The organism is Kocuria salsicia, from assembly GCF_007681555.1.
GTDB lineage: Bacteria > Actinomycetota > Actinomycetes > Actinomycetales > Micrococcaceae > Kocuria > Kocuria salsicia.
This window is the reverse complement of the sequence record NZ_VELE01000011.1, coordinates 1-57,671: the sequence shown is the minus strand read 5'-3', so window position 1 is coordinate 57,671 and position 57,671 is coordinate 1. Positions and strand designations below refer to the sequence as shown.

Genomic DNA, 57,671 nt, shown 5'->3' with positions numbered 1-57,671 from the left:
TCGATGCCTTGGTCCCGGATGGGAGGTGGCTGGCGTCCTACTCGCTGGCCACGATCCCAGTGTGGGTGCAGGTGGTGATCGCTGTCTTGCTGGTGGCCGGCGGTCTGGTCACTGCCCACGGGGTGCTCGTACGCACACACCGCGGCAAGAAGATCGCGCCGCTCACCACGATCTTGACGGAGCGAATTGGCTGGCTGCTACTGACCTTCGGGTGGGGCGCCACCGCCGTCGCGGTGTTCGGCAACGGCAGGCTCGGGTCCACGCTCTCACTGGTCATCATGTCCGGTCTCGCGCTCGGCGCACTGTGCAAGATGCTGCTCCTGTGGCAGCTGGAACGGCAGGTGCGTGCCGAGATCCTCGCGTCCGCACGGACCGAGCAGAACCTCCGGCGGTTGCGAGGTGATCAGGGGTGACCTTCTGGGAGTGGGCTGGCGCGTCCGACTCGACGGCGGTAATCACCGCCGTGCTCGGGCCCGCCGGAATCGTCGCAGCTCTGATCGCATGGGCGACCTCGCACCGAAAGGCGAAAGCTCCGCAGGAGGAGCAGGCGAAAGCGGTCGATGCGGTGACCGCACCGGCCCCTGACCGTGACGCGTTATGGATCGCACGCCAAGCGCTCGAGGCAGCTGCCGAGGCCTCCGCGAAAGCCGACCGCGCATCCGCCCGCGCCGACCGGGTCACCGAGATCAACGGCCAACTGTGGCAATGGATCCGCGACGTCCGCGGCCAATGGCACGTCGTGCGCCTAAAAGAAGACCCACCACCCGAGCCGATCATCAAAAACCAGTGACCCCGCCCCGGCGGGGTTTTCTCATGCCCGCGAGCCGGGCAGATAGGAGGTGCCCGTGGGCATGCACCCGGTGCCGGACAGCGCACCGATCACACAGGAGTACGGGGCGAACCCGTCCGCGATCAACGGCCCCGCCGGCCACTCGGGCCGGGACTACGGGGTGAACACCGGCACCCCGCTCGTCTCGCTCGTGGACGGCGTCGTGCGCTGGGCCAACTGGTGCACGGAACTTCCAGGGGGACCGAACGGGTGGGCGGCCCGCTGGTTTTTGTCCCTGACCTTCGGGGGGATCGTGGTGGTGGTCGAGCATGACGACTGCTTCGCGATCACGGCGCACCTCTCGCGCACGGACCTCAACCCGGGTGACGTGGTCCGCAAGGGCCAGGTCATCGGCTGGTCTGGTGCCACGGGGCTGGGTACGGGCCCGCACGCGCACACCGAGATCCTCCCGAAGCCGGTGAACTACTCCATCGGCTCCTACGGGCGGATCAACCCCGGGCCCTACCACCTGGAGCCTTACCGGCCGCTGACCTCGAAGGTCCCCGCCCCGGCCCCCGCGGTGCGCGCCATGCGCAATGGCATCGACGTGTCCTCGTACCAGCCTGCCGACGTCACGAAGCGGGTGGCGGCGGACTTCGTGATCGTCAAGGCCACGGAGGGCACGGGGTACGTGAACCCGCAGCTGGGCGCCCAGGTGGCGGCGGCCCGCGCCCGCGGCGCCGCTGTGGGGCTCTACCACTTCGCGACCGCGCAGGCTTCCTCGGATGAGGAGGCCGCTGCGTTCCTGCGGGCTGCGAAGCCGTACCTCGATGCGGGGGCGGTCGCGTTCCTGGATTGGGAGCCGTCTGGGCTGGCGACGTACACGGCGTGGGCGGAGGACTGGTTGCGCCGCGTGGACCACGCCACCGGGTGCACCACGGGGGTCTACATGAACCTCGGGGTCTCTCGGCTGGGCTCGTGGTCCGCGTTCGCGAAGGCCCACCCGCTGTGGTTGGCGTTCTACGGGGCCGGGCAGCGCTTCGACGGGTACGCCACCAGCTTCGACCCGCCGGCGGTGCCCGGCTGGCGGCTGGCCATGTGGCAGTACACCGAGCACGGACGGCTCCCCGGCTACGGCGGGGACCTGGACCTCAACGTCTATCTTGGCGGCGTCACCCAGTGGGACAGGGCCACGGGCGCCGCTGTCACCGCCGCACCGAACATCGACCCCTTGGAAGGACTGCTGGACATGGATCAGAAGACATTCGACGCGCAGCGGAAGGTGGCGGGCACTCCCGCCTGGTACCTCGCCAACGGCCGTGACCACAGCGCGAACTTGACGGTCGCGGTGAAGACGCTCACCGGGCTGGTCAAGGGGATCCCGGCCTCGGTGCTCAAGGCCACGGTCAGGCGCGTCGGCGCTGGCCGCGGGCAGAGCGTGTCCCTGGCGACGCTGCTCGCCTACGACCTGGACAACGAGACCCGGGAGAAGGACACGGACGCGAAGATCCTCGCGGCCCTCACCAGCATCGAGCAGCGTCTGACCGCGCTGGAAACTACCAAGCAGACGAAGGGGGCCTGACATGGCCGCACCGATCCTCAAGCACTTTGCGTACGACCACCTGCCGGAGATGCTCCAACAAGTCTCCGAGCCGTTCCACCGCTTGGCTCACCAGATGGACCAGGACCTCCCCGCGGGCCCGGAGACCTCGACGGCCCTCAGGAAGTTGCTGGAAGGCAAGGACGCCGCCGTCCGGGCCGCGCTGGAAAACACCACCCAGACGAAGGAGGCCTGATCATGGCTGCAGCAGTGACGACGGAACCGGACGGGAAGACCGCGGGCCGGGTGACGATGGCGGCCACGGTCGCCTCGCTGATCCCGCCCCTGGCGGCGGCCGCGGTAGTGATCGTGTGCTTCCTCGTGGGGATCCTGGGCGCGGAGGCCGCCGCGGCGGCGATCCTCGCGATCCTGGCGACCGCGGGCTTCACCACGGGAGCGGTGTTCACCACGGCGAAGAAGACCCCCACTGACCAGGTTGTGGTCCGCCGCGAGATCCTCACTGCGCAGGAGGGCACGGCCGAGGAGAAGGAGGCCGCCGCCGTTGCGGCCTCCCCGCAGACGGCCGGGGTGCCCGGCGCCGTCCCGGACGGAACCGGTGACCATCGCGCCACGGAGACCGTGGGGTCCACGGCCGTACACGTGGCAGATCCGGAGCCGGTGGTCACCGAGACCACCATCGAAGTCCCCTGACCCCGCACAGTGAAGCGCCCCCACCATTCTGGTGGGGGCGCTTTCGTCGTGCGTGGGATGAACTGGCGCGGGTGCCGAGGCCCCACTGGGGCGGTGACCTGCAGTAGGCATGATGTTTTCGGCGTGGCATGCTGACTGCATGTCATTACATGAAAAGACGTTTAGCGCCAAGGTCCACATGGGCAGTGGCCCGAGCTACGCCGATGAGGAACTGAGGGAGCTGCTCAGAGGCTTCCCAGTTCCCTTAGATCACGAGGGCGACCCGACGCTTGGTGGTTTCCTCGTGCAGGACGACAGCAGGATATCGAGACCTGGGAGCGGCACCTTGGTGGCGGTTCTGCATCAGCGGCACGGGCATCTCGAATGGATCAGTGTGGACGGGGACTGCAGGGGGGCGTGGCTCGAGCTATCGGCTGAGGACCGAGAGGAGCTGCTGCAGATTGAGCGCGAGTCTCGGGACGACGACTCGGCCATCGGAGTGCTGATTCCTCAAGACCTGGCTAACAGGGTGGACCGCACCTACGGCCGGGACGGTTCCAAGATGCATGTGTCTGTGATCGGGGCGAATCCGGAATCGGATGGCGCGGTAGGCCCGCGGCTCGGGCCGGACCAGCTGGCATTCCTCTGGGTGATCAACGAGCACATCGACCACCATGGCACTTCGCCGGTGAGGGCTCCCCAGGCGCGTTGACACGGTCAACATGTGCGCGGGTGGCACCGGACCCCAGTGGCGCTGTACCGCGCCGTACCGCAGAGAACAGACACCCGAACCCCCGCTGAGCGGTTTTCAAGTCCCCCCTCGCGCACAGAGCGAAGATCCCGCTCGACCATCACGGTCGGGCGGGATCTTCTCATGTCAGGCCAAGTTCACAGGCCGTTGCCCGTGGCGCCGTGGGCCGCCTGCTCCGGGGTGAACCCGTCGAACTGCAGCTGCTCGATCAGCCCCTGCCGGGAGAATCCCTGAACGTCCAGGTACTCCTTGCCCTTCTTCACCGCCTGCGCCATGTAGTCGGGATGGGCGGCGTCCACGCCGTGGGCCGCCTGCTCCGGGGTGAACCCGTCGAACTCCAGCTGCTCGATCAACCCCTGCTGGGAGAAGCCCATGAGCGAGACGTAGTCCTCGGCCTTCTTTGCGGCCTGGGCGTTGTAGTCGATCCCAGCCTGGTCCACGGCCGCGGCCGCCTCCTCGGGGCTGAACCCCTCGTAGCCGAGCTGGTCGATCAGGCCTTCCCGCGAGAAGCCCATGAGCGCGACGTAGTCCTGCACCTTGCGGGCCGCGCTGTCCTGGGACACGGAGGTGTTTCCCCTTCCCTGCGCGCTTCCGGCCCTCGCCCCGCCGCCCGAAGTTGAGGACTCCTCGGACGGTTCGCCGGAGCCACCGCCCGTCTCGGCCACGCTCCCTGTGCTCGGTGCTGCCTCCACCGCATCCTGGTCATCCGCACGGAACGCCGTCGCCCCCTCCTCAGGGGCTCCTGCCGCCGGGGCCGGCGGCGCGGTGGACGCGCCCACGGCAGCGGAAGCCTCCTGGTCGAGCGGTGCCGCCGTCGACGACGCGACACTGTGGGTCGGGGAAGCCTCCGAGGCCCCCGAGGTGCCGGACTGTGCGCAACCGCTCAGGAGCAGCAGCGCCGCAAGGCCCCCGGTGACAACGAGGACGGGCGCGGGGGAGTGAGCCATGTGAGGCCTTTCGCCGGGCGGCATCGGATGGGTGCCAACAATGTTGAACAAGCATGAATTTGCTTTCATACATAATGGCATGGCTCACATGCCCCGCGATGTCCCCACAATGGCCGACCCCGCGCGGGCGAGTCCGGGTTTCGACCCCCCCGGCGGCCACCCCGGCTGCGCGACGCGGCGTCGTCGGGCTGCACTCACGGCGGTCAGGGAGTCGGTCGCGGACACCCGTACGATGGAGGGGAGTTGCCCTGGCCAGTGCCGTATGCGCGTGGTCCCATGTGCCGAGACCTCCCAAAGGTGAGACATGCCGAGCAGACCAGCCACCCCTGTCCCGGACCAGGAGCACGGAAACGAGACCCACGTTGTGCAGCACCCCGGTCAGGCGGGCGAGCGAGCGCGGCGGGTCGTCGAGTCCGACGGTGCAACCGGGTCGCCCGGGGAGCCGACGGGAACGGGCCGGGCGCGGGCGCCTGGCACGAGCCGGCGTGACGCTGTGCGCCACCGCGGGCTGTGGTGGATCCTCGCGATCGCCCTGGTGCTCGCCTGGTTCGGTGTGATGGGCGTGGGCGGGCCCACGTTCGGCAAGGTCTCTGACGTGGTCTCCAACTCGCAGGCGGCCTTCCTGCCGGTGGACTCGCAGGCCACACAGGTCCAGGACAGGCTGGGAGAGTTCCAGGACACGGACGGGCTGCCCGCCATCATCGTCGTCGAATCGGGAGAGAAGCTCTCGGACGCGCAGCTGGAAGAGATCAAGAACGTCACCGGTTCCCTCGGGGACATCCCGGAGGTCCTGGAGGTCTCCCCGCCCATCGCCTCCGAGGACGGCGAGGCGGCGGAGGTCATCGCCCTGGTGGACTCGGACGCCGAGACCGGGGACGTCGTGAAGGCGATCCGCGACCGCGTGGACGAGGACATGCCCGGCGGGCTGACCGTGGCGGTCTCCGGTCCCGCGGGTCTCGTGGCGGACCTCTCCGAGGCGTTCTCCGGCATCGACGGGCTGCTGCTGCTCGTGGCGCTCGTCGCCGTGCTCGTGATCCTGGTGGTCGTCTACCGCTCGCCGATCCTGCCCTTCCTGGTGCTGCTCACGAGCGTCGCCGCCCTGTGCGGGGCCATCCTCACGGTGTACGCCCTGGCCAAGGCCGGGGTGATCGACCTCAGCGGTCAGACCCAGGGCATTCTCTCCATCATCGTGATCGGCGCGGCCACGGACTACGGCCTGCTCTACACGGCCCGCTTCCGCGAGGCCCTGCACCACACGCCATCGCGCTGGGTGGCCACGCGCGTGGCGTGGAAGGGCACCGTGCCGGCGGTGCTGGCCTCCGGGACCACCGTGATCGCCGGGCTGCTGTGCCTGCTGTTCTCCGCGCTGACCTCCAACCGCGGTGTGGGCCCGGCGACGGCGATCGGCGTAGTCTTCGCGATCCTCGCCGGGCTGACCCTGCTGCCGGCACTGCTCGCGATCTTCGGGCGCGCGGCCCTGTGGCCCAAGGCGCCGCGCGTGGACGAGAACCCCGAGTCGCACGACGAGGCCATGAACCCGTACGAGCACAAGGGCCTGTGGGCGGCCGTGGCTCGACTGGTGGACCGCAAGTCCCGCGCGGTGTGGATCGTGTGCACGATCGTGCTCGCTGCCGCGGCCGCCGGCGCCACGCAGCTCGACGCGGGAGGCGTCCCCGAGTCCGAGTTCGTGCTGGGGGAGTCCGAGGCCCGTGACGGGCTGGCCATCATCGACCGCCACTTCCCGGGCGGCACCGGAGATCCGATGTACGTGCTCGCCCCCGAGGGGGAGGCGGAGACTGTGGTCAAGGCCCTGGACGGGGACGACGGCGTCTCCTCCGTCGCCTTCACCGCCAAGGACTCGCCGAGCGGCACGCTGCCGTATCCCACGCCGCAGGCCGGGCCGTTCGCCGGGGTGGAACCCACTCAGAGCAAGGGGGACGTGCTCATCCAGGCCACTCTGACCGACGCCTCCGACTCCGAGGCGGCACAGGCCACCGTCGCACGGCTGCGGGACGCGCTCGCCACTGACGTGCCGGAGGCCAAGATCGGCGGGACCACGGCCGTGCAGGTGGACACCATTGCCGCCTCGGAGCACGACCGCGCACTGATCATCCCCATCATTCTGGCCGTGATCCTGGTGATCCTCATGGTCCTGCTGCGCAGCGTGCTGATGCCGGTGCTGCTCATCGCCACCACGGTGCTCTCGTTCCTCGCTGCACTAGGAGTCGCCACGGGGGTGTTCAGCATCATGGGCATCAACCAGGCGGACCCCACAGTGCCGCTGTTCAGCTTCGTGTTCCTGGTGGCGCTGGGCATCGACTACAACATCTTCCTCATGAGCCGCGTGCGCGAGGAAGTGGTCACGGTGGGCCACCGGGCGGGCGTGCTGGCCGGGCTCATCACCACGGGTGGTGTCATCACGTCCGCGGGCATCGTGCTGGCCGCCACCTTCGCGGCGCTGGCGGTGCTGCCCATCCTGTTCCTGGTGCAGCTGGCGATCATCGTGACCATCGGTGTGCTCATGGACACGATCATCGTGCGGTCGCTTCTGGTCCCGGCCCTCGCGCTGGACATCGGCCCCCGCTCCTGGTGGCCCTCCCGTGCGGGCACGCCCGGACGGCACCGGGCCGTCCCAGCACCTACGGACTGAGCGCGCAGGAGGGCCCCGGGCGGCGGCGTCACACGGACGCCCACGCGGGGCCTTCTTTGTGCCCCGTTCGTGCGGGCCGATACACTGCCGCCATGTCCCATCACTGCGCCGTCGTCGCCCTCACCGCCACGCCGGAAGAGGAATCCACCCCCGCGATCCTGGAGCTCGTGGAGGGCACCGGTGCCACGGTGGACTCCCACAACTGGGTGCGGGTGACGGGCAGCGCCTCGGACGAGCAGGCCGCGGACGTGGAGGGCTACAACGCGCTCACGGTGCACGTGCAGACCGAGGACCTGCCCCGGCTGCGGGCCGCGCTGCGCCCCGATCCGCAGTCGCAGCTGCTGCCCGGCATCGACCTCAATGCCCTGGACGCCCACTGGATGGACCACTCGAGGCGCAAGCTCGTGGTCCTCGACGTGGATTCCACCCTGATCCGTCAGGAGGTCATCGAGCTGCTCGCGGCCCACGCCGGGCGTGAGGCGGAAGTCGCCGCCGTCACGGACCGTGCGATGCGCGGTGAGATCGACTTCGTCGAGTCCCTGCGCGATCGCGTCGCGGTGCTCGCGGGGCTGCCCGCCGACGTGGTCCGCGACGTTGCACGCAGCGTCCGGCTCTCGCCCGGTGCCCAGGTGCTCGTGCAGACGCTGCTGCGCGAGGGTCACGCCGTCGCCGCAGTGTCCGGGGGCTTCGTGCAGGTGCTCGAACCGCTCGCCGCCAAGCTGGAGCTGACCCGCTCGGCGGCCAACACCCTGGAGGTCGAGGACGGCGTGCTGACCGGCCGGGTCACCGGGCGCGTGGTCGACCGCACCGCGAAGGCGGAGCTCACCGAGCAGTGGGCGCGCGAACTGGGGGTGGACCCCGAGGACGTCATGGTCGTGGGGGACGGTGCCAACGACATCGACATGGCGCGCCTGGCGGGACTCTCGGTCGCCTACCGCGCCAAGCCAGCACTTCGAGAGGTCGCGGACACCCAGCTGAACATCCCCAACCTGGACGCCCTGCGCTTCTTCATGGACCTCTGAGCTCCGCCCCGCACCCTGGCCGAGACCCGACGTGCGGGTCCGCGGGCGTCGCGCTGTCGTCCCCGCGTCGCAGCGCGGCAGACAAGAGGGCACGAAACCAGGGTGCCCAGACCTGAGCGCTAGGGAGCACAGTGCGCCGGACCGCGAACCGACGGGCCGTGGGCACTAGAGTTGCCGTCATGAGTTCAGTTCTGGAATTGGTGGACGTCACGGTGGTCCGCGGTGAGAAGACCCTGCTGGACGCGGTGAACTGGACCGTGCGCGACGGCGAGCGCTGGGTCATCCTGGGCCCCAACGGGGCGGGCAAGTCCACGCTGCTGTCGATCGCGGCGGCCAGGTTGCACCCCACCAGCGGCATGGTGGACATCCTCGACGAGATCCTCGGCGCGGTGGACGTGTTCGAGCTTCGCCCGCGCATCGGCGTGAGCTCCGCCCCGCTGGCGGGGCAGATCCCGCACGCGGAGACCGTGGCGAACGTGGTGCTGACCGCCGCCTACGGCGTGACCGGGCGGTGGCGCGAGGAGTACGACGAAGCCGACGCGGCGCGCAGCGAGGAGCTGCTGCGGGCGTGGGGGCTCGAGGAGCTGCACGACCGCCGGTACGGGACGCTTTCGGACGGTGAGCGCAAGCGGGTGCTGATCGCCCGTGCGCTGATGACGGACCCGGAGCTGCTGCTGCTGGACGAGCCGGCCGCCGGGCTGGACGTGGGCGGGCGCGAGAAGCTCGTGCAGCGTCTGGACGAGCTCGCGAGGGACGACGCCGCGCCGGCCATGGTGATGGTCACCCACCACCTGGAGGAGGTCCCGGACGGCTTCTCGCACGCGCTGCTGCTGCGTGACGGAAAGATCGTGGCCGCAGGCCCCGTGGGGAAGGTCATGACGCAGAAGAACCTCTCCGAGACGTTCGGCATGCCGCTCAAACTGGTGCGCGTGGCGGAGCGCTACGCCGCGTTCGCGCGCTGAGCGCCGCTGTGCTGGCACTTTCCACCGCGGTGGTTCCCGCGGAGGTCTTCGGCTCCGGCAGTGCCATGGGCTTCGAGTGGTGGCAGGTTGCGCTCATCCTCGTTGCGGGGCTGTGGGCCGGGACGATCAACACGATCGTGGGCTCCGGCACGCTCGTGACGTTCCCCGTGCTGGTCACGCTCGGCGTGCCGCCGGTGACGGCGTCCATGTCCAACGCGATGGGCCTGATCGCGGGCAACCTCACGGGCGCGTGGAGCTACCGCAGCGAGCTCGGCGGGCTGAAGAAGACGCTGCTGAAGCTGCTTCCGTGCTCCGTGGTGGGCGGGGTGATCGGCGCGTACCTGCTGCTGCACCTGCCCGAGGAGGTCTTCGGGGTCGTCGCACCCTTCCTGATCGTGGTGGCGCTGCTGTTCGTGGTCTTCCAGCCGAAGCTGCAGGCCAAGGTCCGGGCTCGGAAGGAGCGGGAGGCCCAGGTCGCCGCAGCACCGGGTGGCGACGCCGCCGTCCCGGCCTCCACGGGCACGGCAGGTTCCGCGGCGTCCGGGGCGGCGGGAGCGGCGTCGTCTGCTACCGCGTCCACGGCCTCGCCCGGGGTCGCCGCCGTGGACGGGGCCCAGCAGCCGGCCATCCTCTACGTGCTCGTGTTCCTTGCCGGGATCTACGGCGGCTACTTCGTGGCCGCCCAGGGTGTGCTGCTCGTGGGCGTGCTCGGGGTGTTCTTGCTGGCCCCGCTGCAGTCCGCGAACGCCGTGAAGAACGCGCTCGTGGCGGCCGTGAACATCGTGGCCGCACTGTCATACGTGCTTTTCGCGTTCGACCGCATCAACTGGTGGGTGGTGCTGTTCATCGCCCTGAGCTCCACCTTGGGCTCGTGGCTCGGTGCGAAGATCGGCAAGAAGATGTCCCCGGTGGCGCTGCGCACGGTCATCGTGATCCTGGGTCTCGTGGCCCTAACCAACATGGTCTCCAAGCTCTTCTGAGCGCCCCGCCCCGTCGCCGTTGTTGCACTGACCGCGCCCGTCCCGCCCACGTCGAGACCCGCACGTCCCCGATCCACCACCGACCCAGGAACCCCGTGACCTCTCCCGCACCCCTGTCCGAGCGCATAGTCCGCCTCTCGGACGCCGCCGATCCCCGCGTGGCCGACTACACCGGTCTCACCGATGTCTCCCTGCGTCGCAAGCTCGAACCGGAGCGCGGGCTCTACCTCGCGGAGTCCTCCAAGGTGCTGCGCCGCGCACTGGACGCCGGGCACCAGCCCCGGTCCTTCTTCATGGCGGAGAAGTGGCTGGACGGTCTCACGGACGTGCTGGAGCGCTACGACGTTCCGGTGTACGTGGGCCCGGACGAGGTCCTCGAGGGGATCACCGGCTTCCACCTGCACCGTGGTGCCATGGCCGCGATGCACCGCCCCGATCCGCTGGACCTGTCGGACGTGCTCGCGCGGTCCCGCCGCGTGGCGATCCTGGAGGACATCGTGGACCACACGAACGTGGGCGCGATCTTTCGCTCGGCCGCTGCCCTGGACGTCGACGCCGTGCTGGTCACCCCGCGCTGCGCGGACCCCCTGTACCGGCGCGCGGTGCGGGTGTCCATGGGCACGGTCTTCCAGGTCCCGTGGGTGCGCCTGGAACACTGGACCGCGGACCTGCAGCGCGTCAAGGACGCGGGGTTCCTCACCGCGGCCCTCGCCCTGTCCGACGACGCCGTCACCGTGGACGAGCTCGCCGCCGAGCACCCAGAGAAGCTGGCACTGATCCTCGGCACGGAGGGTCAGGGCCTGGGAGCGGCCACCCTGCACCACTCGGACCGGCACGTGGTGATTCCCATGAGCCACGGGGTGGACTCGCTCAACGTAGCTGCCGCGAGCGCCGTCGCCTTCTGGGAGACTCGGCCGCGATAGCTGTCCTCGACGCTGCTTCACAGGGTCCTGCGGGATAGGGTTCTGAGTCCATAGGTTTGACGTGGCCACCGCCGCCACCATGAGATCGCCGGAGTGGATCCACGACGTCTCCACCGTGTTCCGTTCCCCCTACGACGCACGTGAGGACTTCCTGGAAGGACTGGAAGATGCGGGACGTGACCTGTCCAAGGATCAGAAGCGACGAGTGTCAGAAGTTTTCGGTCGGCTGGACGGGTTGCGGCAGTACCAGTTCGAGGTGGTGCACATCCAGAAGGACGTGGACAAACGGCTGGTCGCCGACATCTTCGTTCGCACTGACTCAGAGGGTGTGAACCTGAAGTCGTACGACTACATCCTCACGTGGTTGAGTGTGTTCTGGCCCAGGGCCGCGACGAGATCGAAGACTTCGCGCGAGGCTCTCGGATGTCACCCATCCGTGCAGCTGACCAACGTTGATGATCCCCATGAAGGTGCGCGATTGGATGGATCCGTCGTTGCCCAGCGTCAAGGGCTTCGAAGGACACCACCTCGTCCCACGGCACTACCAGGAGGCCGTCCTCGGCACCACCGACACCAAGCGGATCAATCAGGTGGCCAACTTCGCTCCGACCGACTGGCACACCAACCAGCAGATTTCGGATCGGGCGCCCGCCGAGTACTGGCCCGATCTGGTCCGGAGTCGGGCTGCCGGTGCTGACTGGCTCTCGCAGCAGTGCTACTGGCACGCTCTGCCCCGTGACTGGCACACGCTGTCCTACGACGAATTCCTCGAAGAGCGCCGCAAACGCATTGCCGGCGTCACTCGAGACGCGTTCGAAAAGCTGGGGCGTGTGGCCCAGGACGTAGAGCACGACCCCATCGACGTGGCGGGGGAGTTCGACGGGGAGACAGCCAGCGGCGAGAGGACACTCGCAGAGCTGTTCCATGAGGGCTACCTGCTCGCGGGGGATCAGCTGGATCCGGTCGACCCCGACTGGGTCGTCGACGCGGTGGTCACCGCAGATGGCACCGTGCAGATCGACGGGGTCCACGAATTCGACTCTCTGGACGCGGCCGCACGTTTCCTGGACGTGACGAACGTGACCGGGTTCGAGTTCTGGGCCCTGGAACAGGACAGCGGCCTGGCGCCCATGGATGAGGTCCTCGCGGCGGACCCGCGCACTGCCTGAGCCGGGGCCGCTGATCCAGACGCACGAGATCTTCCCCCGCACACGACGGCGGGCGGTCCCCGGAAAGGGGACCGCCCGCCGTCGTCGTGCGAGTGGGGGAGCTCAGCGCGTGGTCCACACCCCGCGCTTGGCGGTCCAGTGGGCGGTGACGCCGTTGGAGAACTGCTGGCGCACCTCGCCGTTGCTCGTGTACTCGTCCGTGGTGGGCCAGCCCCAGCCGCGCTCGAGTCCGGCCCGCTTCCAGGCGCCGCCGATCCCCCCGGTCTCCTTCACCGCGTGGGCACCGGAGCGGGCGCTCCACAGGGTCTTGGTCACCGAACTGCCCTTGCGGTACATCTGGTAGGAACCGCCGTTCACACGAGCCTCGCCGGAGGACGGGAAACCGTAGCCGCGCTCACGACCGGCCGCGATGAACTTCTTGCCGATCACCGTGGAGTTCTCCACGACGTTCGCGCCCGTGGCGCTGGACCAGTAGATGGTCACCTTCCGCCCGTTCTTCACGAACTCCTGGTATCGCCCGCCGTTCGAGGCGTTGGCCTCGTTCATCACGGGGTTGCCCCACTTGGCCGCGCCCCCGGTGGCGCGCCACGTGGTGCCGATCCCGCCCGAGACCGTGTAGGAGGCCAGGGCCTGACCGGTGGGAGCCACGGCACGCACCGCGGCCGAGGGGTTGAGGTTCAGCGACCCGAGCCGTCCGCTCGCGGTGGACTTCAGGATCTGCTCCACGCGTGCCGCGGTGATGGCTGGGTCACGCTGCTTCATCATGGCCACGGTGCCGGAGACCAGCGGGGTGGCCATCGAGGTGCCGTAGAGGTTGCCGTAGGTGGCGGCGCCGGGTGTGGTGGTGCCGCCGTTGACGGTTGAGAGCATGGGGAACTGGGCGGTGCCGCCCGGGGCGAGGACGTCCACCACGGCACCGGTGTTCGAGTAGCCCGCGGTGTTTCCGGCGTTGTCCGAGGCCCCGACCACGATGGTGTTCGTGCAGTTCGCCGGCGCGGTGCCGCCCGCGTTGACGGCGCGGTTGCCCGCGGCCACCACCACGGGGACGCGGCGGTTCACCGCGGTGTTGATCGCGTTCTGCATGGTGGTGCCGCACTCGCCCGGGTAGTTCAGGGACATGTTGATCACGGAGGCGGGGTTCTTGTTCGCGGGCTGATCCGCCACGGCGGCACCGGCGGACCAGGTGACGGCGTCCGCGATGTCCGAGACCCAGCCGTTGGTGCACTTGCCGAGTACACGCACCGGCAGGATCTTGGCGCCGGGGGCCGCCCCCGAGATACCTGCCCCGTTGTTGGTCACGCCCGCGGCGAGACCGGCCACGTGCGTGCCGTGCCAGGACGAGGGCCGGGCCGCGGCGGAGCACTCTCCGGCCGCGCTCCAGTCGCCCTGGTCCTGCGGGTTGCCGTCCCGCCGGTCGCCGTCGCGGGAGAGTGCGGTGTCGTTGATGAAGTCACGGCCCGGCAGCACCTTCGAGTTGAGCTCCGGGTGCGAGGTGATTCCGGTGTCCAGCACCGCGATGGTCTGGCCGTTGCCGCGGGAGACGTCCCACGCACCGGGGAAGTTCACGCCGCCCTGGGCCGGCAGCAGGGTCCACTGGTAGGCCGTGTAGACGTCGTTGGGCATCCAGGAGGAGGAGGCGAGGCGGTCCGCCTCCGCATACTCCACGGCCGGGTCCGCCTGGATCTCGGCCACGAGCTTCTTCTGCTCGGTCTCGTCCAGCTCGCGGTCCAGCTCGAGCACATCGGCCTGTGCGGCGGTGGTCTTCACCTTCTCGCTGACCTCCGGTGCCTTCGCCTCGCTCAGCGCGTTCTCAGCGGCCTCTTCGACCACCTTTTCCTTGGTGGTCTCCGCGGCCGCGGGATCGTGGAACTTCACGATCACGCGGTCGGACTCGGTGGGCGGGTCGTTCGGCACGGTGCTCGCGGGAGAGTCCGGGCCGCTCTCGGGAGCCGCCACGGCGGGCTGCGCGGAGAACGCCAGGGCAGCGGTCACCGCGATCGGCAGCACGGACCGGCGCAGCACGCCCGTCAGGGAGGACCACGACGCCGCGGCGTCGTGGTCACCACGGGAGGAGCCGTCAGCGAGACCGGCACGGCGGGAGCTGTAGCGCGCTGCAGGCATGGTGCAGCGGCGGGAGAAGGGTGTCTTCATCGGTGGGGAGACCTTTCGCTGGCCGCGACGCAGGGAAGGGGGGACCGTCGGGGCCTGAGGGGGATTGAGCCGTGCACAATCCTATGCAAAAGATCACAGTTTGGTGACGGACACGCCGAAGGTGTCGTGACGTGTCCGCGACCCGGGGGCGGCCACGCCGCCCGCGCCCAGGCGGTTGGGGTCGTGCGCGTTCGCCGACCCGAAGCAACCGGGACCCGCTGTGTCCTGGAATGACGCACGCCCGGCACCACCGTGAGGTGGGCCGGGCGTCCGGAGGGAGCGAGTCCGACTTACTTGGAGGACTTCCCGAAGTTCGCGAAGCGCTGGTTGAAGCGCTCCACGCGACCGGCGGAGTCCATGATCCGCTGCTTGCCCGTGTAGAACGGGTGGGACTCGGAGGAGATCTCGACCTCGATGATCGGGTACTCGTTGCCGTCCTCCCACGTCTCCGTCTTGGAGGAGGTGGCGGTGGAACGAGTCAGCACGACCTTGCCGGAGGCGAGGTCGCGGAAGAGGACCGGGTGGTAGTCCGGGTGGATGTCAGCCTTCATGGTGTCAACCTTCTGTAGGTGCCTGGATTTTGCCAGGCACGGCGTTGCTCGGATGCGGTGCGCTCGGAAGCGGGCACCAAGGCACCAGCATACGCCCGCGCGGGCGAGCGGTCGACCGGGGACTCGGACCCGCCGGTAGGGTGGACCGGTGCCCACAATCCCCTGCCCTGTCAGCCCAGAAAGTGGTGTGCTCCCACTGAGGGGTTCCTCCTGGAGGCGTCACTCATCTCGATGCAGGCCGCGTTCCGTCGTCCTTGCGCTCTCGGGCGTGGGAATCCTGCTGATGAGCGCATGCGCCGCGCAGCCGGAACCAGCACCGACTGGGCCTTTGAGCGGGGTGGCCCGCAACGCCCCGTTGCACGACGTGGACCCTGCGGACGTCGTGGCGGCAAGAAATGCTCCCGAGGCCTACCCGGCGAGCGCCCCCACCCGTGGTGACACCAGCGCATCGGTTCGGGTGCCAACAACCCCGTCCGACGCCAGTGAGTACCAGCAGGGTGCCGTGGGGTTGTCCTTCGAGTCCACCGACCTGGCCGACCAGCGCCTGGGCAGCGATTCCGACGACCTCGTGTCGATCTTTCGCGCGCTGAACGGACCTACGCTTCGGTTCGGTGGCAACTCCACCGACCGCAGAATGTTCTTCACCTCTGACGACGAACCTGCCCCCACCGACTGGAAAGTCACTGAGGGGGAGAGGATCACCCGGGTGACGCCGTCCGACCTGCAACGGGTCGCCGGATTTGCCGACGCTACGGGTGCTTCGGTCATCGTGAGCGTGGACCTCGCGCACGACGACCCCGACCGCGCCGCGGACTTCGCCGAGCACGCGCACGAGGCCTTCGGGGACCAGCTCATCGGTGTGATGGTGGGCAACGAACCCAACGGGTTCCACAATGAAGACGCCCCCGGGTTGAGCGTCAAGGGACCGGGGTGGAACACCCTGCAGTACACGCGCCAGCTCACGGCCTACTCGACGGCCATCCACGAGCGCGTGCCAGGTCTGCGAATCGTGGCACCAGGCGCGTATTCAGCCGACTGGTGGGACGCGGCGGCGGCATCGCGCACCGCAAATCCGCTCGCCCTCGCGGTGCACCAGTACCCGTTGTCCGAGTGCGGGACGGACAACGTGCAGCAGAGACCCACCGTGGCCAACGCGGTGGGCTCCGTCACGCGGGAACGCGTGGACTCTTTCGTCCAGCGGGCCGCTGTCGACGCCACGTCCCACGACGCCCCGCTGTGGATCACGGAGACCTCCGCCTCCGCGTGCGCGGGCAGCAACGCGATCACGGAGACTCTGGCAAGTGCGGTCTACCAAGCCGAGTACTCGGTGCGGGCACTGTCCCGGGGAGCGGAGAGGATCGCCGTCCATTCATCGCTCGCTCCGTGCCACGGAGGCGCGCCGATGTCCCCCTTGTGCGCCAACGGAACAATCGACCACCCAGGAGAACGCTTCGCGCTTCGAGCCAACGGTCTGGCCCTGGCCCTCGTCGCAAGCATTCCGAGCGGAAGGGTGCATCCGGCCACAACGGGAACTTCGGACCTGACCGGGTACGCGGTGGAGCACGACGACGGTTCCACGACCCTCGTCCTCTCCGACTTCCGCGATCCCGGCACAGCCGGCACCCGGACCACCACCGTGACCATGCCCGACGGGGTCGCGAGGGTCACGGAGGCCCAGCTGAGCGCCGCCGAGTGGACGAGCGAGTACCCCGTGGACACCGTCCTTGACCACGCGGGGCAGTCCACCGGCGCGACCGCCAGCCCTGCAAGCACGTCACACGGCGCAGACTATCCTGCGGACCCCGCCATCGGGCTCAGCGTCGAAGAAGCCGTGCGCCCCGTGGCATCGGGCTCGGTCGCCGTGGACGGCTACGGTCTGCCCATCGCCCCCGCGGCTAGCAGACCTGCCGTGGCGGGAGTCGACGCCGGCGAACGCACGTTCTCGCTCGCCCTCCCTGCGGGAACGACTTCCGTTCTGACCATTACGCCATCCGACCGATCGACCGGACCGAGCGGCACCGGGGTTCCCTCCGAGCCGACCGGTACGCCGTCTGGCACGATGCACCCCAGCGGCTCAAGAACCTCAACACGCAACGGAGGACAGTGAATGAACACGTCGCACGCCCACGGAGAGTACAAGGTCCCCGGCGGGAAGCTGGTGGTCGCGGACTTCGAGGTCCAGGACGGGCGCCTCGCACGGGTGTCCATCAACGGGGACTTCTTCCTGGAACCGGACGAGGCCCTCGCGGACATCAATGCCGCGCTGACCGGTCTGCCGGAGGACACCGCGCCCCAGGATATGGTGCAGCGCATCGAAGCGGGGCTGCCGCCGTCTGCGGTGCTGTTCGGCTTCGACGCCCGCGCGGTGGTGATTGCCGTGCGGCGTGCGCTGGCACGGGCCACGAGCTGGACGGACCACGAGTGGGAGGTGATCCCCGCGCTGGTGCGCCCCACCCTGGAGAACCTGGCACTGGACGAGGTGCTCGCCCGCGAGGTGGGTGCGGGGCGGCGCAACCCCACGCTGCGATTCTGGGACTGGGACGAGCCGGCCGTGGTGATCGGCTCGTTCCAGTCGGTGGCCAACGAGGTGGACCCGGAGGCCGCGAAACGCCACGGAGTGCAGGTGGTGCGCAGGGTCTCCGGCGGCGGGGCCATGTTCATGGAGGCCGGCAACTGCATCACCTACTCCCTCTACCTCCCGCAGACCCTGGTGGATGGGCTGAGCTTCGCTGACTCCTACCCGTTCCTGGACGCGTGGGTGATGCAGGCTTTCAAGGACATGGGGGTGGAGGCGTTCTACGTGCCCCTGAACGACATCGCCACCCCGCAGGGCAAGATCGGCGGGGCGGCCCAGAAGCGCTTCGCCAACGGAGGGATGGTCCACCACGTGACCATGAGCTACGACATCGACGCCGAGAAGATGACGGACGTGCTGCGCGTGGGCAAGGAGAAGCTCTCCGACAAGGGCATCCGCTCCGCGAAGAAGCGTGTGGACCCGCTGCGCCGTCAGACGGGCATGGCGCGCGAGGACGTGATCGCCGCTCTCTCGCGCACCTTCACCGATCGCTACGCGGCGAGGATTGGTAAGGTCTCAGACAGCGAGCTCGCCGCGGCCAGGGAGTTGATCGAGCACAAGTTCGGCACCGAGGAGTGGATTCACCGGGTGCCGTAATAGTATGTGCAAACGCAATCACCACTGCGTCCGCTCCACCTGGCCTCGGAATGCCGCCCGCATCCCGAAGCCAGGGATCGGGTGAGCGTCGCGTGATGATGACCCCCCAGCCCCGGAGAGCCACGTGTCCCAGCCCCAGTACGAGTCAGACGCCCACGAGCCCCGCCCGGTGAGGAAGAAGCACACCGGGCGCAACATCATCCTGGTCCTGCTGTCCCTGGTGGTGGTCCTGGCCGTGGCCGCGGGCCTGTTCATGTGGAACCTGGGCCGCAACTTCGACAACGGGGCGGCCAGCCTGGACAACGCGTTCCCGGACGAGTCCTCCCGACCCGCCAAGGGCTCCGCGGAGGACAACGGAACCACCGTGCTGCTGCTCGGCTCGGACAAGCGCCCCGAGGGCGTGGACAAGGACGTCACCGGCTCCCGGGCGGACTCGATCATGCTGCTGCACATCCCGGAGGACGGCGGGCAGATGTACGTCATGTCCATCATGCGCGACACGTGGGTGGACATCCCCGGCGTGGGCGAGTCCAAGATCAACGCGGCACTGGACCAGGGCGGGATGCCCCTGATGGTCCAGACACTGGAGGAGAACTTCGACACCCGCATCGACGAGGTGGCCATGGTGGACTTCGCCGGGTTTGAGGGCCTCACCGACGCCCTCGGCGGGGTGACTGTCAACGTGCCCGAGACGTTCACCGCCCAGGGCGGGCAGCACTTCGAGGCCGGCCCCCAGGAGATGAACGGCGAGCAGGCGCTTGCGTTCGTGCGGGAGCGCTACGCGTTCTCCGACGGCGACTACCAGCGCGTGCGCAACCAGCGGGCCTACCTGCAGGCCATGATGAACAAGCTGCTGAGCACGGGCACCGTCTCCAACCCCGTGAAGCTCAACGAGGTGGTCAAGCAGATCTCCCCGTACCTGACCGTGAGCGACGGGTTGACCTCCACGTGGATCGCCCAGCGCGCGCCCCAACTGGTGGGTCTGAGTAGCAGCGACATCCACATGTTCACCGTGCCCAACAAGGGCGTGGGAACATCCGCGGACGGCCAGTCGATCATCGTCGCCGACGAGGACGCCATGAAGGCGATCGGCAAGGCCATCTCGAACGGCACCCTGGACAGCTACGTTCAGTCGCTGGACCAGCAGGGCCAGTGACCTCCGGCGCCCGGGCGGGACGTTCCGCCCGGGCGCCGTTGCAGGTGCGGGACCCGGCGCTGTCCGTCCCCGCAACGCAGACCCCTGCCGACGGCCCCGCCCTCCCCACGAGGCCGTCACACCGGCACTTTCCCCCACCGCCCGGCAGCTCCTTCCCCTCCCCGCCGGCTCGTGACCGTGACGCGAGAGAGACATGACCCCCACCTCACCCCCCACAGGCACCGAGGCCGCAAGTTCCCAGCCGCCCCTTCGACTGCTGCTGCTCGCCAGCTCGTACTGGCCCGAGCACTCACCGCCGCAGCGCCGGTGGTACTCCCTGGTGAGCCATCTGCGCGAGCGCGCCTGGAGTGTGTCCGTGGTGTGCCCGGTGGCCCACTACGGTCCGGGTCCGGACTACTCCGAGACCACGCGGGGCCGTGCGTGGCGGCGTCAGACCGGATTCCTGGGGGAGCAGATCCACCGTGTTCCGTTCCTGTTCGTGGGTGACCACCGGACGGGCAAGCTGCTGGACCAGCTCGTGAGCGCGGCGGCCTCGGCGGTGCGGGGGTGCCTCACGGGGCGGCAGGACGTGGTGGTGGTGACGGCCCCGTCATTGCCGCTGCTCGCCTCCGCCCTCGTGGTGGCGCGGGTCAAGGGCGTCCCCCTCGTGGTGGAGATGCGCGATGCGTGGCCGAACCTGGCCGAGGACGCCTCCGTGGTCCGCGGGGGATCGCGCTCGCTCGTGAACAGGGCGGTGGTCTCGGTGCAGAACAGGGCCGACCTCGTGGTCACGGTGACCCAGGGCTTCGCCCGGACATTGCGCGAGCGCGGTGTGCGCAACGTGGTCACGGTGCGCAACGGGATCCTGCTGGAGCGCACCCCGCAGCTTCCCCCACCACCGGTCGAGCGGGACGTGCTGCGCGTGCTCTACCTGGGCAACCACGGGGAGTCCCAGTCCCTGGACCGGCTGGTACGTGCCGCCCACCTCGCCGGGGACGCGGTGGAACTCACCCTCGTGGGCCAGGGCAGCCAGAAGCCCGCGCTGAAAGAGCTCGCCCGTGAGCTCGGTGTGAACGTGCGGTTCCTGCCGCCGGAGTACCGCGAGCTGGTCTTCGCCCGCTACCAGGCCACCGACTCGATCGTGATCTGTCTGCGCGACGACTGGAAGTCCTTCGAGGACACCATCCCCTCCAAGACCTACGAGGTGCTCGCCGTGGGGCGCCACATCACGGCCGTGGTGCGTGGAGAGGCCGCCCACGTGCTCGCGGAGGCGGGGGAGGGAGACATCGTGGGCTCCGACCCCAAGGAGATCGCGGCACTGTGGCTTGCGCTCGCGGCGGACCGGTCCCGTCTGCTGACCCACGGCTCCGGGCGGGAGTGGGTGCGTCACAACGCGGACTACGCAGACCTCGCCGTGCACTACGACCAGCACCTGCGGGACACGGTGCGCGAGCACTCACGTGCGTGCGGTGCGGGGTTGCTCCCGCGCGCCGCACGCCTGGTGCACTCGCTCCGTCGCTCGCTGCGAGCTCCGTCCCCCGCCTCAGCGTGGCCGGGACGGGCAGGCGCATCCCCGTCAGCCGGTCCCCGTGGGACGGGGCAGCCCGTGGCCGGGTTCCACCGTGCCTCGGAGCGCACGGCGGGAGGGGCCGGCGCGTGAGCCTCGAGCGCACCGGGAGGTGCCTGGAGCTCGCGGCCAACGCGTGGCTCACGACGGGCACCGTGGCCCGTCACGTCACCGACGACCCGGTGGTGTTCTGGTTGCAGGTATCCCGCCGTCTGCCCCGCCGGTGGGTCACCCCCGCGGCACGGTGCCTGCGCCACGCCCCGGGCGCCACGCCGCGGGCCACCGCGCTTCACGTGCTGGGCCACGACGACGCCGCACGCACCGTCCTCGCCGAGGCGTCGTCGGGCGCGTGGGGGACCCGGCGCGGTGCGGAGGTGGCCCTCGCCCTGGGGGACACAGACCTCGCTGCACGGCTGCTCGACTCCGTGCCCGAGGGAACCCCGGGGACTGCGGCAACCCGCGCCCGCCTGGCCTGGCACCGCGGCGAGGTGGACCACGCCGTCGCGCTGCTGGACGCGGCCCGCTCAGGGGGGACCGCTACCCGCGGCGAGCGCTCCCTGCACTGCCGGCTCGCCGCGGAACGCGACCTGCTCGGCGACTTCCTACCGCGCCTCGACCCCGTCACCGGCTACACCCCGCGCGAGCGGACCGTGCTCTACGCGGTGACCAACTCGCTGCCCCACACCGCGAGCGGCTACGCGCAGCGCTCCCACTCGTACCTCACCGCTCTGCAGGAGGAGGGATGGCACGTGCACGCGGTGACCCGCCCCGGCTACCCCGTGCAGGTGGGCAAGATCCTCGCCCGCCACACCGACGTGGTGGACGGCATCCCGTACCACCGCATCCTCCCCGCTGGACTCGCCAGCACCGCCACGGGACGCGTCCAGCAGCACGCGGACGCCCTGCTCGCACTCGCCCTCGAGCTGCGCCCCGCCGTGCTGCACACCACCAGCCACTACGTCAACGCGCTCGCTGTGGCCGCCGTGGCGCGGACGCTCGGCATCCCGTGGGTCTACGAGGTCCGCGGCCTGCTCGCGGACACCTGGGCCGCCACCCGCGGCGAACAGGCCGTGTCCTCCCCGTACTACGAGCGCTTCCAGCGCCGGGAGGCCTGGGCAGCCACGTCCGCCGACCGCACGGTGACACTCGGCACCGCCATGGCCGGACGCCTCATCGACCTCGCCGCCGATTACGCCACGGACGACGCCGTCGACACCCCCCGCGGGCGCGGAACCGCCGCGCACGGCGTTTCCGGGGCGCCCCTGCGCGTGGACCTCGCTCCCAACGCCGTGGGCGGCGCCCTCCTGGACGCCCCGAGCCGCGACACCGCCCGCGTCACGCTCGGGCTGCCCGCCGACCGCTTCCTCGTGGGCACCGTGACCTCGGTGGTCGACTACGAGGGCATCGACGACCTCCTCGGCGCCGCAGCCCTGCTCCGATCCCGCATCCCCCAGCTCCGAGTGCTGGTCGTGGGAGACGGCGTGGCCCGGCCCGCCCTCGAGCACCTCGCCCGCGACCTCGGCATCGAGGACATCGTCACCTTCACCGGCCGAGTGCCCCGCGAGCACGCCGCCACGTGGACGGCCGCCCTCGACACCTTCGTCATCCCCCGCAAGGACCGCTCCGTCACCCGGGCCGTGACCCCCCTGAAACCCGTCGAGGCCATGGCCGCGGCAACCCCCGTGATCGCCAGCGACCTGCCCGCCCTGCGCGAGACCGTCCGCGACGGCGAGACCGGACTGCTCACACCCCCCGAGGACCCGCGTGCGCTCGCAGAGACCATCGAGCGACTCGCCCGGGATCCTGGGGAGGCCACAGACCTCGCCCTGACCGCACGTGCGTGGGTCCGCGAGCACCGCACGTGGGCCGCAATCGCCCAGCAGGCCTCCACGCGGTACTGTGAATTGACTGAAAACATCCCCACGACGGCCCACGAACCGCAGGAGATCGACGCATGAGCACCACTGCCGACCAGGTCCCTGGCCCGGGCACGGCCGGGGGTCCCGGTGCGGGGGACGGGTCCACCGGGGCCGCTCCGGCCACCCGCGTGGAGCACTTCGACCCTGCTGCGATGACCGCGGTGGGCGCCCGGCCGCCCCTGCGCGAGTACGTCCGCGAGCTGTGGGGCTCGCGGCACTTCATTGCCTACGACGCCCGCGTGCGGCTCGCGGTGAGCCAGGACCACACTTTTCTGGGCAAGGCGTGGATCGTGCTGAACCCGGTGCTGCTGGGGCTCACGTTCTACGTGATCTTCGGGCTGCTGCTGCACACGGGCCGGGGCATCGAGAACTTCGTGGCGTTCATCGTGCTCGGGCTGACCATGTTCATGTACAGTTCCCGTTCGGTCGTGGCCGTCTCGCGCTCCATGGCGTCTGGGAAGGCCCTCGTGCGCGGGTTCATGTTCCCCCGTGCGGCCCTGACACTGTCCATCGTGATGCGTGACGCCCTCACCCAGGCGTACGCCCTCGGGTCGATCCTCGTGTTCCTGCTGATCGTGCCGCCGCTGGAGCCCATCTCCTGGACGTGGCTGCTGCTGATCCCCGTGTTCGCGCTGCAGACCGTCTTCAACTGGGGCTTCGGCATGCTGCTGGCCCCGGCGGTGCACAAGATCCCGGACCTCGCGAACATGCTCTCGTTCCTGATGCGGCTGTGGATGTACTCCTCCGGGATCTTCTACGACCCGTCCCGGTTCGTGAGCGACGAGCGGATCCTGGCCCTGTTCCACTTCAACCCGCTCTACCAGGTGCTCGCGATGAGCCGGGATCTCGTGCTTCGTGCGCAGCTGCCCGCGTGGTCCTCGTGGGGCGTGCTGAGCTGCGCCTCCCTGCTCGTGTTCGTCGTCGGCTTCCTGGCGTTCTGGCGCAACGAGGAGAGCTATGCGGACGAACGGTGAGGACGGCCCGGTGGAGGACTTCAGGGACGACGGGGCACTGGGCTCGCTCTTCGGCGCGGACGGAGACCTCTCCTTCCTCGACGAGGAGGAGCGGGGTGCGGCAACGGGACCCGCCGTGGTGATCGACCACGTGAGCATGGTCTACAACGTCACCTCCACCGGCGGGGGAGACGAGGTTCCCGTTCCAGCGCCGGTGCGCTGGGCTCGCAAGGCCCTGGGACGCCCGCCGGTGGTGCGCAATCGCGCCGTCAACGACCTCACGCTCGCCGTCCACCAGGGGGAGTTCGTGGGCTTCATCGGCCGCAACGGCTCGGGCAAGTCGACGCTGATGAACATCGTGGCCGGGCAGATGAACCCCACCTCCGGCCGCGTCTACGCCGTGGACACCCCCGTGAAGCTCGGCGTCAACGTCTCGCTGGTTCCCGCGCTGTCCGGGGAGAAGAACATCCGCCTGGGCTGCCTGGCCCAGGGGATCGATCCGCGGCGCGTCGAGGAGATCCTCCCCGAGCTGGTGGAGATCGCCGCCCTGGGCAGCGCCATCCACTGGCCCATGAAGGCGTACTCCTCCGGCATGGCCGCGAGGCTGCGCTTCGCGGTGGCCACGGCAACGGACCCCCACATCCTGATCCTGGACGAGGCGCTGTCCACCGGGGACGCCCAGTTCCGCGAGCGCGGGCAGGCCCGCATGGCCCAGATCCGCGAGCAGGCCGGCTGCGTGCTGTTCGTGTCCCACACGATGGCCGAGGTGCGCGAGATGTGCACACGGGTGGTGTGGCTGGACCAGGGGGACCTGCTGATGGACGGGGACCCGGACAACGTCACACGAGAGTACGAGGCGTTCATGAAGCAGCTCGCGGCCGGGAACAACCACGCAGCAGAACGGGAGAAGCAGCGTCTGATGTCCCAGGTGGTACGCACCGAGTTGCGTGAGGTGCACGCATGAGCCCCCGCGGCAGCGACCTGCGCACGCAGCTGTGGCACCTGCGCCACGGCGGGCTCGCCCAGTGGAGGACCCACCGGCGGCGGGCGAACCTGCCCCAGGGGCCCTCTGCGAGCGCCGTCGTCACCGGCACGGGAGCCGGACAGGGTGACCGGCACGGGGCCCAGGACGCGCCGCGGGAGGTCTCCTTTGCCCCGCAGGCATGGCCTGAGCGTTCGCCCGTGCGCGCGGACGTCACCGCCGCCGTGGTCCTTGACGACTTCTCGCTGCGCGCGTTCCAGTACGAGTGGAACCAGGTGGAGCTGACCCGCGGGAACTGGCGCGCCGAACTGGCTGCCCAGCCCGTGGACCTGCTGTTCGTGGAGTCCGCGTGGCACGGCAACCACGACGAGTGGCAGTACCAGTTCACGGGGACCTCCGGCGTGAAGGAACCCGTGCGCGAGCTTGTGGGCCACTGCCGTGCGCAGGGGATCCCCACCGTGTTCTGGAACAAGGAGGACCCGCCGCACTACGAGGACTTCCTGGAGTGCGCGCGCCTGTTCGACGTTGTGTTCACCACCGACGTCAACAAGGTCCCCGACTACCACAGGGACCTCGGCCACGAGCGCGTGGGCGTGCTGCCCTTCGCAGCCCAGCCGGCTGTCCACAACCCCGCGCGGCCCCGCACGGGCTTCCACAGCCGGGACGTCGCCTTCGGCGGCATGTACTTCGCCCACAAGTTCCCGGAACGCCGAGAGCAGATGGACCTGCTGCTCGGCGGGGCGCACGACGTCTCGCCCAAGCTCGACACCGGGCTGGAGATCTTCTCCCGCTACCTGGGCCACGACGAGCGCTACCAGTTCCCCGCGCCCCTGGACCGCCACGTCGTCGGCTCCCTGGGCTACGACCAGATGCTCACCGCCTACCGCGCGTACAAGGTGTTCCTCAACGTGAACTCCGTGGTGGACTCGCCGTCCATGTGCGCTCGGCGGATCTTCGAGATCACCGCGTGCGGCACCGCGGTGGTGTCCACCCCGTCCGAAGCCGTGCGACGGTACTTCACGCAGGACCAGCTCTCCGTGGTTGCAGACCGTGAGCACGCCGCTCACGTGATCCGCGCCCTCGTGCGCAGCCCGGAGCTCGCGGACCGGATGGTGCACCGCGCCCAGCGCGAGATCTGGGCCAAGCACACCTACACGCACCGCGTGGAGACGGTGCTCGAGCGCGCGGCCCCGCAGCTCGCCGTCGCCCGAGTGCGCCCCACCGTGACGGCGCTGCTGTGCACCAACCGCCCCGAGCGCGTGGCCACCGCCCTGGCGGGGATCGCCGCGCAGCGGAATGTGACGCTGGATGTCGTGCTCGTGGCCCACGGTTTCGACCCGTCGACGAGTGCCATGGCCGACGCCGTCCACGACTCAGGTCTGCAGGTCACCACCGTTGCTGCGGACGCCTCGCTGACCCTGGGGGAGTGCCTCAACCTGGCCGTGGAGCACGCCACCGGGGACGTGCTCTCCAAGATGGACGACGACGACTACTACGCGCCGCGCTACCTCGCCGACCTGCTGGACGCCCTGTCCTACGCGAACGCGGACGTGGTGGGAAAGCAGGCGCACTACATGCACGTGCAGTCCCAGGACGCCACGCTGCTGCGCTTTCCCCGCCGCGAGCACCGGTACACGGACTTCGTCATGGGCCCCACCATCACCGGCCGACGCGAGGTCTTCCGCCAGATCCCGTTCCAACGGCGCAGCACGGGGGAGGACACATCGTTCCTCGCGGCGGTGCGCGAGGCCGGCTACACGATCTACTCTGCGGACCGCTTCAACTTCGTCCAGTTCCGCGGCGCGCACAGCCACACGTGGCAGGTGTCCGACGCCGCAGCGCTCGCTACCGGCGACGTCGTACTTTTCGGGGACAATAAAAAGCACGTGACGATATGATTTTTCGAATTCCCGTTGTCTCGAACGAGAACCACGCGTGCGCCCGCACGGGGCTGCGCGCCGATCAGATGAGGTGTGTCAATGAGTGAACCGCTGGAAGTCGTCTTCGTGGGGCTGGGCTACATCGGCCTGCCCACCGCCGTGGTGATGGCGAACCACGGGGTGCGGGTCCACGGTGTGGACGTCAACGCCTCGGCGGTCGAGCGGATCCAGCGCGGTGAGGTCACCATCGTGGAGCCCGGTCTGGAGGAGCAGCTGAAGCAGGCCGTGAACAGCGGCCGACTCACCGCCACCACCGAGATGCAGCACGGTGACGCGTTCGTGATCGCCGTGCCCACCCCCTTCAAGGAGAACCACGAGGGGGACCTGACCTACATCATGTCCGCCGCGGAGTCGATCGCCCCGCAGCTGCGCGGTGACGAGACCGTGATCCTGGAATCCACCTCCCCGCCGCGCACCACCGAGAAGCTTGCGGCGAAGATCATGGAGCTGCGCCCGGACCTCTCCCAGGACGGTGCGGACGGCAAGCCGATCGTGCACTTCGCGTACTGCCCCGAGCGCATCCTGCCCGGCAAGGCCCTGGAAGAGCTGATCACCAACGACCGCATCATCGGCGGCCGCACCCCCGAGGCCGCCCGCCGCGCCCGCGAGGTCTACGCGTCCTTCTGCGAGGGCGAGCTGCTCGTCACGGACGACGTCACGGCGGAGATGTCCAAGCTCACGGAAAACAGCTTCCGTGACGTGAACATCGCGTTCGCCAACGAGCTCTCCCTGATCGCGGACAACCTGGGCATCGACGTGTGGGAGCTCATCGAACTGGCCAACCACCACCCGCGCGTGAACATCCTGCAGCCGGGCCCCGGCGTGGGCGGGCACTGCATCGCGGTGGACCCGTGGTTTATCGTGGCCGCGGACCGGGAGAACTCGAACCTGATCCGCACCGCGCGCGAGGTCAACGACGGCAAGCCCAAGTGGGTCATCGGCCAGGTGGAGCAGGCCTGCTCGCACATCGACTCCCCGGTGATCGCGGCCCTCGGGCTCGCGTTCAAGGCGAACATCGACGACCTGCGGGAGTCCCCGGCCATGAACATCACCAAGGATCTCGCGGAGCACGTCAGCCACGCGACCGTCCTGGCGGTGGAGCCGAACGTCTCCGAGCTGCCCAAGGGCCTGCAGGGCCTGCCCAACGTGGAGTTTGCCGAGTACCAGGACGCCATCGAGCGCGCGGACGTGGTTCTGCTGCTCGTGGACCACGACGAGTTCAAGGCCCTGCCGGCCACCGCACTCAAGGGCAAGGCCGTGGTGGACACCAAGGGGTTGTGGCGCTGAGCCACTGACGCGAGGGCGGTGGGAGCACCGTCCCCGCCCCCGCATCGTCTTCTCGCGCCTCCCCCCGGCGCGCCGTATCCCCCAGGAGCACCCCCATGCATCCAGACGAACGCCGCGACCCAGCCCGGTTGCGGGAACTGGTGTACCGCCAGGTCGCCCGGGATCCGCGTGGCACGTTCGATCAGCTGGAAGCAGCACAACGCAGGATCCGGTCCCTGGAGGCCGCGGTCGCCACGGACCGGTCCCGGATCGAGAAGCTCACCGCGCAGAACCGCACATTGGCCGCCTCGTCGACGACTACGGAGGAGCGGGCGTCGGAGTCCGGCGCGGAACCCGCCGGCGAGGGAACCAGGGCCCCGGTCGACGACGTGGCGCCGACCGACGACGGTACGTCGGCGGCCGCCACGAGCCCGGCAACCCGGGTTCACGACGACGCCGCGGCCACCGGCCCGTCGAACCAGACGCCCCACGCGTCGTCGGCCGGTACCGAGCCGACCGCAGAGGTCGAGCCCTGCCTCGAGGACGTCCTGGCCATCCTGGAGGCCGAGCCCATCGCGGCGCACTTGTCCGCTGCCCTCAACCGGCTGTGGTACCGCGAAGGGGACATCACGCGTGCGGCGGAACTGGTCGACCGCCACTGCGGCCTGCTGCCGGATCTCACCGAGAAACAGCGCTACTTGACCGACCGCATCCTGGGCACCGCGGCACTGGACCGCACTGCGGCACGACTCGTGCCCCCGCGCTCCCGCGGTGCGGCGTACCTGCCCGAGCGGCAACGCATCCTGTACTGCGCGTACTCCACGCCGATCTTCCATTCGAACGGGTATAGCGTGCGCACCGAGGGAGTGGTGGCCGGGCTGAAGGCCGCCGGCGCTGACGTGACCGTGATGGGGCGCTCGGGCTATCCGTGGGACATCTCGACTGCGCGCGCCAAGCCTCGCAAGCGGCGCCACGTGGAAACGCGCAACGGCGTGGACTGGGTGCACATGCCGGAAGGCAACATCAACCACCTCGCGCCGGACGTCTACGTCAATGTCGCGGCCGATGCCGTGGTGCGGCAGGCCCGGTTGCTGCGCCCGTCCGTGATCCACGCGGCGTCGAACTACCTCAACGCGCTTCCGGCGCTGGTCGCCGCCCGGCGGCTCGGCGTGCCGTTCGTGTACGAGGTGAGGGGTTTGTGGGAGGTCACGGAGGCCTCTCTGAAACCGGGATGGGACAAGACGCAGCGGTATGTGAATCAGGCAGCCATGGAGACCCTGGTCGCTCGTGAGGCAGATGCCGTGCTGGCCATCACGCAGGAGGTCGCGGACGAGCTCGTGCGCCGTGGGGTGTCCGAGAACAAGATCACGCTGCTGCCCAATGGTGTGAACACGGATGAATTCCTGCCGCTGCCCCGGGATACCGGCTACGCCGCGAAACGCGGGATCCGCACGGATGTGCCCGTGATCGGGTTTGCGGGCTCGCTCGTGGCCTACGAGGGTCTGGACACGCTGCTGCAAGCGGCCAACATCCTGCGCGGGCGCAAGGTGGACTTCCAGGTGGTGATCGCCGGCTCCGGTGGGGTGTACCCCGACCTGAAGAGTTATCAGGTCCGCAACAAGCTGCAGTCGCGAGTGAAATTCGTAGGCCGACGGCCCGCGAGTGAGATCGCCCGGTTCATGAGCTGCGTGGACATCGTGGCGTGCCCCCGCACCAGCTTGCCCGTGACGGAGATGGTTTCGCCGCTCAAGCCACTCGAGGCGTTCAGCGCAGCCAAACCGGTGGTGCTCTCGGACGTCTCACCGCACCGTGCACTCGTGGGTGCCGTGGAGGGGGAGAGCGCCGGGCCGCGCGGTCTGCTGAGCCGAGCCGGGAACCCCAAGTCCCTCGCGAACGCGCTGCAGAAGCTCATCGAGGATCCTGAACTGCGCGTGTCGCAGGGGCAAGCCGGCCGTCTGTGGGCCGTGGACGAGCGGCAGTGGAGGAACCTCGGCCCGGTGGTCCGTCGGGTCTATGCCCAGGCCACGGCGGACCACGACGCCCTGGCACACGGTGGCCGGTCCCTCAAGGATCTGCGGATCGGTCTGATCGCGGACGAGTTCACCACGGAGACCCTGCGCCGCTCGGCCACGATCATCCCGCTGGGCCCGGCCGATTACGCCGAGCAACTGGCCGGCGAGAACCTGGACCTGGTGTTCGTCGAATCGGCGTGGTCGGGCAACGGCGGTGTATGGCACCACAGGGTGGGGTACTACTCGGACGAGGAGCACACGCAGCTGCGGGACCTCCTCGCGCGATGCCGCCACGCCGGGATCCCCACCGTGTTCTGGAACAAAGAGGATCCGGTGCACATCAACCGGTTCCGCAGGACCGGGGCGCTGTGCGATCACGTGTTCACCACGGACGCGGACATGATCCCGGAGTATCTTCACACAGCGCGTTTCCTGAGCGGCGGTCGCGCCGTTACGTCCTCTTCCCTGCCCTTCTATGCCCAACCCGCGATCCACAACCCCCTCCCGGGTGCACGGGCGCCGGAGGACACCATTGCCTATGCCGGGACCTACTACGGGCAGCGATACCCCGAGCGCTCCCAGCAGCTCGAGCAATTGCTCGGCACGGCCAAGCCGTACGGGCTGGCCATTTACGACCGGCAATTGGCCATCCCGGACTCACCGTACCGATTCCCACCCGAGTTCAGGCAATGGGTGCGGGGGGCATTGCCCTACGACGAGGTGATCGACAGCTACCGCGCGCACGTGGCCAGCCTCAACGTCAATTCCGCCCCGTACTCACCCACCATGTTCTCCCGCCGGGTCGTGGAGATCGCGGCGTGTGGGGGAGCGGTCCTCTCGAGCTGGGCGCGGGGCATCACCGAGACGTTCGACGATGGCATTCCCTGCACCAACAATGCGGCATACGCCAAGGCTCTTCTGGGGGCATGGAGCGCCGATCCGGAAGAGCGGTTGCGCGAGGTGTGGCTGCAGCTGCGCACGGTCTTGCGCGCGCACACGGTGGACACAGCCCTGGTGATCCTCGCACGTACCGCGGGTCTACCGGTCGAGGCGTTCTCGCTGCCACGGTGGGGTCTCACCGCGCGCCCCGAACAGGTCCCGGGGATCCTGCGTCAATCCGTCCTGCCCAGCACGGTGCGGTTGACGGACGACGACGCCGCTGCCCGCGCCGCGCTCGAGGCGCACGGCGTACGCGTGCTCGGCTATCGCGAACCCTATCTCCACGACGTCGAGTTCTGGGCGTACCCGCCCGAGGACCCTGCACGGACATGGGCGGAGGACCTGCTGCAGACCACGCGCTGGGGATACTGGGACAAGATCGCAGGGCGCTCGCGCGGGGCGGACGAGGATGCTCGAGTGTTCGCGGTTCCCGGTACGAACACGCACGATGCCTGGGGAATGCTTCGGGCGACCCTCGTGAAAGACCCGGACATGTCGTTCCGTGCCGTGGACTCGGCCGCCACCCTCACGGTGACGCTTCCGCCATCGGACGAGCCCACGCGTCAGCTCGTGGCCACCCCGTCCGGTGAGAGTGCGGTGGAGCGTGCCGGCACGATCCTCGTGGCGGGACACGACCTGAAGTTCATCTCCTCGTGGCTGAATCACCTTCGTGCCACAGGGGCACGAGTGCTGGTGGATCAGTGGGACAACCACGCGCATCACGATGAACAGCGCTCCGCGGAGCTGCTCGCGGAAGCGGACGTGGTGTTCTGCGAATGGGGTCTGGGCAATGCGATCTGGTACTCGGAACACGTGAACGACCACCAGCGGCTGATCGTGCGGGTTCACGCGCAGGAATTGCGCGGGCCCTACCTGCGCCGGATCCGGCACGAGCAGGTGTCCCAGTACGTGTTCGTGAGTGATCTCATGCGCGAGGCCGCGATCACGAGTCACGGGCTTCCTCGCGCCACGTGCACGGTGATCCCCAACGTGGTCCGCACGGCGGACCTGGCCCGTGACAAGCACGAGAGCGCGCTGAAGACCGTGGGGTTCGTGGGGATCGTCCCTCAGTTGAAACGGCTCGACCGCGCCGTGGATCTCATGGAGCAGCTCGTAGCCGTGGATCCCGAGTTCTCGTTGCGGGTCAAGGGTAAGCGTCCCGAGGACTACGAGTGGATGCACAAGCGACCCGAGGAACTCGAGTGGTACCGGGCGTGCTACCGCCGCGTCGACGAGCTCAATCAACGCGCCGGCAGGGAGGTCATCCGCTTCGACCCGCACGGCAACGACATGGCCGAGTGGTACCGGGGTGTGGGATACGGCATCTCGGTGAGCGACCACGAGTCATTCCACCTGACCCTCCCGGATGTCGCAGCATCCGGCGGTGTTCCCGTGTCCCTGGACTGGCCCGGTGCGGATCTCATCTATCCCAGGGAATGGCTGGTCCCGTCCGTCCACGAGATGGCGCAACGCATCCTGGATCTCTCGCGAGACCCGGAGACGCGCCGTTCGTTCAGCCACAACGCACACGACTTCACGACATCCACGTTCGACGCCGCCGACGTCCATGAGCAGTTGGACCGCGCCCTAGCCCCCATCGGAGGCCCACGATCATGAATGCGCACCCGACCCCAGTGGGCGCCGCCGCCGACCACGCCGACGCGGTCGATGTCCTCAGTGACCTTCTGGCCCAACAAGCGCAGGAAATTCGCCGACTGAGCGAGGAGCTGGTGGCCAGTTACGAGAAGGAGATCCGGTTCTTCCAGAACCTCGAGTCCCGGGACGAGCAACTGAAGACGCAGGAACGGACCTACCTGAAGAAGGTGTGGTGGTTGGAGTCCGAACTCCGTAAAACGCGTGAGGAGCGGGACACTGCCCGCGAACAGTGGGAGCGCACCAGGGCCTCGCGCACCTTCAGGCTGCAACGACGCGTGTGGAAGCTGCGGAAGGCGGTGCGGTCATGGCGATGAACATGGACCAGGTGAAGCGACGGCGTGCCAAGGTTCGCACCCGGATCGAGGAACTCCAGTTGAGGGAAGCCACGGCTGCAACGGACCGGCACTGGTTCCGCTCCCGGGCGTTCAAGGACTACGCGCGCCGTAACCGCGCGGACCGGTTGAACCCGGTGATCACGCAGGAGCAGTATCCCGAGTGGTTGTCACACAACGGGCGAGCCGAGCAGGTCCGCGACCTCGTGGAATCCGTGGCGGGGCTGCCCGATCACGCCGGTACCCGTGTCTTGACCCCGCACCCGGCCCGGGTGGCCATGATCGCGGACACGTTCCTGTACGAGACGTACGAGGGCACGGCGAACATCACGTACGTGACACCGGAGAACTTCCGGGACGTGGCTCGCACCAGCGATGTGCTCATCCTGACATCCACGTGGCGGGGCCGGTTCGAGGACTGGCACGGCACCACGGCGTCCGCGGGGCTCGTGCGCTCCGAGGTCATCCCGGCCTTCCGCGCACGCGATGTGCCCGTGATCTTCTACTCCAAAGAAGACCCGCCCAATTACGCCCGGTTCCGTCCCCTCGCCCAGGAAGCGGACGTGATCTTCACCTCCGCACAGGAAATGATCCCGAGCTACGCCGCGGATTGCCCCGAGGTGGGGGACATCCGCCCCCTGACCTTCGGTGTCAACCCCCTACTGCACACGCCCGTGGGATCCCGGCGGGTACGCCACTCCGAAATCTTGTTCGCCGGGTCCTGGCTCTCTCACAAGTACCCCGCAAGACAATCGGCGGCGCGGTTCCTGTTCTCGGGCGTCCTGGATGCCGGACGGGATCTGTTGATCGTGGATCGGAACTCGTCCCTGGGCGATCCCAAGTACTTCTACCCCCAGGAGTTCGTCGACCACGTGGGCCCAGGGCTGGGCCACCGTGAACTCATGAAGGTCCAACGCAGCGTGGACGTCCATCTCAACCTCAACTCGGTCACCAATTCCGGGACCATGTACGCCAACCGAGTGGTGGAGCTGCAGGCGATGGGCGCGTTCGTTCTCTCCAACTACTCACTCGCCGTCAATGATCGTTACCCCGAGGTCCAGCTGATCGACCGACCGCGGGAGGTACCCCTCATCCTGGACGGCATGACGGGGGAGCGGCTCTACCGCGCACAGTCCGACGGTTTGCGGCGCGTGTGGGAACACGACACGGCGTGGCAGCGCATGTCGGACATGCTCTCCGCCGTGGGTGCCCCCGTCGCGTCCTTGCACGAACGAGTGGCGGTCGTTCCGGACGGTGACACCACGATCGACCACGCGCGTGAGATCGCCGACACGCAGACAGCACTCGTGAGCGTCCTCACTCGGGGCGAGTTGGCGCAGCGCCGGGACGACTTCGACGTCGTCGTGCCCGTGTCCGCCGATCATGACTACGCGAGCGGCCACGTGCGCGACCTGCTCAACGTGTTCCGGTACGCGGACGTGGACGTGGCCACGAAGAACGGCTTCGAGACGAACGGCGGGATCACGAGCCTCGACGATCACGAGCTCACGGGCCGGGTTCGCAGCAGTGCTCGCAGCGGCCTCCGCGTCCAGGCGGATACCCCGGTGCTGCAGACGTGGCTTGACTCCGGGCGGATCGAGGGGCGGGCCTACAGCACCGCGCCGTTCGGCGCGGGGCCCCGGGTTGGCGAGCGCATCGAGGTCACGCTCACCGACGCCCCACAGTTGACCGTGGTGGTCCCGGTGTTCAACAACGGCAAACACCTGGTCTCCAAGTGCTTCCGCTCCCTGGAACGCTCCACGATCTTCAGGGACATGGAGATCCTGCTCATCGACGACGGCTCCACCGATCACGACACGGTGCTCGCGGTGCGCGAACTCGCGGCGCGGTACGACAACGTGCGCGCCCACTTCTTCGAGACAGGCGGATCGGGCAGCGCGTCCCGGCCGCGAAACGAGGGACTGAAACTCGCGACGGCGCCCTACATCACGTACTTGGACCCGGACAACGAAGCGCTCAACGATGGGTTCCGCGTGTTGCTGGAGACCGTCCGCGAGCTCGGGGTGCAATTCGCGATCGGGGACATGATCAAGCTCTCCTCGTACCGCCGGCACGTCCCGAACGTCAAAATCCTGACGAAGAACCTACCGGAGGATCCCACGGGCGGTCTGATGGTCCCGGAGGACGCCCTGCAGCGGATCAACTTCCAGCCCATGAGCATCCAGGCACTCGTGGCGAACACGCAATGGTTGCGCGCCATCGGTCTGCATCAACCGGTGGGTGCCCTGGGCCAGGATTCCCTGGCGTTCCAGCAGATGCTCCACGGGGCCAGGCGGATCGCTACGGTCCGCCTGCCCATCCACGTCTATTACGGGGCCGTGTCCAACTCGATGATCAACACGGTGGGGCCGAGCCTGTTCCGCAAATACCTACCCCTGGAGCACTACCGGGCGGAGTGGCTCCGACGGGAGGGGCTGTACGACGCCTATTGTCATACCCGGGTGGACGCATTCTTCGACGGGTGGCTCGTGAACAAGTTCAACCGTTTCGTGCCCGCGGAGCAGAAGGCCGAGTGTCGCGCGTTGCTGGACGAATTGTGCGCGCTCTACGAGGTTGAACTCACACACGACGACCCGCAGGAACCGACGTCGCCACTGCGCGTTGTACCCCGGCCCGCGGAGGAACAACTCGCGCCCGCGGATGTCCTCGTCGGCGCGGAAAGCTGACCCGCATGGTGAACCTCGACGCGGCTCGGCGACAGGCGCTGGGCACCCACTTCCGTCCATCAGCCGATGAGGACGCCAAGGTCAACGATCTCAAGGCGGGCCGTCTCACCATGGCGCCGCACAAAGCGTGGTCGCTCCCGGAAGAACCCACCTGGCGGGAAAACCCTTTTCAGGACAACAACTGGCAGTTCCAGTACCACATGCTGCGGTGGCTGGATCCGCTCCGGCGCGCCGCCAACCGCGGAGATGTCGAGGCGGCGCAACGGTGGGAATTCTTGGCGCATTCGTGGATCACCACCAACCCACCGGGCGCGGGACAGACGCGGTGGTCGTGGATTGACATGAGCGACGGCATTCGATCCATGGAACTATGTCACGGTCTCACGGTGGTGGGGGAGCAGGAGTGGCTCCTGAGCTCTCTCCACGACCATGTGGCCTGGCTATCCGAACCCTCCCATCTCAAACGGGGTAATCACGGATTCCACCAACATGTGGGGCTGTTCGTACTGGGCGTGGTATTGGAAGATCCTGAGGTGACCGAACTCGCGCTCGAGCGGCTCTTGGACCAGCTCGCGGCGGCCTACGACGAACAGGGCGCGAATGAAGAGGGTTCTCTCGGCTACCACCTGCAAAACTACGAGTGGTGGAACGATGCTCTGAGACGCCTGGATCTGGAGGGGATTCCCCGCCCGGAACTCTCGCATCGACTCGACCTGGCACCGCAGCTGTTGGCCCACGCGACGAGTCCGTTGGGACGATTTGCCCGGATCGGGGACACCGACGGCGGCAATCCCCGCAGGATCAACCACCCGCTCACTCGTTTCGTGGTCACTCAAGGGCGAGAGGGAATCAAGCCCGATTCGACCACCGCTATTTACGACGCCGGCTACGCCTTCCTTCGCAGCGGTTGGGGAGAAGAACGCCCGTATGAGGACGAGACGTTCGTCACCGCGGTATGGGGCAGACAGGACAAAGTCCACGGCCACCGCGACGGTGGATCGGTGACCTTTGCTACCGACGGTGTGCAGTGGATCGATGACTCCGGCAAGTACTACTACGGAAAAAGCCCCATGCGGGACTACGTGGTGGGCAGGGAAAGCCACAATGCCGTCGTAATGCCTGGAAGAACGTATCGAAAAGATACCGAGGTCCCCTTGCTGGACCGCGTGGAGACCGGTGAGTACGTGGACCTGAGCTTCGGAGACCCCGGGTATAGCGACGTCGGGATCCATCGGCGGGTCATTTATCTCAAAGCCCGGCGGCAGCTTCTCGTTCTCGACTCGGTGGCAGCGCCGGACGCCACCGCGGTGGAACAGCGTTGGAACTGCGGCCGCGACGTGCGCGCCCAGCGTCTGAGCACGGGTTTCATTCTGCGCCACCAGGACAAGAGCATTCACGTGACTACCTTGAGCGGTGGCACAACGGAAATTCGACGCGGCGTGAAGGGTCCCCTGGCGGGTTGGACGTCCACGGGATGGCGGAAAGCTGCGCCCGTGGATCAGGTGGCCGTCACCGGGCAGGGACCCTCGTGTTTCTTCCCGACTCTGATCGGCCCGTGGGACGAGGCAGCGGTTGACGTGCTCGGCTCCCGCATGACGCCTGATGCATTGCACGGACGGGTCGAAGACGTGATCCCGTCCGCGCTACTGGCACGGGATCACACGGTTTCAGTCGTCGAACACGCCCAGGACAACACCGGGATGGAGGTCACCGTATCCCGCACGGAACGCGGCTTGGTACGGGCTGTCGTCAGAGGTGGCGGGCCATTTTACGCGTTCTACCTCGTGCGGTCGGATGGCTCCGTCGAACGGGCGCCCTACAGCCGACGTGCGTCTCGCACGTTCCACACCCCGGACACGGAATCGTGCCGTATTCGCGTGTTCTCCCGGGATGAGACGAAGACGATCAACGCCAGGATGGTGACAGCGGCATGACCCTGATTTCCACAACCGATCCCATGTCGCCGGCCTCTCCCGCCCACACCTCCACCCTGGTGACGATCGAGACGGTGTTCTGTGACGTAGAGACGGTGACTGGGCGCATTGAGGAATACTTCCATCGCTACCGTTCCACCCTCCGCAGCATCCTCGCCCAGGACATACCGGACGGGGTGGACGTCCTCCACACCGTTTACGTCTCCTCGGACAAGCTGCACATCGCCCGCCGGATCGAGGCAGAAGTCGCGGCGGTGGGGGCGCCAGCGGGTCTGCGGGTGAGCGTATTCATCTATACCCATCCCACCGGCGGCTACGGACATCTCTCCACCTCGCACGTGGACATGGCAATGGCGCCCAACAAACAATGGCCTCGCCGCGAGGCCATGTCCCGCCGAGCCCACGAGAACGTGCATCTCGCCGGATACGATCTGGTGGTGCGGATGGGCATCGATGACGACGACGTGTTCGCGCCGTGGCACATCCGCAATGTCCTGGGGGTGGCCACCGATCTCTTAGATCGATCGACCGACCCGACCGAGGTCCTGGCGGTGGGCCTCGAACGCTGCTACCTGATTCGGGCGGATCCGGACGGTCATCTGGTTCGTGACGTCGACTTCATCCGCTGCATGAGCGGTAACAAGTTCTTTGCCCACCGAGGCGGCGCGGTGTTCGACCCCTGGCAGCAATCCGTATGGTCTCTCCCGGAGACTTTCGATACCGGGCGTGCCGAAACCTTCCGACGCATGGGAACCACCCTGACCCGGGTGCGCGGCAACCAACCGAGTTTCGGCTACGTCCGACGAGGCCGCAACTTATCCGTCTCCGATAAGGATGCATATGTCCAGCTCGAGCATAGCCGGTTCGTGACGACTCGCGGCGTCGACTTCATTGGACAATGCCCACAGCCGTCGTCTGTGGGCACCACCACGGGTACTGAGCTGTTGCCGGCGGAACTCACCGTAACGGCCCGACGACTTGAGTCGGGCGCAATCAAGTATGCGACGAACGCCCGGTATACCCACGGGCCCGACGCCGCGGTTGCGTACTACTTCCTCAAAGGCAATGACCGTGTGCACGCCGTGCCGTATTCCCGCACTCACATCGGTGAAGTGCAGCTCGATGACGAACGAGTGCGGGTTAAGGTCTTCGTTCGATTAGGGGACCGTGTGGTGGCAACGAAGACGACCGGTTACACGGTGTGAGGAGAAAATCCATGCTCGAAGAATTCGACTACTCATATTTCAAGGCGGACCTGCACGAGTGGTCCGGCACTGACGAATTCTTCTCCGCTCCGAGATGGGCCGACGGGATCCATCGCGTCGGTCTTCCCACGCACCACATGGACCTCCTCTTCAAGAATGACGTCCTGGGAAGCAACCAGGACTACATCCTCGTCACCTTCAATGGCGCGGTATCCAAACGAGGGGAGCGCAAGCCACCGTTCTTCTCGGGCATGAACCTCGGTCGTGAACTGGACGGTCCGTTCGTGGCCGTAGCCGACACGTCCTTGGCGCTCTCCCCGGATCTAAATATCGGCTGGTATGCGGGATACCAGGACGGGCAGTTTCAAGATGCAATTCTGCAGGCACTGCGGACGATCGCTGAGCGGACCGGCAAGCACCTGTGGCTGGTCGGGGGCTCGGCCGGCGGTTTCGCCGCCCTGTATTACGGTCATCTTCTCGGCGACGACGCCTCGGTCCTCGTCTGGAACCCACAGACGGATTTTCTGGAGTACTCGCCCCCGCTCGTCAGGCCATACCTCGAACAGGCGTTCCCACAACTGGTGGCTACCGGCGAGCCAGCTGACCATCCACGCGGATGGGCAGGCGCGTTGGAACGAGCCGGAGTGCAGCATTCAATCATGGCTCATGTACGCATGGGTCACCGGCCGCGTCGCATGCTGGTACTGCAGAACTGGAACGACTGGCATGTGGAGGCTCACCTGGCACCACTCATGCGCGCATACGGAGCCTCTCCGGTCCGTCGCAATCTCTATGAAGCGGGGCCCGAGCACGTCTTCTGGATTCGCAACCTGGGCGAGGGCCATGTGCCGCCCACCCCGGCACACATCGGTGAGCTTTTAGGGGCACTGTGGGCGGAGGGCGGGACCCTGCGGCAGACGGTCGGCACACTGGAGGATCTCGGACTGACTTCCGAGAAGGACATCAGCGCGTTCCCCTTCTGGGGGCAGGGACGTGAGGCGGCCGTCGCCCGGGCCCTGGACTGGGGCGCGGGCGACAGCGGGTCGTTGTGTCCGGTCGTCCACGGGATACCGGCGAAGTCCAAGGCGTTGATGTTCCGCTACCGAGTGCGCGCAGGCGAGCACACGGTCAAAGAGACCTCCGCCCTACTCGGCAGCCGATTGGTCCTGTCTTTAATTCCTGACTGGAGCGATGTCGAGGTCAGCGTGAACGACGGGTTCGGCAACCAGCTCTTCACAACAACTTTTTTTCGTGAGGCATGAACTCATCGGGTAACGTCCCGCGGTTTGTTATAGTTGTATGGCTTCAAAGCTTTGCTCCGGTGCGGTGAAATGCCATCATGCGAAGATCAACAGGGTGCCCCCTTAGGTGTTAAGGGTCCAGTCTCGAACCGAGGGTGGGGGACTGATGCGCGTTGAGGTGACAGTCGGGATGTTAGGCCGCGAGGCTCACGGCTGGGTTCATGGTGGTCTCGGGGGTCAATCGGCCCAGGCGGGCCTGTCGACGGCGTCGATGATAGGTCCACTCAATCCAGGTGATGATCGCGATTCGGAGTTCTTCTCGGGTCCACCAGCGGCGTCGGTCCAGGACGTTCTTCTGCAGCAGAGCGAAGAAGGATTCCATCGCGGCGTTCTCGCCGGGGGCACCGACCTGGCCCATCGATCCGAAGAGGTGATGGCGGTTCAATGCGTGGACGAATTTTCGTGATCTGAACTGGGATCCGCGCTCGGAATACACTATGCAGCCGGCCGCGTCACCACGTCGAGATACTGCGCTGTCCAGGGCGTTCACCGCCAGGCGAGCCTTCCTCCGGGAGTCTATGGAGTAGCCGAGGATACGACCGGAAAACGCGTCCTTGATGGCTACGTCATCGGCGGTGACGTCGCGCCGGACCAGGTCGTCGTGGACCGGTGGCCCGGGGCACTTACCGTTCTTACCGCGCTTCTTCCCGAACACGGAGAACCACTGGTTGTCCCGACAGATCTTTCACGCTGCTCGTTGGCTCATCACTTCGCCAGCGATGGCGGCTTCATCTGCGAGGAACCGGTAGCCGAACGCCGGGTCGTCGCGGTGGGCGTCGAGCAGGGCGTTGACGAGGTAGGCCCCGGTGAGCTCGGCCTCCGTGACTTGCTGGTTCCGCCAGCGGTAATAGGGCTGGCGCGAGAGCTTTGAGGACCCGCAGGGACACCGCGGCGACGGGGATTCCATCGGCGGCGAGCTCGCTCACGAGCGGTGGAGGCACCTCCCGCTTGCGGGGGAAGAGCCTTTTCCCCGCAGATTCGCCCGGGAGAGATAGACGGCTGCGCGGCGGAGGACCTCGTTCTCCTGCTCGAGCAGGCGGATCCGCTTCCTCGCATCACGCATTTCCGTCGGCTCCTCACGGCTGCGGCCGGGGCGGCTGCCGTCGTCGATGCCAGCTTGGCGGATCCACGGGTGGAGCATCATCTCGTGGACGCCGAAGTCCTTCGCGATCTGCGCGAGGGTAACGCCCGCTTCACGGGCACGCACGACGTCTCACGGAACTCTTGAGGGTAGGGCTTGGGCACGGTGATCATCCTTCCAGGCCGACCCACGTCGGCCAGCCAGGTTCGGTGTCACCTATCCGCGCAGCAGTCCCAACATTTCCGATGGCGGGGGGGCTGGCGCTACGTAGGACGCCGGCAAGCTGAGAAGAACTGAGCCGCCACGTACGACAAGCCCCGGAATAAGTACAGCGATCCGTTGATGGGCAAGGCCTACGTCCGCACCGTCATCGACGACTACTCCCGCCTCGTCTACGCCGACATCCACCACGATGAAACCACCCTCGCCGCGACGGGGTCCTGGTGCGCGCGGTCGCGGGGTTCAGAGACCGCGGTGTGACGGTCGAGCGAGTCCTGTACGACACCGGTGGCGCCTACTGCTCACACCTGTGGCGCGACACCTGCACCGAGCTAAGGATCAAGCATAAACGCACCAGGCCGTATCGGCCGCAGACCACGGCAAAATTGAGCGCTTCCACCGCACTCTGGCCGACGGTTGGGCCTACGCCCGGTGTTGCACCTGGGAGGCTGAGCGCCGGGGCGGATTCGACGGGTGGCTGCACTACTACAACCAGCACCGTCCCCCCCGGCCTGCGGCAACCAGCCGCCCTTCTCACGATTGACCAACGTCTTCGGTCAGTACACCCAGGGACGGTGTAGTTGCCTGGGTCAGGTCTGCACGATGGTGGTACCGAGCCGGTTGAAACCGGTCAGAACGGTTCGAGCTTCCGGAGTGTGCTGGGCGAGATGGAGGACCTTGTGCCGGCATCGGCGCACAAGGGGCGAGGCGACCTCGAACGACCGGGCGCTAAGCAGTTTAGGCTCCCATATCTTCGCATCGTGGCCGCTTAATGCCATGGGCTGCATCCATGTGACGAGCTCGCTGGCGAGTTGGACGATCTATTCGGAACGTAGTGACCCATCCGTGTGCTCCGCGACGTTGTTGGCCCCGGCGTTCTAAGCCCAGAAAAGCATGCGTGCTTCCAAACGAGGCACGGCGGGCGAGGTCACAGCAAGGGTGCGCAGGAAATGCACCACGGGTGCCCGCGGAGCAGCATGTCCGATGATCCGGAACTCGAACTTTTGGGCCGGCTCCGTCAGCAACAGGGTCGGGACTATCGAGAGTCTCGACTGATTGGCGGGGGGAAGGTATCGGAAGCAAGTTTTCAGCCCTGTTGAGTAGCTCCAGTTCATGCTTGACTCCGGCACCCCCGGAGACGTGACCGTGACCACGTACTCTGTGCGGGTGAGATCCTTGGGGAAACCCCCAACCTCAAGAGTCAGTTGCTGGACCGGGTCGTCGAAGCTCGCTTGCACGACGACGGCGTTGTGCTTCTCCTCGGCTCGGAGGGTGTACCCATAAATTGTGCGATTGATCATGGTTGTCATGCGGTGCTCCTCTCGACGGAAAGTCCGACGGTGCGGAGTATCCGGTTGTAGGGTGCGAGATCGAGATTCATCGGGACGACATCTTCGTCAAGGACGAAGACCCGGGTGTTGAGATCGTGGCTAAACAACAACATCACACTCAACAGACGGTGGAAGTCATCACAGGTACGCTCATCGGTGCTGGACCACATGGCGTTGCTGGAAATCCAGAGGTGACGTGTGGAGGCCATCCGTCCAATGAAGTGGTCGGCGCGCAGGATGTGCAGGGTGTTGTCGCACGCGACGGGCGAATCCATTTTCATGCGGGTGGTGACCCGGGACCGCAGTTGGGAATGCGGTACATCGGCGGGTGCGAAGTGGACAGGTGCTGGGCTGATGGGCCGATGGGGGTAGATGTCCTGCAGACGTTCCGCAGTAGCGGGGGTGAATTTTCCTTCGACTTCCAGAACCCCGCTGGTGTCGGCGAGGTAGCACACGCCCATGGCGAGCGCGTAACGAGACGATGTCAACTCATCCGGCCAACTGTCCAGACTAAGCAGTGGTGCCGCCGGCGTTGCATCGTATTCACCCGGAACAGCGGCCAAGACATGACGGTCGAACAGGTCAACGTTGTGAACAACTTTCACTGATTGCCTTTCGCTGCGGGGCTCAACTGGTTCACGAGGGTGAGCAGTGTGGCGGTATCGAGAGGGCCGGAGCGGTTGAGCAGGACTCCGACTCGGGTCGTCGAGGCGAGGTAGGAGAGCGCGACCAGGGGATCGGTGAACGGTGTATACGCGAGCGCTGTGCGCCCGGAAGGCGTGGCCAAGGTACGCCGGAAGCTCATGGTGGTGTCGGCATCCGCGTCCGCCGGCAGCTCGACCAACAGTGCGTCGAGCGGAAGCTCAGCGCATATGGCCTCGCGGATTCGCTGCACGGCGGCTGTGATGTCCCCCGTGATCTCCGTGCTGTCCACACCTCCTGAGCGGACGAAGTCCGTCTCTGCCGCGGGCGAAGATCGACGAGCGGCCGTCTCGAGTTTGATCTCAAATCCGTCCCGTCGAAATTGCGTCAAATCCGTCCAGGTGGCGCGACGGAAGGTGCCTGAAGCGGACAAGAGTTCGTCGTGATCTCCGTAGACGGCGACGGCGGACGACACCCGGCTGTCCGAGAGCAGCGCCAGGGCGTTCCGGGAGGAGATGGTTGAGACTGTGACCGTTCGATCGACCAGATGGTCCGGGAGGTAGGCGAGGAGCTGTGGGTTCTCCAAGTCGGTCTTTACAGTGTTAGATTTGGAAGCCTGGGCTCGCTTGACAATCTCCTCCTTTCTCGTCGGACTAACACCGGTACGGAACCAGGATCGAGTTAGAAGCGATCCTAACTTCTGGAAGGACCCGTCGGTCTCCGTCACCTGGCCCGCGTGACGACGTCGGAGGGTGACGATGCGATCGCAGTGGGTGAACTGGACGCCGGCGCGCAGCGCTCGTAGTGCGATATTATTGTCCACCGAACTAGTGAACGACTCGTCGTATCCGAGGCGCCGTAAAATCTTCGTTTCGATCACCCAGGTCGGATGGCCCGCGAAACCGCCCTTTGGGTAAGCCCCCGTGAGGGAGGGTTCGGCATCGGACCACGTGGCCAGTTCCCCCGTCGCGTCGTCGAAATTGACGAAGTTTCCGACGCACCCGTGCACGCCCGATCCGATGGCGGCCAGCTGGATCTCCAACCGATCAGGCAACATGAGATCGTCGTCGTCCAATACGGCCGTGTAATGCCCTCGAGACTCCCGGGCGCCCCTGTTGCGGGCGGCCGAGATGCCAGCCTGTTCCTGGTAGAAGTACCGGACACGGGCGTCCCCGATCGACTCGACAATCTCCCGAGTATGGTCCGTGGAACCATCGTCCACCACGACGACCTCAAGATCCTGGACCGTCTGGTACAGCGCCGAGAAGATCGATTCCCGAAGGTATTGGGCGCGGTTGTGGGTGCTGATGACCACCGACACAAGTGGGGCGGAAGCACCGGCGCCCCCGGTAAGGATGTTTCGCACCACTGAGGGATCGTTACGGTAGTAGGACCGGTTGCGGTCTACGATTTTCTTCACCTTGGGATCCGTCTTTGCTTGGACGGAAGTCTTGGGGTGGAAGATGTGGAAGAGATAGTCCTCGCTCGTGCCTGCCCACACCTGGGGGTATCCGGCGGCGCGGAGCCGCTTGGTGAGATCTAGGTCCTCCACACCGTAGGTGTGCATTCGCTCGTCGTAGCCGCCGACCCGGCGGTACGCATTACGGGGCATCAGCAGGAGTCCGTGCCCCCATCGGGAGTGGATCTCCGCGTCGGCGAGCATTCGGTCCCAGTCGAAGCAGTTCTCCTCCAGCACGAGGGACGTCCAGTGCTCAGGCAGGTCCCAGACCTGATAGTTGAGAATGTAACTGGGGTCGGCCAGCATGGCCGTGGCGTGTCGCTCCAACGCCCCCGGGTACCAGATCATGTCGGCGTCGTCGCACTGGATGAGCTGACCGCGAGCGGCCTCTATGCCACGGTTAAGGCAGCTGGAGCGACTCCAACGGGGAGAGGAGGTATGCACCAGCCTTGCGCCTGTTCGTTCGCAAAGAGATCGGATCGACTCGATATCTGTAGAGCCAAAGTCGGAGACGATGATCTCAGTTGCGAGCGATCCGGCCGACTCAGCGGCAGTCCGGATGGCAACTTCCAACCGGCGAAGCTCACGGTTGCGGAAAGGGATGATGACCGACAAGTCAGGTTTTATATCGTCGGTAGGCAAATGGGGGGCCACGAAAGATCTCCTGGGGGTGCGGATGGGGAGGGAGAGACGGGGATGCTTAGGAGGTATCAGACCGGGATCAGTCACCAGACGTCCAAATGGTCCAGGTCGCGGTAGTGTCAGCCGGCATCGGTAAAAGGCCGGAGGAGGCGCAGCAGGTTGAGGCTGCCGAGGATGGCTGGCGCGGCCACTTGCGGGGGGGGGGGTCGGCTGGCCAGCGGGCGGAGCCGACCGGGTTGTTGGAGTTGCCCGCGATCACGTGGTTCTTTGTAGCTGCCGTCATAATCGAGGCCGCGACGACGTCCACGTAGCGCATCCCCGGTGCGAGCATGGCGATTCGCTACGGGTTGTACGCTCCCAACAAAGTACTCGTTCCCCACGACCTCGGTCCCGGCGTAAGGGGTAGCCCACCGCAACCGTCCACTCCCCATATGAGCGTGCATCCGCTCGGGAAGACCCGGCTCGTGGACCGGCAGCTTTCCAGCGGACAGCGCTGTCGCCTTGGCCGGGTCCACGTCCACCCCCAGCACCTCGAAGTGGAGCTCCGCCATCGCCCCCGCGTGCGTGGCCCCCAAATACCCCGTCCCCAGAACCGTGATCCTCATCGTCATCGTTTTCCTCTTCTTCATATGAAAAGTCTTCGGTTCACTAACCCGGGATTGGAAGAAGCGGCAGTCCCACTATCGGACCGGTGTGCTCATGTACGCTCGACCACCCTCAGCCTGCGGACTCGGACGCCCGGAGCCCCGGTGTCACCAGCGCAAGTCCGGTGGATACAAGCAGCTCCCGATAGCGCTCCACTTCGCAGGGGAAGTGGGGCTCAATGACGCCGACTCCCAGCTCCTCGGCAATCACGACCGCCGCTGCGAGCAAGGCCCGGGCTGGATCCTTTCCGGACGAACAATGAGGTGCATTGGTGGCGAGCAGAATGCGGTTGCTCGTCATGAACGATCCCGCTGAGGCCTCGGCGGTAACCAGATGGACGTCCCACTCGCCCCTGTCACCCGTCGATGAGGCACCCCAACTGCGAGGAAGCCCGTCATAGAGATGCATCTTGGTAGGTCCGGGAGGGAACGGTTGCTGCTGGTAGGAGATCGGCGAGACGTCGGCGAAATCCGGCGCCAGAAACCGGGCGACCGCGGTGACGGTTGTGACGGACACCGGGTGGTCCAGGTGGAAGGCAGTTGCCCCGATCCCCCCGTGGAGGAGCACCGCTGCAACGAGAGCACGATCGGGGGAGACGACGGACTGACTCAGATCGGTAGTCAGCTGGGGAATGAACCAACGACCGTCATAACCGGACGGGGTGAAATGCAAACCCATTCGACCGGACTCGTCGTGTACGCGCTCTACTCTCACAAGGACTCCTTAACAGCTGTCCTGATGAGTTTCAGTGCCTCATCACGGCTCGGCATGTTGAAGACCGACACGTCGCCGGCGGCGGTGGTGATGATGTCTAGCGCGTTCCGAACGTAGGTCTCCAGTGCAGACCCCTCAGCCACCACGGTGACAATATCGTCGTCGGAGCGAGCGTCCCGTAGCTGGAAGCAATCGACCAGATCAGGGACCGTCTCGAGTATTGGGCCCAGAGGCCCTGTGGCTGCCAGGACAGGCTCGGAACCGTGAAGGGGTGGGCCGCCGACATAGGCGAGGAGATCACGACTTGCCGCCGCCGGATCGACGCCATCGGCCGGCCAGTGTTCGAGTACATCGAACGCATGGCCGGCGATGCGCAAGCGAGCCATGTCCGCATAGCTCAGGGACTCGACCAGGCTGAGGGACCCCCAAGGCTGGTTGTTCGCGCTCCTGTACGTCACGGCGCTGGGGACTATACGACCTTCGTCAAGCACCTGACATATGTCCTCGCGAGATGCCCAGACAAGTCCCCGACGGCACACGAGATGGTCGGGAAGCCACGCCCCGCATACATCGTGGAGTTTGGCCCCCTGCAGCACGTCGATCCAGGGTTTCTTCCCGGCATCTGCGCGCAAGGTGTGCCGTGTTTCCGACGGAATTCCGAACGCGAGATACACTAAGTTCATCCTCGCCTGAGCTTCGTGGTAAGCGTTGTCGGTCTTCGTCACTTGGCGGAGGTGGAGACGGCGCATAGCGACGATGTGTCCGCAGTGCGCCATGACCACACCAGCCCGCATCAGCCGCAGAAACAGCTCGTTGTCCTCGCCGCTGCTGATGGACTCGTCGTACGCGAACTCGTCGAACACGCGCTTGTCTACCAACCAGGTCGAATGGCCCGGCGCTCCACCCTTTTGTAGGGCCGTGCCAAACGTAATGTCCTGTTCGCTGAACAACTTCATGTCTCCTGACGCATCGTCGAAGTTCACGAAGGAGCCGTAGACCAAACCGACCCCCTCCGTGACCGCTCCGATCTGCTGCTCCAGTCTGAGCGGAGGCATCAAGTCGTCGTCGTCTATGACGGCGATGAAGTGTCCCCGTGCTTCTTTCGTGATGCGGTTCCTGGCGGCGGAGATGCCTTGGCATTCTTGTCGAAAGTACCTAATCCGCGGGTCTTCGAAAGCCTCCAGGATTTCCCGCGTGTCGTCTGTTCCGCCGTCGTCCACCACGACGATCTCAAAGTCCTGCATCGACTGGGCAAGTACGGAGTACACGGTCTCCCTAAGAAGGGACGAGCGGTCACGAGTAGCGACGGCGACGGTGACGGAAGGCCGTTTTGCGTAGCTCTGCCCTTTCCAGTTAGTGAGATTGCGTACGACCGATGCGTCGTTGTACAGAATGTTTCGGTTGTGCGAAATGGCTTCCTGGAAGGCTTTACTCAGCTGGTTGGAACGATCGGGCGAGGGGTGCCAGAGGTGGTACATCCGGATTGCCGGATCCTCCACCCACATAAGACGATTGCCGGCGCGTTGCGTCCGCTCCCCGAAGTCGATGTCCTCGCAGCCGTAGGTGTGCATCCTCTCGTCGAGGCCGCGCACCTTCTCGAGCGTCGTCCGGGAGACAGCGATCATCCCGCCCATGCCCCATCGTCCGCGCAGTCGCGAGAGACCTTCGAACAGGCGCCAGTCCGGCCCGGAGGACTCAAGCATCTCCTCCGTAATGCTGGGCGGGAGATCGCGGCACTCGAGCAGTGCCGTGACGCTGGGATTCGCTGCGATCAGCTCATACAGCTTTTCGATGGAGCTCGGGGTGAACAGCATGTCGGCGTCGGTGCAGATCACGACATCACCGCTGCAGTGGGCGAAGCCCGTATTGAGTGCCCGCGACCGGGACCACGGGCCGTCTATGTCCGTATAGACCCATCGAGCCCCGGCGGTCTCGCAGACCTGCCGATTGCTCGCTGGATCCGCTGATCCGTAGTCGGAGACGACCACCTCCCCTCTCAGCTCACCAAAGGCCTCAAAGAGCTGGGTAATTACGAGTCCGAGCCGACGCGTCCCCCAGTCCCTAAAGCCGATGACGACGGATACCTGTGCTTCGTGCAACCGAGTCATTTCTTCCTAATTGCCGCAAAGTGGGCATCGACGGGAGCGGATTCGGCACCGGGCAGAGCTCGGGTCGATGAGACAAGTACCGCCAGAACCCGTGTGTGGAGGGCCTCGCCACCGTCCCGCCATCGCGCTGACTGGAGCCGAACCCGTTCGAATGCCTGCCCAGAGGCCAAGTTTCCCAGGAAGGCGAGGCTACTTGATTCCGCCTGCGGGTGGATGATGATCGGCAGTCCCAGCTTCTCTGATCGCCGGAGCGAGGAACCGAGATCCACCGGGTCGCCGTCCTCGTCGAAACACTCGACGGTGATGGCATACTCGCTGGCCGCTACGGGAGCGCTTACTACCGTATACAGCTCGACGGAGGTAACAGGATACCCCAGCGTGAGGACACACTCCTCGGCCAGCGAAAAGCGCTCACAGAAATCTACAGGCACCTTTGACATGGAATCCGTCAAAACTTCAGAGTAAGAGTGGGAAGTTCAAAGATGCTCAGGTATTCGTTGAAATTGGCATACAAATCACTCAGGTTATCGAATAGCTCCTCGTACTGGGAGAAGAGCGAGGGGTAGTCGGCGGTGGTCATTCGAGTGGCAGTCTCCAAAGGAACACTTGGCAGGTGGAGGAAGTCGGTGAGTTCATCGGTCCGTGAGTCGTGGGTGACCCACACGGCGGGGACGCCGGAGAGGATGGATGCCATATTCACGTGGAAACGAGTTCCGTAGGTATAGGACACGCACTCGGTGTTGAAGGCGTACCACTCTTGGGTGTGGCGGAAAAGCCGATAGTTGGCGCGGTAGTACTCCGACACTGTCCGGCGGGAGAGGCGCTTATCAGGTCCGACGTGCTTGCGCAGATACCACGGAATCTCGGGCTCCGTGTCCCCTCTGGAACAGGCGAGGTGGAAGGCGTGATTGAACTTGTTGACCGGTTCCACGAGGAAGGTGTCCTGCTCAATCGCGTCGATCAGCATTTCAGTTTCATCCTCCCGGTGCAGGACAGTCCCGGAGTAGGAAGGGCGACCAAGTTTCCCGGATCGCACTGCCTCGCGGAGGTCGGTGAACTTCTCGGGGCGTTGGAAGAACGATGGGCAGCCGGTGACGTAGACATTGGTGACCTCGGCGAAATGCCTGAAGACCTCCTTGGTGAAAGGGCCCCGGACACCCACGACCTCGCAACGCTTGCCGAGATACTGCATCAAGGCGACGGCCTCGGATGGCATGGACGCGTTCTGGAGGTCGTGGGTTTTCGACTGCGCTCCGAGACCGAATACGACGATGGGGATATCGATGGACTCCAGGAAGTGCTGAAAGCTCGCATACTTGGACCCGTCCGTGTCCCCGATCAATAGCAGATTCGCGATAGTGACCACAAGGTGGCTACAACAGGCATTGGCGAATTCGGCAAACTTCGTGTATCCGCTGAGCCGGAAACGGGTATCCTGATAGAAGACACAGTCATCGAACATTGCGAAGGGTGCGCGTCCATGGATCATGTTTCCAGCATTCTCGGGGTACTCCAGGGGAAATGCCTCGGGCATGGTCGGCAGGCAGCCCATTACTGCGATTGTCATTGTCTTCTCCTTCGCCTGCTAAATAGGGGTATTCATCGTGATTGATCATGCGTCCTCAAAACCGCCATGATTCCCCGGGGGGGGTGAGCCGGACGCTGCTAACATGCGGTGACCCAAAAGCCCAACTGCAGATGCGAGACAGTGACCCGCGACCGTCCGCCTCGCTCTGTCGAGGGGTACCTAACTATTCCGGCGGCCCGGGGGTGCAGAAGGTACGGGCTACTTTCGGATGGCACTTAGTCAATGCACTTTGCCGAACCGGGCTGCGCGCTCCCTGACATGCATCGATGGTCTGTTCTCTCACATCGAGATTTCGTGTTCTGCTCAGGAGTTCGTTTGGATTAGCCAGCGGTTCAGGATGGAGTCCGCGGATCCCCCACGCCGACTGCACGATCGGAGCTCTCTTGATGGTCTCAGGCTGCGTTCTGTAGATCGGCATGATTGAGGGCACAACAACCACCTTGTCGGGGAAACTGTAGGCTGTTTGGGGGGCGGTCCTCAGTTCATGGTACCCGTTGCGGACATGGCGGCCGAGTCCGACGCGGTTTCGTCGCGCGTAGCGGCTACATGCTTCGTCCAGGGGCTCGTCTCGGCATAGGGATTGCTTGAGACCGCCCGCGGCGCTTCTTCCGGGGCCATCGGTGTGTAGGAAAGATCGAGGATCCCTGCGTGGGTCGCCCGGCTCCACGACTCCTTGGACATCGTCCGGAGCGCCACAACTTGCACCTCGATCGTGTCCTCGGCCCGCAGATTGTGCACGGTCACCCAAGAGTCGTACGGCCAGGCGGCGCCGTCGGTGCGGAGCAGAGTCTGTCCCGAGACCATCAGTCGGTACTCGAATCGGCCCAGCGAACGCTTGAACGCATAGGGGGAGCGGAACCGGAACTGCAGGGAGCCGTCCACCGGGGCGTGACCGATGACCCGGGTGGCGCTGTAGCCCTCAACAAACTGGTCGGAGGGCAGGAGGAGGTGGTTTGGTCCCGGCGCTGGCTGGAACACCGGTTCCTCGTCCGGTGTGCCGGGCAATCCGGACAGACGCAGGCCTCGCTCGAGCCAGGCGTTGACGCGTTCCTTCCGCCGGAGATCAGACCGCTTTTCGTCCCGTACCTGCTGGTAGAGATTCCGGTCGTCGTTCTTCCCGAAGAAGTTCAATAACGGGAAATTGCGGTCGATCAACTCAGTGTAGGCGAAGCCATCCCGCCGATCCGCCACGTCGAAGGAGAGCAGCAGCTCGAAGATCGCCCGTACGCTGACGGGCAGGAACGTGTCGAAGCTGATGTCGGTCTCGTTGAGCACCTCGGACAACCACCGTCCCACGCGGAACTCCCAATGGAAGAGGTCGAGTCGGTGGTACCCGTGGAGGTCCTCGTGGTAGCCCAGACGTTGCACGGCCCCGTCGAAGTAGGCGTGCTGCTCGACATTCAGCGCAGGCGTGCCCGAATCCGTGGCGATAACGCTGGCCCGCTGCGCGTAATGCACGCGGATATCCTCGATCGTGTCGTTGTGCGGCCGGGGATCACGGAAGGCACGGCCGATCTCGAAGGCGTTGCCGCGCATGTGCATCACGTCGTCGCCGGGGAACGCCCGGTTGTAGTGGTGGATGAGCCAGCGCCCGTGCTCGAGGATTGAGTTACGGCTCATTAGTTGGGACAGTTCGGGGCTGGACGTGACGCCGGTGTCATCCCGGGAGAAGAACCGGTGGTCCAGGGGCAGCAGGTCCCGCAGCTCGCCCACAATTCTTTCGTCCTGCGCCAGCCGTTTGCTCCGGCGGCTCCTGACGTTTTTCCCGGGGGTATAGGTGAAGCCGTGTACCACCTGCAGGTGCCGGCGGGCCATGGCCAGCACCACCCGGCTGTCGGAACCACCGGTGACCGACACGACGACGTCCTCGAATGCCGTTGTGAACGCGTCCAGCTCACGCTGCCACATCGCCTCGATCGCAGACAGCTTCCGCCGGGTGGACCACCCGGCGTACCGGTTCGGCTGCCGTGGAAAGAAGCGCTCGACCTCCCACGTGCCCAGCACGAGGCGGTGATTGGGCACCAGCGCCCGGATGCCCGCCCACGGTGACAGATCCCAGGTATTGGCCGCCCCGGTGGGCCTCAGGGTGGCGAGCGTCGGCTCGTGCGGCACCAGGTCGTGGATGAGATGGGCGTGGGAGGAAACCAGTCCGGCCCCGGGGGAGTAGTAGACGGAACGAGCACCCGCGGCGTCCTGATACACCGAGGCCTGCGTCGCGTCGCCCGCGACGACGACGTGGCGCCCGGCCAACAGGTCGAGGCCGTTCAGGAACGTGTCCTCGCTCTGTAGCAGTTTCCGCAGCAGCCAGGCCGAGACGTCGACGACCGACTCCTCGCCCACGGGGAAACAGGTGCCGTGGGTCAGGACGAATCGACCGGTCACCTCGTCGACGCACACTGTAGGCGTGCGCAGAGGGTCGAAGGAGAAGTGCCAACCGCCGGCCACCTCGAGGGAGTGGAAATTGCCGGGCACTGAGCGCTCGGGGGGAGCATGGCGGCTGAGGACGAAGCCGCGGGGATAGGGGGTGAGCCGTGGCACGTGAACTTCCTTAGGGGGTGGGGGGTGAGGGGTCAGTCCAGTCTCGGGGTGTGATTGAGGATCTCCAGGGTCTGCTCCTTGGGCATCGGATTGTGCTCCGCCGCCGGATCCTCGTACGGGAAGATCCTGACGTTGCGTGTCAGCCGTGGGTGGGATTGGACGAAGTCGATGAACATGGGGTGGTCGACTTCGCGGTCGTGCTTGGACGCGAGGTTGACGTAGTAGTCGATGCTGACGGGCTTGCCGCGTTTGGCGAGCAGATTCAGCGCGTTGGTGCGCACCGGATGCGCCCGCCGCAGCCGGTTGGGGAGCATGTTGTCGAACCGAGCTTCCCGCAGCGGGTTGAGTCCCGTAGCCATCCAGCGCGTCCAGTCGAACTGGGCATTGTTGATGACCGCCGCGGCCCCGGCGTCCCCGGCCAGCAGCGTCAGTGCCATGAAGCCGCCGGCCGAGGAACCGTAGTAGACCCGCCGAGCCGGCTCCCGCACACCGAGCAGGGCGGACAGCGCCTGGGCGGCGCGCGCCGCATCGTAAGCGACCCAGTGCTGCCTGCTGAGTTGCCCCCACGCCAGAGAGAGGCGGTCCTCGCCCAGGGTCCCGGGATCGCAGAAGTAGACCTGGTGGTGCTCGATCTCCTGCCACCAACTGGAGCGTTGGAACACCGGGTGACCTTGGGCTATGTGGTGGTCGACCGCGCCATTGCTGAGCACGAGCACCCTATCCGCTCCTGCCCGAGGGACCACGAGGAACGGCAGCACGGACTGCTTGCCGATCACATCGAAGCGGTGGGGTGTGTCGGGGGTGAGGTATCCGAGGCGGGTGCTCTCGAGCGCCGCGAGGGTCACGGTCGTGGTTGGGAATTCGTTCATGGAGGGTTTCAGGTGGTGGGGTGGGCCAGTGCCCGGCTGACCCTGCACATGGCCTCCGACCCCGTAATGTGGGTCGGCATGATCGAGGGCATAACAACCACCTTGTCGGGACGGGTACGGCCCGCCGGGCTCGCACTGAGCTGTTCGCCCTCAGTTTAGGGGACGCGCCCATGGTTGTGTTCACGAGGGCATGTTGTGGATGGCCTTGCGACATCATGATTAGCGGCACCGTGAGTGCGTGGGGCCCGGGATTTCGGGGGCCGCACGCGGCGCCGCTCGATCGGTGACCATCCCGATTCCTCCCTACTGTCGCCGTAGAATTCAGGACAGTCATGGAGTGGTGTCCCTCATCCCTATGCGTCCACCCCCCCCAATCACCGGGCGCAGGCGAATCGGGCGATTCGTCGGATCTGGGAACCACAGTGAAGCGGGAGAGTCGCATGCACCATCATCAAAACGTTTCCGTGCCCGCCGGGGTCTCCCGGCGCGGCCTCTTCTCGGCCGTCGCGGCTCTCGGATCGGCGGCAGCAGTGATGCCGCTCGTGGGAACCCCGGCCTCCGCCACGGCCGCCGTGGTGCTGGGGACGGAAGCGCCGGTCGCGAAGCTGGGGATGTCCGGAACCGAGGTGGGTCGCTATCGGAACATCTTCCGCAGCTTCACTCTGACCTCGTCCGCTGGCATCGGTGTGGTCGCGGTGGGACAGAGCAAATTCGTGGTCACCTTCAACGCCGGGGACGGGTTGGACACGGTCCAGATCTTCAACGCCGACACGGGGACGCTCCACTACAAAGCATCGACGCCTGCAAAGGCTGCCGGCAACTTCGTTCACGACGGTAAAGGAAACCTCTACTTCTCCTCCGGCAAGTCGTTGATGCATGTGTCCGTGACCGGCAGGACGATCCGCCAGCTCGCGACCGTCCAGGGCGGGATCACGGACTTGTACGACTTCCAGCTCGACTACAAGGGGCGGCTGTGGGCCGGGACCTATCCGACTGGCGTCGTGGTGTGCCTCGACCCGGCCAGCGGCAAGGAAATCACCCGTACGCCGCGACTGGGAACCGGCAACCACTACGCGCGGGGCCTCTCCATATCCCCGGACGGGAAGACCATCTGGGCGGGTACCGGGACCGCGGATCCGAATCTGTTCCGTTTCGACGTCGATGTCCCCTCCACGCCGAAACGCGTGGGCATCCCCGGTATCGGGACCAATTCCATCGTTGCACGCACGGCTGCCCGAGGGCGTAAGGTCTTCGTCTGGCACAACGACAGAGCCGGCAAAGAGATCCTCTCGGTCTACGACACCGTGGCGCAAACCTGGGCGCCGTCCCCGACCTCCTTCGTCGGACGCTCCGTATCCAAGACGGACGCCGCCGGCTACGTCTATGTCAACGCCTGGGGTGTCCTGCGGCGGATGCGCCCGGGCGACGCGGCCATGAAGGCCGAGAACGTGGCCACCGTCTCGGAAAAATCTCTCGTACACCTCGGAATAGCCGGCTCACACCTGTACTTGTTCACCGAGGCGCCGTCCGTGCTGAGGGCAACGAAGATCACCACGACCGGGGCGTCCGCTGGGAGCGTGGGCTACCGAGTGGTTCCCGTCCCGCTCATGACGCAATCGATGGTCATTGATCCGCGCACAAACACGCTCTTTTCGGGCGGCTACCGCGGTGACGGACTGTGTTCCACGAACCTGGCCACGGGGGCGTTTGCGCACTCTGCGCCTGCCTCCGGCATCGAACAGATCGAGGGGATGGTCGTCGACGGCGAGAAGCTCTACGTCGGTTCTTGCATCTCCAGCGTGATCGTGGAACACCGGACAAACCGCGGTGTCACCGACTCCGCTTCCTACCGCACTCTTGCAAGGCTGGGACCGTCGCACCGTCAATCGCGACCCTTCGGATGGGCGGTCACCACATCACACGTGGTGTTCGGAACCGTGCCGGAGCCCGGGTATCGGGGCGGGGCATTGGGGACCATTGAGCGCTCCACCGGAAAGGTGACGGTCTACAACAAGATCGTGCCGGAGCTGTCGATCGTGGGCCTCGCCGCCGCGGGCGACATCGTTTATGGCTGCACGTCTGCACGGGCCGGGTACGGTGCGGACGATTACGAGGGCGCCTCCGTGGTCTTCGCAGCGGAGGCCCGCACCGGGGCGGTTCGCTGGCGCCGGGCACTGCCCGGGACATCCGAGAATTACGGCCCGGTACTGATGGGCAGCTTCCTCTACGTCGGCACCCTTGACACCGTTGTCGAACTGCGGGCCTCGGATGGCCGCGTCATGCGCACCTTTGTCCTCGATGAGGGACGGTCGGAACGGCCCGCGTGGCAGAACGTGGAACTCGTCCGCATTCCGGGTACCACCAGATTGGCACATCTTGCCTGGGGCACGGTAACGGTCCTGGACATTGCAACCGGGCAGCACGGACGTGTATTGGCCAAAGCGCACAAGCACATGTCTTTCGACTCAACCGGGGCACTGTGGGTGACAACGGGTAACGACGTGGTCAAGTTGCGTCTGGATGCCGTAAATACCTCGGGTGCCATCGGTGCCAAGTATGCCGCCATGGGTGGCGCCCCCATACTGGGTTACCCCGAGGGTCCACAGGTAGCGGTGGCCACGAATTCTGGAATCATGCAGAGGTTCTTCCGCAATGGCAAGGCCACCTCGATCTACTCCTCGTCCAGCACCGGTACGCATGCGGTTGAGACCTCTAGCGCTATAGGCAAGAAATTCGTTGGCCTCGGCAAGGAGGATCGGGGCTATGGACTCCCGAGCACCGACGCTGTGCGATTCTCCGGCGGGGCGTACCAGGTCTTCAACAACGCGGGCCGTACGACTCGGGTGGTCACGACAACCCAGTACGGCACGTTCTCGATCGAAGAATATTGGGGTATCGGCAAGGCATGGGTCGCGGCCGGGCGCGACACAGCCTGGGGCTGGCCGACAGAGGACGAGCACGCCGTGGGCTCCGAGTACGTGCAGAGGTTCTCCAAGAACGTCACCGCGCATCGCGTGCCGGGCAAGTCAGTTTGGATTACGAAGTAGACGGGTATCGTCTGCTTCGGCCGAGGCGACCGTCTCTTTGTTGCCCGAACCTCTGGGGGTGGGGGGAAAACCGGACCTGACAGACCAGTCGGCAGCCGGATGGGACGACATCATCGACGCCTGAGACCAGGAGCTGTTTTCGGCTTCTAGTCCGGAATCGCCGGCCAGTCATCCGAGGCTGGCACCCACGGACGAGTCCCATTTCTTCCAGAAGTAACCCGCGGGGAACCACCAGAACCGCTACCCGGGCCATTGTCCTTTCCATGGTCGCAGACATTGTGTCAACTCGTACGCTTTACCACATTTCCGTGTTGGGATATTTCGGTGTCGACAATCCACGAGGGGTTGGAGCAACCCGGATGAAAACTGCTAGACATTAAAACATTCCGTCCCGCCGTAGGTCCCAGTGACATCAGTGGAGACTCTACAACTCGATAGCAGTTCGAATTTTTTGTTCACGGGCAGGAAAAGTATAGTTCGATAGCGTCTTTCGACTGCCGCAGAGCCGTCGCAGTGCTGGCCCGTCACTGGCTTTGTTTGAGAATCGAGACCGCCCGTTTGTGTGGCTGCGGCTACGCGACTTCAATCGTTGCAACCGGCGATGCCCGGCTGGAGATTTGGGGCTCTTCAGGATCCAGGGTGTAGTCGCGGCCTGAACCCGCCGGTCTCCAGGAGCGATCTGG

Annotated in this window: 41 protein-coding genes and 2 pseudogenes (1 of these 43 running past the window's edge); 29 read left to right on the top strand and 14 right to left on the bottom strand. The window is 66.4% G+C overall.

The features are described 5' to 3' along the window. From FS770_RS12280 to FS770_RS12255, 6 genes are all read left to right on the top strand, one after another. On the top strand, positions 1-413 hold the 3' portion of the coding sequence (locus tag FS770_RS12280; protein ID WP_145012291.1) for a hypothetical protein. It extends 121 nt beyond the left edge of the window; 413 of the gene's 534 nt are visible here — the last part of the coding sequence; its start codon lies beyond the left edge, outside the window; the stop codon is at positions 411-413. Further along, positions 410-790 carry a hypothetical protein gene (locus tag FS770_RS12275; RefSeq protein WP_145012288.1) on the top strand — a complete coding sequence of 127 codons (381 nt, stop codon included), beginning with the start codon at positions 410-412 and terminating at the stop codon, positions 788-790. The genes FS770_RS12280 and FS770_RS12275 overlap by 4 nt, the downstream gene beginning before the upstream one ends. 61 nt (positions 791-851) lie before the next feature. Then, positions 852-2,351 (top strand): GH25 family lysozyme, encoded by a 1,500-nt coding sequence (locus FS770_RS12270; protein WP_244944927.1) that lies wholly within the window; start codon positions 852-854, stop codon positions 2,349-2,351. A gap of 1 nt (position 2,352) precedes the next feature. Further along, entirely contained in the window at positions 2,353-2,565 is a 213-nt protein-coding gene (locus FS770_RS12265) for a hypothetical protein (RefSeq protein WP_145012282.1), read from the top strand. 2 nt (positions 2,566-2,567) lie between these two features. Continuing rightward, a complete protein-coding gene (locus FS770_RS12260; RefSeq protein ID WP_145012279.1) occupies positions 2,568-3,020 on the top strand; it encodes a hypothetical protein in 453 nt (150 codons plus the stop codon). Positions 3,021-3,159: 139 nt separating this feature from the next. Beyond that, the gene (locus FS770_RS12255) at positions 3,160-3,711 is read left to right on the top strand and encodes a hypothetical protein (protein ID WP_145012275.1); all 552 of its coding nucleotides are present in this window, start codon (positions 3,160-3,162) and stop codon (positions 3,709-3,711) included. A 176-nt stretch (positions 3,712-3,887) separates the two neighbouring features. Here the strand turns inward: FS770_RS12255 and FS770_RS12250 are convergent, their stop codons facing one another. Further along, entirely contained in the window at positions 3,888-4,697 is an 810-nt protein-coding gene (locus FS770_RS12250; RefSeq protein ID WP_145012272.1) for an Ltp family lipoprotein, read from the bottom strand. 304 nt (positions 4,698-5,001) lie between these two features. On the opposite strand from FS770_RS12250, the gene FS770_RS12245 reads away from it, so the two are divergent. From FS770_RS12245 to FS770_RS12220, 6 genes are all read left to right on the top strand, one after another. Next, entirely contained in the window at positions 5,002-7,347 is a 2,346-nt protein-coding gene (locus tag FS770_RS12245; RefSeq protein ID WP_244944923.1) for an MMPL family transporter, read from the top strand. Between the two features lie 92 nt (positions 7,348-7,439). Next, positions 7,440-8,369 (top strand): phosphoserine phosphatase SerB, encoded by a 930-nt coding sequence (gene serB / locus FS770_RS12240; RefSeq protein WP_145012269.1) that lies wholly within the window; start codon positions 7,440-7,442, stop codon positions 8,367-8,369. A 179-nt stretch (positions 8,370-8,548) separates the two neighbouring features. Beyond that, entirely contained in the window at positions 8,549-9,331 is a 783-nt protein-coding gene (locus FS770_RS12235) for an ABC transporter ATP-binding protein (protein ID WP_145012266.1), read from the top strand. A gap of 65 nt (positions 9,332-9,396) precedes the next feature. Next, positions 9,397-10,311 (top strand): sulfite exporter TauE/SafE family protein, encoded by a 915-nt coding sequence (locus FS770_RS12230; RefSeq protein ID WP_145012379.1) that lies wholly within the window; start codon positions 9,397-9,399, stop codon positions 10,309-10,311. A 95-nt stretch (positions 10,312-10,406) separates the two neighbouring features. Next, on the top strand, positions 10,407-11,234 hold the full coding sequence (locus FS770_RS12225) for a TrmH family RNA methyltransferase (protein ID WP_145012264.1): 828 nt from the start codon (positions 10,407-10,409) through the stop codon (positions 11,232-11,234). A gap of 482 nt (positions 11,235-11,716) precedes the next feature. After that, on the top strand, positions 11,717-12,403 hold the full coding sequence (locus FS770_RS12220) for a hypothetical protein (protein ID WP_222126519.1): 687 nt from the start codon (positions 11,717-11,719) through the stop codon (positions 12,401-12,403). A 102-nt stretch (positions 12,404-12,505) separates the two neighbouring features. Here FS770_RS12220 and FS770_RS12215 read toward each other — a convergent pair whose 3' ends face one another. Further along, on the bottom strand, positions 12,506-14,554 hold the full coding sequence (locus FS770_RS12215; protein WP_244944921.1) for a S8 family serine peptidase: 2,049 nt from the start codon (positions 14,552-14,554) through the stop codon (positions 12,506-12,508). 290 nt (positions 14,555-14,844) lie between these two features. Continuing rightward, the gene (locus tag FS770_RS12210; protein ID WP_055083062.1) at positions 14,845-15,105 is read right to left on the bottom strand and encodes a type B 50S ribosomal protein L31; all 261 of its coding nucleotides are present in this window, start codon (positions 15,103-15,105) and stop codon (positions 14,845-14,847) included. Between the two features lie 328 nt (positions 15,106-15,433). Between FS770_RS12210 and FS770_RS12205 the strand changes: the two genes are divergently transcribed. The 15 genes from FS770_RS12205 (at position 15,434) to FS770_RS12135 (ending at position 40,066) form a co-directional block, all read left to right on the top strand. After that, a complete protein-coding gene (locus tag FS770_RS12205) occupies positions 15,434-17,212 on the top strand; it encodes a hypothetical protein (RefSeq protein WP_145012258.1) in 1,779 nt (592 codons plus the stop codon). After that, positions 17,213-18,277 carry a lipoate-protein ligase LplAB gene (gene lplAB / locus FS770_RS12200; protein WP_145012255.1) on the top strand — a complete coding sequence of 355 codons (1,065 nt, stop codon included), beginning with the start codon at positions 17,213-17,215 and terminating at the stop codon, positions 18,275-18,277. Between the two features lie 124 nt (positions 18,278-18,401). Next, the gene (locus FS770_RS12195; RefSeq protein WP_144943438.1) at positions 18,402-19,433 is read left to right on the top strand and encodes an LCP family protein; all 1,032 of its coding nucleotides are present in this window, start codon (positions 18,402-18,404) and stop codon (positions 19,431-19,433) included. Between the two features lie 193 nt (positions 19,434-19,626). After that, complete coding sequence (locus tag FS770_RS12190) at positions 19,627-21,072, top strand: glycosyltransferase family 4 protein (protein WP_145012252.1); 1,446 nt, start codon at positions 19,627-19,629, stop codon at positions 21,070-21,072. Beyond that, positions 21,069-22,937 carry a glycosyltransferase family 4 protein gene (locus tag FS770_RS12185; RefSeq protein WP_145012249.1) on the top strand — a complete coding sequence of 623 codons (1,869 nt, stop codon included), beginning with the start codon at positions 21,069-21,071 and terminating at the stop codon, positions 22,935-22,937. The genes FS770_RS12190 and FS770_RS12185 overlap by 4 nt, the downstream gene beginning before the upstream one ends. Next, the gene (locus tag FS770_RS12180) at positions 22,934-23,872 is read left to right on the top strand and encodes an ABC transporter permease (protein ID WP_244944920.1); all 939 of its coding nucleotides are present in this window, start codon (positions 22,934-22,936) and stop codon (positions 23,870-23,872) included. Before FS770_RS12185 ends, FS770_RS12180 begins: the two co-directional genes overlap by 4 nt. Continuing rightward, positions 23,856-24,815, top strand: coding sequence for an ABC transporter ATP-binding protein (locus tag FS770_RS12175; protein ID WP_244944919.1), 960 nt, complete (start codon positions 23,856-23,858; stop codon positions 24,813-24,815). The genes FS770_RS12180 and FS770_RS12175 overlap by 17 nt, the downstream gene beginning before the upstream one ends. After that, positions 24,812-26,731, top strand: a complete 1,920-nt coding sequence (locus tag FS770_RS12170) for a glycosyltransferase family protein (RefSeq protein ID WP_145012246.1) — start codon at positions 24,812-24,814, stop codon at positions 26,729-26,731. The genes FS770_RS12175 and FS770_RS12170 overlap by 4 nt, the downstream gene beginning before the upstream one ends. A gap of 81 nt (positions 26,732-26,812) precedes the next feature. Continuing rightward, a complete protein-coding gene (wecC, locus tag FS770_RS12165) occupies positions 26,813-28,060 on the top strand; it encodes a UDP-N-acetyl-D-mannosamine dehydrogenase (protein WP_145012242.1) in 1,248 nt (415 codons plus the stop codon). Positions 28,061-28,155: 95 nt separating this feature from the next. Beyond that, the gene (locus FS770_RS12160; protein ID WP_145012239.1) at positions 28,156-32,607 is read left to right on the top strand and encodes a glycosyltransferase; all 4,452 of its coding nucleotides are present in this window, start codon (positions 28,156-28,158) and stop codon (positions 32,605-32,607) included. Further along, a complete protein-coding gene (locus FS770_RS12155; RefSeq protein WP_131332923.1) occupies positions 32,604-32,960 on the top strand; it encodes a hypothetical protein in 357 nt (118 codons plus the stop codon). The genes FS770_RS12160 and FS770_RS12155 overlap by 4 nt, the downstream gene beginning before the upstream one ends. Then, entirely contained in the window at positions 32,951-35,665 is a 2,715-nt protein-coding gene (locus tag FS770_RS12150) for a glycosyltransferase (protein ID WP_244944918.1), read from the top strand. Before FS770_RS12155 ends, FS770_RS12150 begins: the two co-directional genes overlap by 10 nt. A 5-nt stretch (positions 35,666-35,670) precedes the next feature. Then, positions 35,671-37,599: a heparinase II/III domain-containing protein gene (locus tag FS770_RS12145; protein WP_145012236.1), complete on the top strand. Its 1,929-nt coding sequence runs from the start codon at positions 35,671-35,673 to the stop codon at positions 37,597-37,599. After that, positions 37,596-38,804: a hypothetical protein gene (locus FS770_RS12140; RefSeq protein WP_145012233.1), complete on the top strand. Its 1,209-nt coding sequence runs from the start codon at positions 37,596-37,598 to the stop codon at positions 38,802-38,804. The genes FS770_RS12145 and FS770_RS12140 overlap by 4 nt, the downstream gene beginning before the upstream one ends. An 11-nt stretch (positions 38,805-38,815) precedes the next feature. After that, on the top strand, positions 38,816-40,066 hold the full coding sequence (locus tag FS770_RS12135; protein WP_145012230.1) for a hypothetical protein: 1,251 nt from the start codon (positions 38,816-38,818) through the stop codon (positions 40,064-40,066). 172 nt (positions 40,067-40,238) lie between these two features. Here the strand turns inward: FS770_RS12135 and FS770_RS12130 are convergent. Next, positions 40,239-41,350 (bottom strand): annotated as a pseudogene (locus tag FS770_RS12130) (transposase). Between the two features lie 88 nt (positions 41,351-41,438). On the opposite strand from FS770_RS12130, the pseudogene FS770_RS12125 reads away from it, so the two are divergent. Beyond that, a pseudogene (locus FS770_RS12125) lies at positions 41,439-41,969 on the top strand (DDE-type integrase/transposase/recombinase); the annotation flags it as partial. Between the two features lie 314 nt (positions 41,970-42,283). Here FS770_RS12125 and FS770_RS12115 read toward each other — a convergent pair. The 10 genes from FS770_RS12115 to FS770_RS12070 form a co-directional block, all read right to left on the bottom strand. Next, on the bottom strand, positions 42,284-42,715 hold the full coding sequence (locus FS770_RS12115) for a hypothetical protein (RefSeq protein ID WP_145012224.1): 432 nt from the start codon (positions 42,713-42,715) through the stop codon (positions 42,284-42,286). Next, entirely contained in the window at positions 42,712-43,341 is a 630-nt protein-coding gene (locus FS770_RS12110) for a hypothetical protein (RefSeq protein WP_145012221.1), read from the bottom strand. The genes FS770_RS12115 and FS770_RS12110 overlap by 4 nt, the downstream gene beginning before the upstream one ends. Beyond that, positions 43,338-45,452 carry a glycosyltransferase gene (locus FS770_RS12105; protein ID WP_145012218.1) on the bottom strand — a complete coding sequence of 705 codons (2,115 nt, stop codon included), beginning with the start codon at positions 45,450-45,452 and terminating at the stop codon, positions 43,338-43,340. The genes FS770_RS12110 and FS770_RS12105 overlap by 4 nt, the downstream gene beginning before the upstream one ends. A gap of 146 nt (positions 45,453-45,598) precedes the next feature. Further along, positions 45,599-46,030: a hypothetical protein gene (locus FS770_RS14260; RefSeq protein WP_342353665.1), complete on the bottom strand. Its 432-nt coding sequence runs from the start codon at positions 46,028-46,030 to the stop codon at positions 45,599-45,601. 166 nt (positions 46,031-46,196) lie between these two features. Continuing rightward, positions 46,197-46,838: a hypothetical protein gene (locus FS770_RS12095; protein ID WP_145012215.1), complete on the bottom strand. Its 642-nt coding sequence runs from the start codon at positions 46,836-46,838 to the stop codon at positions 46,197-46,199. After that, the gene (locus FS770_RS12090) at positions 46,835-48,937 is read right to left on the bottom strand and encodes a glycosyltransferase (RefSeq protein ID WP_186366782.1); all 2,103 of its coding nucleotides are present in this window, start codon (positions 48,935-48,937) and stop codon (positions 46,835-46,837) included. Before FS770_RS12090 ends, FS770_RS12095 begins: the two co-directional genes overlap by 4 nt. 5 nt (positions 48,938-48,942) lie before the next feature. Next, the gene (locus FS770_RS12085; RefSeq protein WP_145012209.1) at positions 48,943-49,398 is read right to left on the bottom strand and encodes a hypothetical protein; all 456 of its coding nucleotides are present in this window, start codon (positions 49,396-49,398) and stop codon (positions 48,943-48,945) included. After that, a complete protein-coding gene (locus FS770_RS12080) occupies positions 49,395-50,513 on the bottom strand; it encodes a polysaccharide pyruvyl transferase family protein (RefSeq protein ID WP_145012206.1) in 1,119 nt (372 codons plus the stop codon). Before FS770_RS12080 ends, FS770_RS12085 begins: the two co-directional genes overlap by 4 nt. Before the next feature lie 498 nt (positions 50,514-51,011). Next, a complete protein-coding gene (locus FS770_RS12075) occupies positions 51,012-53,072 on the bottom strand; it encodes a hypothetical protein (RefSeq protein WP_145012203.1) in 2,061 nt (686 codons plus the stop codon). 32 nt (positions 53,073-53,104) lie between these two features. Further along, positions 53,105-53,941 (bottom strand): prolyl oligopeptidase family serine peptidase, encoded by an 837-nt coding sequence (locus FS770_RS12070; RefSeq protein ID WP_145012200.1) that lies wholly within the window; start codon positions 53,939-53,941, stop codon positions 53,105-53,107. A gap of 440 nt (positions 53,942-54,381) precedes the next feature. Here FS770_RS12070 and FS770_RS12065 point away from each other — a divergent pair, with 440 nt between their 5' ends. Beyond that, positions 54,382-56,988 carry an LGFP repeat-containing protein gene (locus FS770_RS12065; protein WP_186366781.1) on the top strand — a complete coding sequence of 869 codons (2,607 nt, stop codon included), beginning with the start codon at positions 54,382-54,384 and terminating at the stop codon, positions 56,986-56,988. The last annotated feature ends 683 nt before the right edge of the window (positions 56,989-57,671 follow it).

Bases quoted from the DNA above. Each gene is read 5' to 3' on its own strand.
- FS770_RS12270 (WP_244944927.1), top strand. From the start codon at position 852: ATGCACCCGGTGCCGGACAGCGCACCGATCACACAGGAGTACGGGGCG.
- FS770_RS12265 (WP_145012282.1), top strand. From the start codon at position 2,353: ATGGCCGCACCGATCCTCAAGCACTTTGCGTACGACCACCTGCCGGAG.
- FS770_RS12260 (WP_145012279.1), top strand. From the start codon at position 2,568: ATGGCTGCAGCAGTGACGACGGAACCGGACGGGAAGACCGCGGGCCGG.
- FS770_RS12255 (WP_145012275.1), top strand. From the start codon at position 3,160: ATGTCATTACATGAAAAGACGTTTAGCGCCAAGGTCCACATGGGCAGT.
- FS770_RS12250 (WP_145012272.1), bottom strand. From the start codon at position 4,697: ATGGCTCACTCCCCCGCGCCCGTCCTCGTTGTCACCGGGGGCCTTGCG.
- FS770_RS12245 (WP_244944923.1), top strand. From the start codon at position 5,002: ATGCCGAGCAGACCAGCCACCCCTGTCCCGGACCAGGAGCACGGAAAC.
- serB (WP_145012269.1), top strand. From the start codon at position 7,440: ATGTCCCATCACTGCGCCGTCGTCGCCCTCACCGCCACGCCGGAAGAG.
- FS770_RS12235 (WP_145012266.1), top strand. From the start codon at position 8,549: ATGAGTTCAGTTCTGGAATTGGTGGACGTCACGGTGGTCCGCGGTGAG.
- FS770_RS12230 (WP_145012379.1), top strand. From the start codon at position 9,397: ATGGGCTTCGAGTGGTGGCAGGTTGCGCTCATCCTCGTTGCGGGGCTG.
- FS770_RS12220 (WP_222126519.1), top strand. From the start codon at position 11,717: ATGGATCCGTCGTTGCCCAGCGTCAAGGGCTTCGAAGGACACCACCTC.
- FS770_RS12215 (WP_244944921.1), bottom strand. From the start codon at position 14,554: ATGAAGACACCCTTCTCCCGCCGCTGCACCATGCCTGCAGCGCGCTAC.
- FS770_RS12210 (WP_055083062.1), bottom strand. From the start codon at position 15,105: ATGAAGGCTGACATCCACCCGGACTACCACCCGGTCCTCTTCCGCGAC.
- lplAB (WP_145012255.1), top strand. From the start codon at position 17,213: ATGAACACGTCGCACGCCCACGGAGAGTACAAGGTCCCCGGCGGGAAG.
- FS770_RS12190 (WP_145012252.1), top strand. From the start codon at position 19,627: ATGACCCCCACCTCACCCCCCACAGGCACCGAGGCCGCAAGTTCCCAG.
- FS770_RS12180 (WP_244944920.1), top strand. From the start codon at position 22,934: ATGAGCACCACTGCCGACCAGGTCCCTGGCCCGGGCACGGCCGGGGGT.
- FS770_RS12175 (WP_244944919.1), top strand. From the start codon at position 23,856: ATGCGGACGAACGGTGAGGACGGCCCGGTGGAGGACTTCAGGGACGAC.
- FS770_RS12170 (WP_145012246.1), top strand. From the start codon at position 24,812: ATGAGCCCCCGCGGCAGCGACCTGCGCACGCAGCTGTGGCACCTGCGC.
- wecC (WP_145012242.1), top strand. From the start codon at position 26,813: ATGAGTGAACCGCTGGAAGTCGTCTTCGTGGGGCTGGGCTACATCGGC.
- FS770_RS12160 (WP_145012239.1), top strand. From the start codon at position 28,156: ATGCATCCAGACGAACGCCGCGACCCAGCCCGGTTGCGGGAACTGGTG.
- FS770_RS12155 (WP_131332923.1), top strand. From the start codon at position 32,604: ATGAATGCGCACCCGACCCCAGTGGGCGCCGCCGCCGACCACGCCGAC.
- FS770_RS12150 (WP_244944918.1), top strand. From the start codon at position 32,951: ATGGCGATGAACATGGACCAGGTGAAGCGACGGCGTGCCAAGGTTCGC.
- FS770_RS12145 (WP_145012236.1), top strand. From the start codon at position 35,671: ATGGTGAACCTCGACGCGGCTCGGCGACAGGCGCTGGGCACCCACTTC.
- FS770_RS12140 (WP_145012233.1), top strand. From the start codon at position 37,596: ATGACCCTGATTTCCACAACCGATCCCATGTCGCCGGCCTCTCCCGCC.
- FS770_RS12135 (WP_145012230.1), top strand. From the start codon at position 38,816: ATGCTCGAAGAATTCGACTACTCATATTTCAAGGCGGACCTGCACGAG.
- FS770_RS12115 (WP_145012224.1), bottom strand. From the start codon at position 42,715: ATGACAACCATGATCAATCGCACAATTTATGGGTACACCCTCCGAGCC.
- FS770_RS14260 (WP_342353665.1), bottom strand. From the start codon at position 46,030: ATGGCGGAGCTCCACTTCGAGGTGCTGGGGGTGGACGTGGACCCGGCC.
- FS770_RS12080 (WP_145012206.1), bottom strand. From the start codon at position 50,513: ATGACAATCGCAGTAATGGGCTGCCTGCCGACCATGCCCGAGGCATTT.
- FS770_RS12070 (WP_145012200.1), bottom strand. From the start codon at position 53,941: ATGAACGAATTCCCAACCACGACCGTGACCCTCGCGGCGCTCGAGAGC.
- FS770_RS12065 (WP_186366781.1), top strand. From the start codon at position 54,382: ATGCACCATCATCAAAACGTTTCCGTGCCCGCCGGGGTCTCCCGGCGC.